The 55,800-nt window shown below is 62.0% G+C and carries 51 protein-coding genes and 4 tRNA genes (2 of these 55 cut by a window edge); 11 read left to right on the top strand and 44 right to left on the bottom strand.

The features are described 5' to 3' along the window. Both tssB and ACQ4WN_RS02865 read right to left on the bottom strand, forming a co-directional pair. Nucleotides 1–286, bottom strand: partial view of a type VI secretion system contractile sheath small subunit gene (gene tssB, locus ACQ4WN_RS02870; RefSeq protein WP_436550182.1) — the 5' portion only. 224 nt of this gene lie to the left of the window's left edge; the window shows 286 of its 510 coding nt (coding positions 1–286); the start codon lies at nt 284–286; its stop codon lies beyond the left edge, outside the window. A 37-nt stretch (nt 287–323) separates the two neighbouring features. After that, nucleotides 324–914 carry a tetratricopeptide repeat protein gene (locus tag ACQ4WN_RS02865; protein WP_436550181.1) on the bottom strand — a complete coding sequence of 197 codons (591 nt, stop codon included), beginning with the start codon at nt 912–914 and terminating at the stop codon, nt 324–326. A 278-nt stretch (nt 915–1,192) separates the two neighbouring features. Here ACQ4WN_RS02865 and tssJ point away from each other — a divergent pair, with 278 nt between their 5' ends. The 3 genes from tssJ to icmH are packed head-to-tail and all read left to right on the top strand — an operon-like array spanning nt 1,193 to nt 3,983. Continuing rightward, the gene (gene tssJ / locus ACQ4WN_RS02860; protein WP_436550180.1) at nt 1,193–1,780 is read left to right on the top strand and encodes a type VI secretion system lipoprotein TssJ; all 588 of its coding nucleotides are present in this window, start codon (nt 1,193–1,195) and stop codon (nt 1,778–1,780) included. A gap of 50 nt (nt 1,781–1,830) precedes the next feature. Next, nucleotides 1,831–3,201, top strand: coding sequence for a type VI secretion system baseplate subunit TssK (gene tssK, locus ACQ4WN_RS02855; protein WP_436550179.1), 1,371 nt, complete (start codon nt 1,831–1,833; stop codon nt 3,199–3,201). Next, nucleotides 3,198–3,983, top strand: coding sequence for a type IVB secretion system protein IcmH/DotU (gene icmH / locus ACQ4WN_RS02850; protein ID WP_436550178.1), 786 nt, complete (start codon nt 3,198–3,200; stop codon nt 3,981–3,983). The genes tssK and icmH overlap by 4 nt, the downstream gene beginning before the upstream one ends. Nucleotides 3,984–4,110: 127 nt before the next feature. On the opposite strand, the gene ACQ4WN_RS02845 is transcribed toward icmH, so the two are convergent. The 4 genes from ACQ4WN_RS02845 to ACQ4WN_RS02830 form a co-directional block, all read right to left on the bottom strand. Then, complete coding sequence (locus ACQ4WN_RS02845) at nt 4,111–4,896, bottom strand: OmpA family protein (RefSeq protein WP_436550177.1); 786 nt, start codon at nt 4,894–4,896, stop codon at nt 4,111–4,113. Nucleotides 4,897–4,905: 9 nt separating this feature from the next. Next, the gene (gene tagF / locus ACQ4WN_RS02840; RefSeq protein ID WP_436550176.1) at nt 4,906–5,886 is read right to left on the bottom strand and encodes a type VI secretion system-associated protein TagF; all 981 of its coding nucleotides are present in this window, start codon (nt 5,884–5,886) and stop codon (nt 4,906–4,908) included. Then, nucleotides 5,883–9,710, bottom strand: coding sequence for a type VI secretion system membrane subunit TssM (gene tssM, locus ACQ4WN_RS02835; protein ID WP_436550175.1), 3,828 nt, complete (start codon nt 9,708–9,710; stop codon nt 5,883–5,885). Before tssM ends, tagF begins: the two co-directional genes overlap by 4 nt. 216 nt (nt 9,711–9,926) lie before the next feature. Next, complete coding sequence (locus ACQ4WN_RS02830; protein WP_436550174.1) at nt 9,927–10,766, bottom strand: M15 family metallopeptidase; 840 nt, start codon at nt 10,764–10,766, stop codon at nt 9,927–9,929. 138 nt (nt 10,767–10,904) lie between these two features. Here ACQ4WN_RS02830 and ACQ4WN_RS02825 point away from each other — a divergent pair, with 138 nt between their 5' ends. Next, nucleotides 10,905–11,582, top strand: a complete 678-nt coding sequence (locus tag ACQ4WN_RS02825) for a hypothetical protein (protein WP_436550173.1) — start codon at nt 10,905–10,907, stop codon at nt 11,580–11,582. Nucleotides 11,583–11,651: 69 nt separating this feature from the next. On the opposite strand, the gene ACQ4WN_RS02820 is transcribed toward ACQ4WN_RS02825, so the two are convergent. Then, on the bottom strand, nt 11,652–12,446 hold the full coding sequence (locus ACQ4WN_RS02820) for an alpha/beta fold hydrolase (RefSeq protein WP_436550172.1): 795 nt from the start codon (nt 12,444–12,446) through the stop codon (nt 11,652–11,654). A gap of 338 nt (nt 12,447–12,784) precedes the next feature. Here ACQ4WN_RS02820 and ACQ4WN_RS02815 point away from each other — a divergent pair, with 338 nt between their 5' ends. After that, nucleotides 12,785–13,168: a hypothetical protein gene (locus ACQ4WN_RS02815; protein WP_436550171.1), complete on the top strand. Its 384-nt coding sequence runs from the start codon at nt 12,785–12,787 to the stop codon at nt 13,166–13,168. Between the two features lie 152 nt (nt 13,169–13,320). Here ACQ4WN_RS02815 and ACQ4WN_RS02810 read toward each other — a convergent pair. Continuing rightward, nucleotides 13,321–13,396, bottom strand: a tRNA-Asn gene (locus ACQ4WN_RS02810). 389 nt (nt 13,397–13,785) lie between these two features. Here ACQ4WN_RS02810 and ACQ4WN_RS02805 point away from each other — a divergent pair. Beyond that, the gene (locus ACQ4WN_RS02805) at nt 13,786–14,493 is read left to right on the top strand and encodes a GntR family transcriptional regulator (protein WP_436550170.1); all 708 of its coding nucleotides are present in this window, start codon (nt 13,786–13,788) and stop codon (nt 14,491–14,493) included. An 81-nt stretch (nt 14,494–14,574) separates the two neighbouring features. Here ACQ4WN_RS02805 and ACQ4WN_RS02800 read toward each other — a convergent pair whose 3' ends face one another. From ACQ4WN_RS02800 to ACQ4WN_RS02780, 5 genes are all read right to left on the bottom strand, one after another. Further along, nucleotides 14,575–15,873 carry an NCS2 family permease gene (locus ACQ4WN_RS02800; RefSeq protein ID WP_436550169.1) on the bottom strand — a complete coding sequence of 433 codons (1,299 nt, stop codon included), beginning with the start codon at nt 15,871–15,873 and terminating at the stop codon, nt 14,575–14,577. A gap of 82 nt (nt 15,874–15,955) precedes the next feature. Then, nucleotides 15,956–16,357: a GtrA family protein gene (locus ACQ4WN_RS02795; RefSeq protein WP_436550168.1), complete on the bottom strand. Its 402-nt coding sequence runs from the start codon at nt 16,355–16,357 to the stop codon at nt 15,956–15,958. Nucleotides 16,358–16,502: 145 nt separating this feature from the next. Beyond that, nucleotides 16,503–17,963, bottom strand: coding sequence for a c-type cytochrome (locus tag ACQ4WN_RS02790; protein ID WP_436550167.1), 1,461 nt, complete (start codon nt 17,961–17,963; stop codon nt 16,503–16,505). Next, nucleotides 17,960–19,618 carry a GMC family oxidoreductase gene (locus ACQ4WN_RS02785; RefSeq protein WP_436550166.1) on the bottom strand — a complete coding sequence of 553 codons (1,659 nt, stop codon included), beginning with the start codon at nt 19,616–19,618 and terminating at the stop codon, nt 17,960–17,962. Before ACQ4WN_RS02785 ends, ACQ4WN_RS02790 begins: the two co-directional genes overlap by 4 nt. Next, nucleotides 19,615–20,274: a sugar dehydrogenase complex small subunit gene (locus ACQ4WN_RS02780; protein ID WP_436550165.1), complete on the bottom strand. Its 660-nt coding sequence runs from the start codon at nt 20,272–20,274 to the stop codon at nt 19,615–19,617. The genes ACQ4WN_RS02785 and ACQ4WN_RS02780 overlap by 4 nt, the downstream gene beginning before the upstream one ends. 433 nt (nt 20,275–20,707) lie before the next feature. Here ACQ4WN_RS02780 and ACQ4WN_RS02775 point away from each other — a divergent pair, with 433 nt between their 5' ends. Then, nucleotides 20,708–21,730 carry an alpha/beta fold hydrolase gene (locus ACQ4WN_RS02775; protein ID WP_436550164.1) on the top strand — a complete coding sequence of 341 codons (1,023 nt, stop codon included), beginning with the start codon at nt 20,708–20,710 and terminating at the stop codon, nt 21,728–21,730. Nucleotides 21,731–21,949: 219 nt separating this feature from the next. Here ACQ4WN_RS02775 and ACQ4WN_RS02770 read toward each other — a convergent pair. The 5 genes from ACQ4WN_RS02770 to ACQ4WN_RS02750 form a co-directional block, all read right to left on the bottom strand. Continuing rightward, nucleotides 21,950–22,025, bottom strand: a tRNA-Asn gene (locus ACQ4WN_RS02770). A 90-nt stretch (nt 22,026–22,115) separates the two neighbouring features. Continuing rightward, nucleotides 22,116–22,442: a Dabb family protein gene (locus ACQ4WN_RS02765; RefSeq protein WP_436550163.1), complete on the bottom strand. Its 327-nt coding sequence runs from the start codon at nt 22,440–22,442 to the stop codon at nt 22,116–22,118. A gap of 112 nt (nt 22,443–22,554) precedes the next feature. Then, nucleotides 22,555–22,630: transfer RNA gene (locus ACQ4WN_RS02760), tRNA-Asn, on the bottom strand. A gap of 135 nt (nt 22,631–22,765) precedes the next feature. Continuing rightward, a tRNA-Asn gene (locus ACQ4WN_RS02755) sits at nt 22,766–22,841 on the bottom strand. A gap of 131 nt (nt 22,842–22,972) precedes the next feature. Further along, a complete protein-coding gene (locus tag ACQ4WN_RS02750; protein WP_436550162.1) occupies nt 22,973–24,187 on the bottom strand; it encodes an amino acid aminotransferase in 1,215 nt (404 codons plus the stop codon). A gap of 111 nt (nt 24,188–24,298) precedes the next feature. On the opposite strand from ACQ4WN_RS02750, the gene uvrB reads away from it, so the two are divergent. Further along, nucleotides 24,299–26,380, top strand: coding sequence for an excinuclease ABC subunit UvrB (gene uvrB, locus ACQ4WN_RS02745; RefSeq protein ID WP_436550161.1), 2,082 nt, complete (start codon nt 24,299–24,301; stop codon nt 26,378–26,380). A 64-nt stretch (nt 26,381–26,444) separates the two neighbouring features. Here uvrB and ACQ4WN_RS02740 read toward each other — a convergent pair whose 3' ends face one another. Further along, complete coding sequence (locus ACQ4WN_RS02740; RefSeq protein WP_436550160.1) at nt 26,445–26,843, bottom strand: DUF3224 domain-containing protein; 399 nt, start codon at nt 26,841–26,843, stop codon at nt 26,445–26,447. Between the two features lie 88 nt (nt 26,844–26,931). Beyond that, on the bottom strand, nt 26,932–27,558 hold the full coding sequence (locus ACQ4WN_RS02735) for a flavin reductase family protein (protein ID WP_436550159.1): 627 nt from the start codon (nt 27,556–27,558) through the stop codon (nt 26,932–26,934). Between the two features lie 201 nt (nt 27,559–27,759). On the opposite strand from ACQ4WN_RS02735, the gene ACQ4WN_RS02730 reads away from it, so the two are divergent. Further along, nucleotides 27,760–28,821 carry an AI-2E family transporter gene (locus ACQ4WN_RS02730; RefSeq protein WP_436550158.1) on the top strand — a complete coding sequence of 354 codons (1,062 nt, stop codon included), beginning with the start codon at nt 27,760–27,762 and terminating at the stop codon, nt 28,819–28,821. Between the two features lie 117 nt (nt 28,822–28,938). Further along, entirely contained in the window at nt 28,939–29,688 is a 750-nt protein-coding gene (locus ACQ4WN_RS02725; RefSeq protein ID WP_436550157.1) for a hypothetical protein, read from the top strand. Between the two features lie 30 nt (nt 29,689–29,718). On the opposite strand, the gene ACQ4WN_RS02720 is transcribed toward ACQ4WN_RS02725, so the two are convergent. The 19 genes from ACQ4WN_RS02720 to ndk form a co-directional block, all read right to left on the bottom strand. Continuing rightward, on the bottom strand, nt 29,719–30,024 hold the full coding sequence (locus tag ACQ4WN_RS02720) for an NIPSNAP family protein (RefSeq protein ID WP_436550156.1): 306 nt from the start codon (nt 30,022–30,024) through the stop codon (nt 29,719–29,721). Continuing rightward, nucleotides 30,021–30,947 carry a WD40 repeat domain-containing protein gene (locus ACQ4WN_RS02715; protein WP_436550155.1) on the bottom strand — a complete coding sequence of 309 codons (927 nt, stop codon included), beginning with the start codon at nt 30,945–30,947 and terminating at the stop codon, nt 30,021–30,023. The genes ACQ4WN_RS02720 and ACQ4WN_RS02715 overlap by 4 nt, the downstream gene beginning before the upstream one ends. Next, nucleotides 30,944–31,453 carry a GNAT family N-acetyltransferase gene (locus ACQ4WN_RS02710; protein WP_436550154.1) on the bottom strand — a complete coding sequence of 170 codons (510 nt, stop codon included), beginning with the start codon at nt 31,451–31,453 and terminating at the stop codon, nt 30,944–30,946. The genes ACQ4WN_RS02715 and ACQ4WN_RS02710 overlap by 4 nt, the downstream gene beginning before the upstream one ends. Before the next feature lie 65 nt (nt 31,454–31,518). Next, a complete protein-coding gene (locus tag ACQ4WN_RS02705; protein WP_034752020.1) occupies nt 31,519–32,064 on the bottom strand; it encodes a phosphoribosyltransferase in 546 nt (181 codons plus the stop codon). A 66-nt stretch (nt 32,065–32,130) separates the two neighbouring features. Next, nucleotides 32,131–33,444: an adenylosuccinate synthase gene (locus ACQ4WN_RS02700; RefSeq protein ID WP_096236844.1), complete on the bottom strand. Its 1,314-nt coding sequence runs from the start codon at nt 33,442–33,444 to the stop codon at nt 32,131–32,133. 3 nt (nt 33,445–33,447) lie between these two features. Beyond that, nucleotides 33,448–34,608: an ATP phosphoribosyltransferase regulatory subunit gene (locus tag ACQ4WN_RS02695; RefSeq protein WP_436550153.1), complete on the bottom strand. Its 1,161-nt coding sequence runs from the start codon at nt 34,606–34,608 to the stop codon at nt 33,448–33,450. A gap of 271 nt (nt 34,609–34,879) precedes the next feature. Further along, complete coding sequence (gene hflC, locus ACQ4WN_RS02690; RefSeq protein WP_436550152.1) at nt 34,880–35,767, bottom strand: protease modulator HflC; 888 nt, start codon at nt 35,765–35,767, stop codon at nt 34,880–34,882. Then, nucleotides 35,767–37,056 carry an FtsH protease activity modulator HflK gene (gene hflK / locus ACQ4WN_RS02685; RefSeq protein ID WP_436550151.1) on the bottom strand — a complete coding sequence of 430 codons (1,290 nt, stop codon included), beginning with the start codon at nt 37,054–37,056 and terminating at the stop codon, nt 35,767–35,769. The genes hflC and hflK overlap by 1 nt, the downstream gene beginning before the upstream one ends. 2 nt (nt 37,057–37,058) lie before the next feature. Then, nucleotides 37,059–38,282 carry a GTPase HflX gene (gene hflX / locus ACQ4WN_RS02680; RefSeq protein ID WP_436550150.1) on the bottom strand — a complete coding sequence of 408 codons (1,224 nt, stop codon included), beginning with the start codon at nt 38,280–38,282 and terminating at the stop codon, nt 37,059–37,061. A 114-nt stretch (nt 38,283–38,396) separates the two neighbouring features. Further along, nucleotides 38,397–38,633, bottom strand: coding sequence for an RNA chaperone Hfq (gene hfq, locus ACQ4WN_RS02675; protein WP_008450615.1), 237 nt, complete (start codon nt 38,631–38,633; stop codon nt 38,397–38,399). Nucleotides 38,634–38,875: 242 nt separating this feature from the next. Then, a complete protein-coding gene (der, locus tag ACQ4WN_RS02670; protein ID WP_034752028.1) occupies nt 38,876–40,222 on the bottom strand; it encodes a ribosome biogenesis GTPase Der in 1,347 nt (448 codons plus the stop codon). A 4-nt stretch (nt 40,223–40,226) separates the two neighbouring features. Continuing rightward, nucleotides 40,227–41,372: an outer membrane protein assembly factor BamB gene (bamB, locus tag ACQ4WN_RS02665; protein WP_436550149.1), complete on the bottom strand. Its 1,146-nt coding sequence runs from the start codon at nt 41,370–41,372 to the stop codon at nt 40,227–40,229. 85 nt (nt 41,373–41,457) lie between these two features. After that, a complete protein-coding gene (locus ACQ4WN_RS02660) occupies nt 41,458–42,126 on the bottom strand; it encodes a YfgM family protein (RefSeq protein WP_436550148.1) in 669 nt (222 codons plus the stop codon). A gap of 54 nt (nt 42,127–42,180) precedes the next feature. Continuing rightward, the gene (gene hisS, locus ACQ4WN_RS02655; protein ID WP_436550147.1) at nt 42,181–43,542 is read right to left on the bottom strand and encodes a histidine--tRNA ligase; all 1,362 of its coding nucleotides are present in this window, start codon (nt 43,540–43,542) and stop codon (nt 42,181–42,183) included. 33 nt (nt 43,543–43,575) lie between these two features. Then, nucleotides 43,576–44,844, bottom strand: coding sequence for a flavodoxin-dependent (E)-4-hydroxy-3-methylbut-2-enyl-diphosphate synthase (gene ispG, locus ACQ4WN_RS02650; protein WP_436550146.1), 1,269 nt, complete (start codon nt 44,842–44,844; stop codon nt 43,576–43,578). A 49-nt stretch (nt 44,845–44,893) separates the two neighbouring features. Further along, on the bottom strand, nt 44,894–45,775 hold the full coding sequence (locus tag ACQ4WN_RS02645; RefSeq protein WP_436550145.1) for a RodZ domain-containing protein: 882 nt from the start codon (nt 45,773–45,775) through the stop codon (nt 44,894–44,896). A gap of 67 nt (nt 45,776–45,842) precedes the next feature. Then, a complete protein-coding gene (pilW, locus tag ACQ4WN_RS02640) occupies nt 45,843–46,643 on the bottom strand; it encodes a type IV pilus biogenesis/stability protein PilW (RefSeq protein WP_436550144.1) in 801 nt (266 codons plus the stop codon). 11 nt (nt 46,644–46,654) lie between these two features. After that, nucleotides 46,655–47,830 carry a dual-specificity RNA methyltransferase RlmN gene (rlmN, locus tag ACQ4WN_RS02635; protein ID WP_034752035.1) on the bottom strand — a complete coding sequence of 392 codons (1,176 nt, stop codon included), beginning with the start codon at nt 47,828–47,830 and terminating at the stop codon, nt 46,655–46,657. Between the two features lie 125 nt (nt 47,831–47,955). After that, nucleotides 47,956–48,372 (bottom strand): nucleoside-diphosphate kinase, encoded by a 417-nt coding sequence (gene ndk / locus ACQ4WN_RS02630; protein ID WP_070223377.1) that lies wholly within the window; start codon nt 48,370–48,372, stop codon nt 47,956–47,958. Between the two features lie 222 nt (nt 48,373–48,594). On the opposite strand from ndk, the gene ACQ4WN_RS02625 reads away from it, so the two are divergent. Then, entirely contained in the window at nt 48,595–49,281 is a 687-nt protein-coding gene (locus tag ACQ4WN_RS02625) for a Bax inhibitor-1/YccA family protein (RefSeq protein ID WP_436550143.1), read from the top strand. 114 nt (nt 49,282–49,395) lie between these two features. On the opposite strand, the gene ACQ4WN_RS02620 is transcribed toward ACQ4WN_RS02625, so the two are convergent. From ACQ4WN_RS02620 to ACQ4WN_RS02600, 5 genes are all read right to left on the bottom strand, one after another. Beyond that, nucleotides 49,396–50,442, bottom strand: coding sequence for a cupin-like domain-containing protein (locus ACQ4WN_RS02620; RefSeq protein ID WP_436550142.1), 1,047 nt, complete (start codon nt 50,440–50,442; stop codon nt 49,396–49,398). A gap of 75 nt (nt 50,443–50,517) precedes the next feature. After that, nucleotides 50,518–52,461, bottom strand: coding sequence for a glycosyl hydrolase family 18 protein (locus tag ACQ4WN_RS02615; protein WP_436550141.1), 1,944 nt, complete (start codon nt 52,459–52,461; stop codon nt 50,518–50,520). Nucleotides 52,462–52,943: 482 nt separating this feature from the next. Continuing rightward, on the bottom strand, nt 52,944–54,284 hold the full coding sequence (gene rlmD / locus ACQ4WN_RS02610; RefSeq protein ID WP_436550140.1) for a 23S rRNA (uracil(1939)-C(5))-methyltransferase RlmD: 1,341 nt from the start codon (nt 54,282–54,284) through the stop codon (nt 52,944–52,946). A gap of 134 nt (nt 54,285–54,418) precedes the next feature. Further along, a complete protein-coding gene (gene rpoS / locus ACQ4WN_RS02605; protein ID WP_426056919.1) occupies nt 54,419–55,450 on the bottom strand; it encodes an RNA polymerase sigma factor RpoS in 1,032 nt (343 codons plus the stop codon). 8 nt (nt 55,451–55,458) lie between these two features. Continuing rightward, nucleotides 55,459–55,800: the 3' end of a peptidoglycan DD-metalloendopeptidase family protein gene (locus ACQ4WN_RS02600; protein WP_436550139.1), read on the bottom strand. It continues 579 nt past the right edge of the window; only the last 342 of its 921 coding nucleotides appear in the window; its start codon lies beyond the right edge, outside the window; the stop codon is at nt 55,459–55,461.

The raw sequence follows: 55,800 nt of genomic DNA, 5'->3' as shown, positions 1-55,800 counted from the left end.
ACGTGCCGCCCGCCTCGCTGATGCGGTTCGGCACGGTGAAACGCGCCACCGGCTCCACGCCGGCCAGCACTTCATCAAAGTTGTCGTGGTCGATGGCGACGAACTTGCGGTCCTTCAGGCGTTTTTTCTCGCTGCCCGGATTGCCGCCAAAGTCGCCCAGCACGCCTACCACGAAAGGCAGCTCCTTGTTTTCAGTCACGTCGCCAATCTCGACGTCGTAAGTCATTTGCACGCGCGGCGCGCGTATCTTTTGCAGGCGTTTTTGCACGCTGTCGGACTTGGGCATATCGCTTCCTTTGCAAAGGGATGGTGGGAACGCCTACTTATTTCAGGCCGCTGAACGGATCGGCTGCGCTGCCTTGCTGCGCCGCACCCTTCGCCGCCGGCGTACCGGAACCGGCAGCGCGCTTGCCGGTCGCCGGCGGACGCTTGGCCGGCGGCACCAGCACGTCTTCGCCAATGCTCGCGCGCAGCAGCTTGGCCAGGTCCTGCGCTTCCGAGCGCAGCGAGCCATTCAGATTGTTTTGCCGCGACAGGTCGGCCAACGCCTTGCCGGACAGGCGCAAGCCGCTGACGGCGACGATGCTGTTGGCGACCTTGTCGTCCGGGTCGCGCTCCAGCGCTTCGAGCGCATGGCCGATGGCGTCGCCGTACTGGCCGCGATCGAACTTCATCTGCGCCATTTTCAGCCACGGTGCCTTGTCGGCCGGGTAGCTGCTGCCACCGCCCTTGAGGATGGTCATGGCGCGCTCGTACTGGCCAGCGCGCGCGGCCGCATCGGCGTCGCTGATCACTTGCGCCAGGGTCGGCGCTGCAGGTTTCTTGGGCGTCGGCTGCTCTGGCGTGGCGCAAGCGGCCAGCAGCAAGGCGCTGGCGAAGCAGGCAATACGGGGCAACATGGTGGCTGGCTTCATCGGGGCATTCCTTCACATCGAGGACGCTACCGCTGGGAAAGATGGGCGGCGCCTTGGTGGAGACCATTATTGATCGCCAATTTTTTTGCCAGATTGAGATTAATCAGCAAAGAAGAAGTTCCATGCAACAGCGGCAGGCGGCGCCATGAATCCTGATCTGGCGCAGTAATTGTCTTGATCGCAGGCGGACTTTGCGCCAGCGCAAGCAGGCCGCCCCTGCATGCGTTTAAATGACTGCAACACTTTTATTTCCACCCTCCACCTTGCAAAGATCACCCATGCCATCTGACGCCCCGCTCCGCCGCCTGATCCGCGCCACCGCGCTACTGTTGCCGGTCCTTCTGCTGGCCGGCTGCGCGGGCGGCGCCATCGGCACCCTGGCCAACGCGGCGCTGCAAATGGCCGGCGTGGCCAAGCCGCCGCCGGAACTGCCGGACGCGCAAAAACCGCCACGCAATGTCAACATCCGCCTGCACGCGGCGCAGCGCCTCAACACCGATGCCGAAGGCCGGCCGCTGGCGCTGGTGGCGCGCATCTACAAGCTGCGCCAGAGCGCCGCCTTCGAGCAGGCGCCATACGACAGCTTCCTCGACACGCAGCGTGAAAAGGCCGCGTTGGGCGCCGACCTGATGGAAGTGAAGGAAGTGCTGCTGGTGCCAGGCCAGCGCTACGAAGTGCAGGAGAAAGTCAGCAAGGAAGCGTATTTCATCGGCGTGGTGGCCCTGTTCCGCGCGCCTGCGGCACAGCGCTGGCGCGCCACCTTTGCCGCCGCCGAGGCGGAACGCGGCGGCATCACCGTCGGCCTGCACGCGTGCGCGCTGAGCGTCAGCGGCATGTCCACACTGTCAACCCCGCGCTGCCAGTAGCGCAAATGAATGAAGCACACCCGCACGCCACACATTCAAGGAGAATCGAGATGGGCATGGCAGCGAAAGTCTTGTGGGGAGAAGGCCTGTTCCTGCGGCCGCAGCATTTCCAGCGCCAGGATCAGTATCACGAAGCTCGCCTGCATCACACGGCCAGCGCGCTGCATCCCTACCTGTGGGGCGTGGCGCACATGCAGTGGGACCTGGCGGCGCTGAAGACGGGCACCCTGCGCCTGCAAGCCCTGTCGGCGATCTTCCGCGATGGCGAAGTGTTCGAGGCGCTGGGCGACGGCGCACACGGCAGCGACACCCTGCCCCCGCCGGTGGACCTGGAAGCGCTGCCGCCGGCGGTGCAGGAAGTGACGTACTACGCGGCGCTGCCCATCCTCAACCGCGAAGGCATGAATTACACGGCGCAGGCGTCAACGGCAGGCACGCCTACAGCCACGCGCTTTGCGCACGCCATGCGCGCCACACCCGACCTGTTTACGGAGTCCGCCGTGGCCGACGTGGCCTACCTGAAGAAGACCGTACGCCTGATTCCCGACAGCGAGGCGCGCGGCTCGTACGACTGCCTGCCGCTGATCGCCCTGCGGCGCACGGTGTCGGGCGGCTTCGAGCCCGTGCCATCGTTCATGGCGCCCAGCCTGGCGATCGCCGGCGCGCCGCGCCTGCAAGGCGTGCTGGAACACCTGCTCGACGCGCTGCAGGCGAAAGTGAGCGCGCTGCACGGCCACCACCGGGAACCGAGCCGTAACGTGATCGAGTTCCGCTCGGGCGACGTGTCCTCGTTCTGGCTGCTGCACACGGTCAGCACGGCCGCCGCCGCGCTGATGCACTATGTGCGCCATCCGGCCCTGCATCCGGAGCGTCTGTACGAGGCGCTGCTGGGCCTGGCGGGCGGCCTGCTCAGCTACTCCAGGCACTACACCCTGGCCAGCCTGCCCGCCTACGACCACGCGCAGCCGGGCATCTGCTTCGACGCCATCGATGGCATCATCCGCGAGCTGCTCGACACCGTCATCTCGTCGAAGTATTTTTCCATCGCCCTGCTCGAGGACCAGCCGTCGTACTACCTGGGCAAGCTCGATTCGGGCAAGATCGACCAGCACACCACCTTGTACCTGGCGATTCGCGCCGCCATGCCCGCCATCGAACTGGTGGACGTGGTGCCGCTGCGCGTCAAGGTGGGCGCGCCAGACGACGTGGAAAAATGCGTGTTGACGGCCATGCCCGGCCTGAAACTGTCGCATGCGCCGCAAGTGCCGGCGGCCATTCCCGTGCGGCCCGACACCTATTATTTTTCGATTGAAAACCGCGGCGTGCTGTATGAGCAGATGCTCAAGGCGCAGTCGATTTCCGTGTACGTGCCAGCCGGCATACGCGACCTGCAGCTGGAACTGATCGCGGTGACGGCATGAGCCAGCTCATCGAACGGCGCGCAGCGCCCTCGCTGCTGGGACCACGCGGTGCCGCCCCGGCAGGCAGCAGCCGGCATGCAGGCAGCGCTCTGCTGGACCTGATGCACGAAGGCTTTTACATGCTGTTCATGCTGAAGAACGGTTCGGCGCCCGGCGACGAGCAAAGCTTCATGGACCGCATCACGGCCTTCCTCGACGACTTCGAACGCGAGGCAAAAAAGATCCGCGCCGATGGCGACGATGTCGAGGCGGCCAAGTATGCGTTTTGCGCGGCAGTCGATGAAATCATCCTGGCGTCGCCTTTCACCCTGCGCAAGCAGTGGGAGCGGCGCCCGCTGCAGTTGCTGATCTTTGGCGACCAGCTGGCCGGCGAACACTTTTTCGACCGACTCGACGCCTTGCGCGGCAAGGGCGCCCTGCGCGTGCAGGCGCTGCAAGTCTTCCACATGTGCCTGCTGCTGGGATTCCAGGGCAAGTATGCGATCGACGGCGGCGAAAAACTCAGCTACCTGACGGCGCGCCTGGGCGACGAGATCGCCCACATCAAGGGCAAGAGCCGCGGCTTCGCGCCGCGCGCGGAACGCCCCGACCAGGTGGTCAACAAACGCGGCAGCGACGTGCCGCTGTGGGCGCTGTCGAGCTTTTTCGCCCTGCTGGCCATCTGCGCCTACCTGAGCTTGAAAACGCATCTGGCGCGCGGCACGCAAACGACCCTGGCCGCGTATGCGGACCTGGTCAAGCTGGCGCCAAGCCCGGCACACCTGACCATCACCCTGCCCTGAACACCTCACAAAACCTACTGCGCGTCGGTATAGGCGGCCTGCGATGCTCACCGTGCTCTAGCACGGTTGCGCTTCTCGACCGCCTCTCCCTTCCGCTCGCTACGGTTTTGTGAGGTGTCAACCCAATCTATTGCGCGATTCTGAATTCGATACGCCGGTTTCTCGCCCGGCCATCGGCCGTTGCGTTGCTGGCTACGGGGCGGTCCGGTCCCTGGCCCGACACCAGCACCGAATCGGCCACGATGCCCTTGCTGGCCAGGTAGGCGCGCACGGCTTCGGCGCGCGCCCGGCTCAGCGCCACATTGCTGGCGCGCTGGCCCGTGTCGTCCGTATGGCCGATCACTTCCACCTTGCGCCCCCGCAGCTTGAGCATGACGGCCGCCATCTCGTCGAGGATGGCCAGGCCGGCCGGGGTGATGGAAGCCTTGCCGCTGTCGAATTCGATGATGCGCTTGTCGAGCGCCGCGTCGAGCAAGCCCTGCTCGGCCTCGGCCGCCTTGACGCGCAAGCCGTTGTTGACGGTGTAGGTGGGATTGAGGCTGGTGGCGAGGTCGCTGGCGATCTGCTGGCGCTGCGCCTCGTTGGCCACTTCGCCGCGCACGCTGACGTTGTTGCCGGCGATGCTGATCTGCCCCCGTGAAATGAGCTTCAGGTTCGGTGCAATCAGTTTTTGCACGTAGGCGTTCCAGTTGGCCGGCACGGCCACGTTGCCGATGGCGATCTGGTCGACCACGCGCTCGGCGCCATACAGTTCGCGCAATCGGGCCAGCACGGCCGCCTTGCCCGCCTCGTCGGCCAGAGTGCCCGTGACGAGGACTTGCCCCGGCATCGGCGTCTGGAGCGCTTGCGCCTGCGCGTGGCAGGGAACGGCCGCAGGAAGCAGCAGCGGCAGCAGGAAAATGTGAGATTTCATCGTAATCCTTCAGGCAAAGGTATCGGCAAACATGGCGCAGGCGGAGCGCAGCGACAACTGCTCCTGCTGCAGGCAGGCGGAAAACTGGCGCAGCGCCGCATCGTCTCCCAGCTGCTCGTCAACCCACTCGAGCTGGTCGAACACGATCAGCCGTTCGCTGCCCGCCTGCGGATCGATCAGCGCGCGCAAGCCATGCGGGTCGGCGCCGCAAAAACCGATCACCAGCACGGGCGCCTCGTCAAGGTGGGAAAAGAACAGCGCCAGTTCAAAATCGGCCTGGCGCAGGAAAGGCGCGATCAGGTGCAGCCAGAAGCTGGCCACCAGTTCGCGCAGCTGCGCTTCGTGCGGCAGCGGCAGCACCAGGCTTTTCTCCAGGCGCGGCAGGCCGCTGTGGCGCACCGGCTGCAGCAGCAGGCCCAGGCCCAGCAGCAGTTCGCGCACCGTCACGGGGAACGCGGGCGAGGCCAGCATCGCCTGCAGACCATGCACGGTCTGCGCCTGCAAAAAGGCGGCCAGCCGCGCCGCATGACACGCTGCGGCTGGTTCGATCTCCACCACGTTGCCGGCCAGCGCCAGCAGCGCGGGTCCCGGATCGGTGCTGGCTAAAATACCCTGCGACAGCTGTTCCACGCGCTGCCACAGCGGCGCCAGCACCAGCGGGCTGCAGCCGACAAACACCTCGGCATCGTCGACTTCCAGCGCGCCCATGGCCATGAAGGGAAAGCGTCGCTGCGACTGGTCATTGCTCGCTTCCAGCCGCCCCGCGATGGCGCGCCGGCTGCGCGTGCCGACAAAGGCAAAGCGCAGCGGCGGCAAGGCGTCGTAATTGAGCTTCCAGCGCGGTTCCACCGTCAGGGCATTCATGACCTGCGCCAGCCAGTCGTCGAGCAGCTGCACCAGCGCGTGATTGTCGCAAGCCTTGATGAAATCGCCGCGCGCGGGGATCTTGCCGAAGTACCCCAGGCGCACCTGTTGCGGCGCGCGCATCATGGCGCCATCCCGGGCACCGCCGTGGCGGCGATGGCCGGCGCGGGCGCGGCGGGAACGCCCGGCGCGCCAACGATGGTCTCGGGCAGCTGCATGCCGCGAAAGCCCTGCTCCTGCAGCGCAGCAGTCCCGCCCGCGCCCGCGCCTGTCGTTTCGGCGCTGCTGGTAATTTTCAGGTCGACCGCCACGGCCACCTCGCCGCGCGCCCAGCGCAGTTCGAACACGCCGCCATCCTTGCGCTTTTTGGTCGCCGCATCGATCATGCGCTTCAAGCCGAATTGCCCCGGCTCGTTGAACAGCTCCACCGTGCGCCCGTCGAAGGTGACGGCGGTGATGCGCGCGCCCTGGACGCCGGCAGCGCCCTGCGGGCCGGGATGAACCATGTTCGTCCACTGCGCCGGCGTGTTACGGTAGCGCAGCTGCTGGCCGTCGATCTCCACCGTGTATTCCAGGGTGCCCGGCGCGGGCGACGGCTGGATCTGGAACACGGTTTGCGCCGCCGTCGACGTGGCAGCCACGCCACCCGCGCCCAGCGGCGCGATCCAGCCGGGAAAGCGCGCCACCACCTGTGGCGACAGGCTGATGCCCATGTCGGCCCAGGTGCGCGGCGCCAGCATGTCGCCGCGCCGCACCACCAGGGGGCCCATGGAGGTGGTGATGAATTTCGCCACCAGGCCTTCCGGGCCGAAGAACTGGCCGATCTCCAGGTTGCTCGCTTCGATGCGCGCGTTCGGGGCAAACGGATATTTGTTCGCCAGCGATTTCTGGAACGGTTCGTACACCTGCGCCGCCCAGGTCTTGTTGATTTCCAGTTCTGCTGGCGCAACGATGACGGCAAAGGTCTGCATCAATGGCCGCACGAGGATGGGACGGATGGCCTGCTTTTGCGCGTCGCTCATCCCCGTGAGCATCTGCTCGTCGACCAGTTTCAGGCTGTCGGCCAGTTCGGAACCGCTGCCCTCCAGCGTCTGCTGCATGAACTGGCGCGCACCCGGCCCCGCGTCACCCTGGTTCTTCAGCTGGTTCAAACGGCTGCGCAACTTCGACAGCGCCTCCAGATAGGCGCGCATCAGCGAGGCATTGTTGTCCCTGGCCGCCACCAGCTTGCCCACGCCGGCAAATTCGCGCCCCACGGGACCCATCGGTTTGTCCAGGCGGGCCGGGTCGATCTGCGCATTGAGGCCCGGATTGGTCGTCAGCTGCGATGGCGCGCGGCGCAGCACGGTCTCCTTGAACCAGGCGATGATGCCCCGCTCGGCCTTGCGCAATTGCGCATTTTGCAGCGCCGGATTGTCCCACGAAGTTTCGTCGTAGATGGTCGTCAGCAGCTTGGCGATCGGCGACGCTTGCGGGTCGCCCAGGCGATTCATCGCTTGCACGGCACCGTCAAAACCTTTCAGGTCGGCGACAGCGACGCCCTGCACGAATTTTTGCCATTCGCGCGCATAGTCGGCCTTGTACATGGCCACCAGGTTTTTCTCGATCTGCTCCGGGCTGCCTTCCAGGGTCAGGTCGTCGGTGGAGGCGCTTTTCAGCACCCAGTCGGCGCTTTGCAGCTCGCGGTTGGCGGCATCGCGAAACGCGCCTTCGACGAATTTTTCCCAGGCCTGGCGCGTAAAGGCGCCGGAAACAGCGTAACTGCCCGCCAGCAGCGCTTGATCCTGTTCGCCGACGATACGCGCCACCGTCATGCCGGGAAAACGCGTCGAGGCGCGCGCCTTGACGTCGGCATACACGCGCTCACGCGCCGGCATGCCGCGCACCACGCGGCGCAGGTTTTCGCGCGCCTGGTCGACCAGCGCCAGCTTCTGTTCGATGCGCGGCCAGGACGGGTCACCGATCTGCGCCAGGTAAAACGTCAGCAGCCGTTCGGCGCTGCGTATCATCTGCTCGCGCGGCATGGCACCCCGGTTGCCTTCCAGCCAGGCGCGCCAGAAGCGCGTCAGCTGGTCGTTCAGGTGGCTGCTCTCGGCATGCGTCTTATCGGCCAGCATCAAATAGGTTTTCAGCGCGTTGTAGGCATCCTCCACATTCGTCGCGCTGGCAGCCTGGTACTGCACGCTGCGCGGCACGACAGGTGATGCCGCGCCTGGCGTCTGCGGTGTGCGCGCCGTGGGCTGCAGCTGGTCGGCGCTGGCGTTCATCTCGAACAGCAAGGCTTCCAGCGCGCCTGCCACCGGGGCCAGCATGACATGGCGCGCGCCGGCAAAATATTCCTCGCGCAGCTTGCGTTCAAGTAACTCACCCTGATACAGGCCCAGGCGCAAGGACCATGGCCGTTGCGTGCGGTACGCTTCCAGCTGCTCGATGCGGTCCTGCAAGATCTCCAGCGCTTCCAGGCGCGACTGCAAGTCCAGGCGGCGCTCCTGCAGTTTCACCACTTTATTTAAATCGGCCTCCACGTTGGCCACCAGTTGCCGGTTGCCCAGGTAGGACCAGCTCCAGCCGCCCAGGCAGGCGCCCAGCGACACCGTGGCGGCAAAGAACACGGCGTACTTGAAGCGCAGCTTGGCGCGGTTGGCATAGTTGGCCACCAGGTGCTTGTCGGCAAAAATGACCTTGCGGAACAGTTCCAACAGGAAATAGCCATGCTGGCGCGCACCGGACGACGCTGCGACCGGGGCCGGCGCGTAGACGAGGTCGAAGCGGCGCGCCACCTGCTGCGAGGAGGTACTGACGGGCTCGCCCTCCTGCAGCGCGCTGGTGAAATAAAAGCCGCGGAACACGGGCTGGAACTGGAACGGGTTTTCCTCGAACAGGGTGGCGATGAAGGCGCGCAGGGCCGGCTTGATGGCGGCAAATTCCAGCGGAAAGGTAAACACGCCGGGCGCCATCGTCTTGCGTTGCCGGTGCGCCATGTTGGCCAGGCTCAGCTCCGTCAAGCCATCGTGCAATTCATCGAAACTCTGGTCGAAAAACGCCAGCAGGTCGGCCGTGGGCAGCTTGCGCTGGTAAGGCATGGTGGCGCCCCATACGCGCTCGCGTTCGCTGCGTTCAGCGTCCGCAAAAAATTCCGTGAAGCCGGCGATCAGGTCCGCCTTGGTAAACACGATGTACAGGGGCGCGAACACTTCCAGGCGTTCGATGACGTCCTGCACGCGCTTGCGCAGGCTGCGCGCCAGTTGCATGCAGACGTCGGGGTCGCCTTTCAATTCGTCGATGCTGACGGCGATGAGGATGCCGTTGATGGGCGCCTTGCGCCGGTATTTTTTCAGCAGGTCGAGAAAGCCGAACCACTCGCCACGGTGTTCGTCGACGACGCAGTAGCGTCCCGCCGTGTCGAGCACGATGCCGTCCGTGGTGAAAAACCAGTCGCAGTTGCGCGTGCCGCCCACGCCTTGCACGATCTTGGTGTCGGCGAAGGGGAATTGCAGGCCCGAATGCAGGATGGCGCTGCTCTTGCCGGCGGCCGGATTGCCGATGATCATGTACCACGGCAATTCGTACAGCGCGGCGGCGCCCGATGTGAGGCCCAGCTTGGACGTCTTGATGGTCTCGATGGCGGCCAGCATGCCCGTGCGCACGGCGTCGAATTCGCCCTGCTGGGTACTGTTGGCCGTCGAGGCCGAGGCCGCTTGCGCGGCGGCGATTTCTGCCTCGTTGAGGATGGCCTGGCCCAGCGCCTGTGCAGCGTGCCGCGCGCGGCGCCGGCGCCACAGCCACAGGCCCAGCCAGGTGAGAAAGGCCAGCAGCAACAAGGCCAGCGCCCAGATCAGCGCCACTTCCAGCACCTCGGCGCCCAGGTACAGGAAAACGGCCAGCGCCACGAAGCTGAGGATGGTCAGATGGCGGCTGTCGGTGAGGAAATACCAGATTCGTCGCAGCATGATGAGCCCAGGGTGAGGTCGCAAAGCAGATGGACGCCGCCGCGCAGCAAGGCGGATTCGGTCCATCCTGACAGCAATGCGGCACGCCTTTGTTGACCTATGACAAGTACCAGGTGCCAGCGCGCAGCAGGCGCTGGCATGCCATTGACGCTGCGCAAGCAAGCTTGCAGCGATGAAAATCAGGCCGCTACGCGGCGCTAGAATGGCTGGCGCGGCTTACTTGCCCAGCACGCGCGGTTGCGGCAATTCCGTGTGGCCAAAATCCATCATGGTCCAGCGCCCGCCCCAGCGCAGGCCCACCGATTCGGCCGTCACGCCATATAAACGGTAGCCGCGCATGGCCCAGGCATTTTTTTCAGAAATGATGAGCTTTCCTTCATGCAAGAATGCGCAATCGGCCGCCAGGCCATACTGGTGATAGCTTTGAAACGCCCGGGCGTTGGTCACGTTCGGGCCGGCCGCCGCCAGTTGGTCCTGGCGCGCGGGACTGCGGTAGCCCTCCAGCAAGACCATGTCGTAACCATGCACGTCCTTCATGATCTTGAAGACCAGCAACAGGCGCTGCGCGTAGTCGTGGTCGAGCAATTGCCAGTTGCGGCTGGCGCCGCCCAGCAGCGGGCGCAGCTGCGTCACTTCCGCCGTGGAAAACAGCAGCGGCGGCAGGCTCAAAGGCGGCACCAGTTGCTCGCCTTTCAGCAAGTCGCTGACCTGATCATTGATGACGTGTTGCCGGTCGGCATAGCCGCGCAGGGCGATGTGGTCGCTCGACAGCCAGGCCAGCAGCGGCGGCACGATGACCAGCACGCTGCCTGCCAGGCTCAGCCAACGATGCCGCAACAGCAGCTGCCAGGCGCGCGCCGTGCCCGAGCCCGTGTGCTGCCGCATGCGCTGCCACTGCGCGTCGCTGCCGCCCTTCAGGTGCTGCGCGCGCCGCTGCATGCGCCAGCCCAGGTTGACGAGGGTGTGCAGCACGACGGCGCGGCCGCCGGGAAACAGCAGCAACCAGCAGGCAAAACAGGCCAGCACGAAATACATCAGGACCAGGGCGACGAACATGGGGCGCTCCGTGACAGGGATAGTCTGCACCGGACAGCAATTTCCCGGCGGTATCGCTAGATCGTAGGCGTCCGCGGCCCGCATGAGCGCGGTTTACATCAAGGTCAGTCGAGTTTGATCCACTGCGGAGGTGATATTTTGTCTCTATTGAAAACCGGGGATGGCCAGGCGCACGGTCCTGACCTGCTGAGCAAGGCCGGCGCGGCTGGTGCGCACAGCGACGGCAAGGGCATCCTGTCGCAGCTCGAACATGGCGTCGCCGCGCCTGCGGCCAGGCCCGCCCTGCGCTGGCGCCCCGGCTGGCGGCACTGGGCCGCTGGCGCGCTGTGCCTGGCGGTGCTGATCACGTCCGTGCTCGCTTATGACACGAGCATCATGCCGCCGGCGCCCGCCACGGCCGTGACTGTGGCTCCGCCCGCACTGCCGGCGCCATCCGCACCAATTGTGCCCCCGCACCCGGCGCAGGCGGCCACCATCGTCAATACGGTGGCCGCACCGTTGCCTGCGCTCGCTGCCACAACGGCAAGCGGACGCGCTAGTGCGCCACGCAAGGCAGCACCGCCCGCGCGCCTGCAGGGGCCGAGGCCGGCTGCCGCACCCGGCGACAGCGATGTCGCCTTGCTGACGGCGATGGTGGCCCATGCACACCGGCAGGAAGGCACAGCAAAGCCCGTGCGCGACGTGGTGCTGCGCAGGCAGGAACAGGAAACGGAGGAGCTGTTGCGGCGCTGCAGGCAGTTGGGGCTGATCGAAGGCATGCTGTGCCGCTCGCGCATCTGTTCGGGGCGCTGGGACAGCGATCCCGCCTGCCATTGAGGCCGACGCGCCCGATGGGATGTCAGGCCGGCTTGTCGCGGGGGCTCAATACCAGGTGATCCAGGTGCTCTATCCTATGCGTCTCGGGTGAATGGCCGCGTCCATGCGGCCTTGCAAAAAGCCTTCCATCAACGCCAGCAATGCCTGCGGCTGCTCCTGGTGCGGCGTATGGCCGCATTGCTCGACGATGGCGGGCACGGCGTTGAGCGCCTGTGCCACGATCGTGTCGACCTGGGCCGCGCTGCCGTACTGGTCCTCGCTGCCCTGCACCACCAGTGCCGGACATTCGACGGAGGGCAGCAGATACTCGATGTTCCAGAACTGGAATCCATAGCTGAGCCAGGTATCCGACCAGGCCTTGAAAATGGCCGCTGTCTTGTCGCCATGGTATTTCGCCAGCGCGCGCAGCTTGCCCGCGCCAAACGCCGCGTCCGCCACGCGGATGCCATCGAGTGTGATGCCCTCGACAAACACGTGCGCCGCTTCGGTGATAATGCCGCGCAAGCGCGGCGGCTGCTGCGCCGCATAAATGAGGGCGATGCTGCCGCCATCCGAGTGACCGATGAGAAAATGGTCCTGCCCCGGCAGTAGTGCGGCTAGCACCTGCGGCAACTCGCACAGCGCGTAGTCATGCAAATAGTGGAGTTGGCGCCGCGCCGCCAGCGGCGACGACTGCCCATAGCCGTGGCGGTCATACAGCAAGCCGCGGCACCCCGTCGCCTGGCATAGCTGCACGGGAAAATCTTTCCACATCGCACAACAGCCTAGCCCCTCATGCAGGAATACCAGGCAGGGCTTGGCGGGGTCGCCTTCGATCAATTCGTAATAGATATCGGTTTCGGCACTCAGGTTCAGTATCGGCATGGGCTAGGCTCGCAACGGGTTGCGCATCGACAGGTCGGCTGGGCCTATTGTGCCATTGTCCTGCGCGGCATGCGTGGCGCCCCTATAAAAATAGCCGGCGGGAAAAGATCTTGCCACTTGCCTGCAAGGTGTTTGCGCCAGCACAAATGAGCGCTGTTTTTCCGCTGGCCCTGCGCGCTTTTTTCCCGCACGTTTGCATAGAATGGCTTACTCCAACAGCATGGAGCAGGCGGCTACCTTATCAGCCAGGACGTGACACTGGCCGTCACGGCAACAGATAGGGCGTCTTGCCGCACGACGTCAGGCGCGGCGTCCAAACTATCGATCAGGAGTACATCATGGAAATGAAAGTAGAACATCGCACCGGCAGCAACCTGGCACTGGAAGAAACCGATGCGCCGATGGAGCAGGAAGGAAAAAGCGCAAAAGGCGCCGCAGCACAAAACTTGAACCTGAGCGCCGCCGCCTTCACCACCTATTACACGTGGACCGCCAACGGCGTGCATCCTTCGGTCAACTTCACCAATGCCAACGTGAAAGCCAATTCGCGCGTATTGCTCAACATCAGCGAGTACGGCGCGACTCCCCAGGACCGCTTTATCGGTTCAGCCCGCATGGCCGTGTACAACATCGCACCGTACAACGGCGGCTTCCGTGCCTGGGTGGATATCTCCTGGGGCAGCCCTCTCAAGGTCCGTTTCGACGTGTTTGTCGATCCCTGATCCGGGAAACACTGCGCGGGCCCCTGCCACCAGCAGGCCAGTATCGCGCACGTCGCTAAGCCACTGAAGGAATGGCAAGCGTGGATGGGAAACCGTGCGCGCATGACAAAAGGGCCACGTGTTGCCACGTGGCCCTTTGCTGCTGCTTGTTCTGGCTCCCCGACCTGGACTCGAACCAGGGACCTGCGGATTAACAGTCCGTCGCTCTACCAACTGAGCTATCAGGGAAAGGAGGCCGAATTATATACGTCAAAATTTCTCATGTCCAGTTGTTGCTGCATGACCAGCAAAAACAGGCTGCCTGCCGCTGCTTGCCTCGTTGGGATGCGAGCGCATGGCAAGTACTGTGCGCACCTTCGCCATGTGTACAGGCGCTGAACGGGCGCTGCGTTGGCATGGCGCGCATCGGCCAGGCGGGGCGCTGACGCCAACCGGAGCAAGCCTGCGGGCTGCAGCCGCGTCCGTCTGCGCAGCGCCACGCAAGATAGTAAAATAGCCAGGCCTTCCCCACACGCAAGGCGCTAACGGCATGCCGGCAGCGAGGCGTCAACCACGCCGCCGCGCGGACATGCGCTTGCAAGGTTCACCTTGCCCCTGGTTTACTGCTCTCGCCCGACATGACAGAATCAAGCGCATCCCTGGTGGACAAGCACGGCAGCGGCGACAGCTCGGCGGAAATTGCCGAGCATATGGCGGCAGCCATCGTGGCGCGCCAATTGCCGCCAGGTACGCGGCTGCGCGAAGAAGCGCTGTGCCGGCTGTATGGCGTCAGCCGCACCAAGATCCGCGCCGCTCTGCTGATCCTGTCCAAAGACAAGCTGATCCGCATTGTCCCCGACAAGGGCGCCTTCGTCAGCCAGCCGACCGAAGCGGAAGCGCGCGACATCTTCGCCGCACGCCGCATCATCGAGGCGGCCCTGGCGCGCGAATTCGTCGCGCGGGCCAGGCCCGCCGACTACAGGATGCTGGAGCGACACCTGAAAGCGGAGCGCCTGGCGCTGACGCAAGCGACGTCGCTGCGCTCGCAACTGCTGGGCGACTTCCACGTCTTGCTGGCAGATATCGCCGGCAACGCCGTGCTGCGCGACATCGTGCGCGAACTGGTGGGCCGCAGTTCGCTGATCACCATGCTGTACCAGTCCGGCCATGCTGCCGCCTGTTCGTACGACGAACACGGCCGCTTTCTTGAGGCAGCGCGCAGCGGCGACGCCGACCTGGCGGCACGCCTGATGATCGAGCACCTGGCGCACGTGGAAGCGGCCTTGCACTTCGACGCCAGCGCCGGCGACGCCAAGAAAGACCTGGTGGCCGCGCTGCTGATGTAAGCCGCGCCATCAAAAAAGGCCGCCCTGCGGATGCCCGGGCGACCTGTCTAATGCGACGGCAACTGCTTGCCAGCAACCGGGCTATTCGCCCAGGTAGATAAACTTGAACAGGAAGATGGCAGCGATAATGTAGGCCACCACCGACACTTGCTTGCCCTTGCCCGTCAACAGTTTCAATACCGCATAGGTGATGAAGCCGAAGGCCACGCCGCTGGCCACCGAATACGTGAATGGCATCATCAGCGCCGTGATGGCGGCAGGAATGCTTTCCGTGCTGTCATCCCAGTCGATATAGGTCAGTTCGCGCAGCATCAGGCAAGCCACGTACAGCAGCGCGGGCGCCGTCGCGTACGGCGGCACCGTGTGCGCCAGCGGGGCGAAGAACAGGCTGCCCAGGAACAGCAGCGCAACAGCCACGGCCGTCAAGCCCGTACGGCCACCGGCTTGCACGCCGGCCGCGCTTTCCACGAAGGCCGTGGTGCTGGACGTGCCCAGGCAGGCGCCGGCGGCGATCGCCGTGCTGTCGGCCAGCAAAGCCTTGTTCATGCGTTCCATCTTGCCGTCCTTCAACAAGCCGGCACGGTTGGCCACGCCCATCAGGGTGCCCGTCGCATCAAACAATTCCACCAGGAAAAATACCAGCACCACGTTGACGATGCCGATCGACAGCGCGCCCATGATGTCGAGCTTGAACAGGGTCGGTTCGATGGCGGGCGGCGCCGAGACGATGCCGTTGAACTGGTTGCCGCCAAAGAAGAAGCTGGCAATCGTGATGGTCAAGATGCCGATCAGGATGGCGCCCGGCACTTTCAGGCGGTCCAGCGCGACGATGATGAAAAAGCCGAGGATGGCCAGGATGGGCGCCGCCTGGTGCAAGTCGCCCAGGGCGATGATGGTGGCGGGGTTCGACACCACCACGCCCGCGCTCTTCAGGGAAATGATCGCCAGGAACAGGCCGATACCGACAGTAATCGCCGTGCGCAGCGCGGGCGGGATGCTGTTGATAATCAACTCGCGCACCTTGAACAGGCTGACCAGGATGAACAGGCAGCCGGAAATGAAGACGGCGCCCAGCGCCACTTCCCAGCTCATGCCCATGCCCTTCACCACCGTGTACGAGAAATACGCGTTCAAGCCCATGCCCGGCGCCAGCGCGATCGGATAATTCGCGTACAGGCCCATGATCAGGGTGCCGATGGCGGCCGCCAGGCAGGTGGCGACAAAGACGGAGTCTTTCGGCATGCCCGCATCGCCAAGGATGGAGGGATTGACGAAGATGATGTAGGCCATCGTCAGGAATGTGGTCAGGCCGGCCAGCAGCTCCGTGCGCACATTGGTGCCGTTGTCCTTCAGTTTGAAATAGCGTTCCAGCAACTGCATGATTAACCCCTTGTTTTGGTAAAACCGCGCGCCTGGTCTTGGACTATGCGCATCTTTTCTTCTTGCACAACTATTTACTTGCTTACTTGGTCGGCGCGCCGGCCGGCTTGAAGGCCCACCAGCGGCTGCCCGCAAAATTCCAGACCAGCCCGATGCCAGTGGCCAGCACCTGCGCCAGCCAGTAATACCAGCCCAGCTGGTGTACCAGCAGCCACATCAGGCCAGTATTGATGCACCAGCCTATGCCCAGCAAGGTGAAATACTTGGCAGCCGCCTCGCCATGTCCCTTGTCGCTTTTAAACGTGAAAAAGTAATTGAGGAGGTAGTTGACAACGGAACCCAGGATGTAGCCGATGCCGGAAGCGGCGGCGGCACTGATGCCGGCCCATTCCACGCCGCCCCACAGCACGCTGTACTGCACGGCCGTGCCGGAAGCGCCGACGGCGGCGAAACGTAAAAATTGGTGATGCAGGGAATGGGACATTGTCAATTTTCAAATGAGGCGAAAGCCGGGATCGGGCCAGAATAAAAAATGGCTACGATTGCTCGTAACCATTTTTCAGCCTGCATTTTACTGCAAGTTGCGCCCAACGTTCATATTCGCCGCCGTTTCGCCGCCGCTCCGGCGCTCAAGCGTTGCGCTGGCGGCGCCGGCGCAGCCACACCAACAGCGCGATCAGCAGCAAGATTCCCACGATACCGCCCGGCAGCATGAACGGCTGAACACGCGCCAGCACGGGCTTCTCGCCGCCGCTGCGCGCCTGCGCCACATAGGCGGGCGTGACGGACACGTCCGGGTTGCCATACTGTTTCAATACATAATTGGCGATCGAGGCGATCTGCTCGTCCGTCAACGGCTGCACGTAGGAACGCTGGTCGAAACGGGGCATGAACGCTTCGTGCTCCTCCCCTTCGATCTTGCGCTCGACGCCAAACAGAATGGCCGACACCAGGTTGGCCGGCGTGTTGCCGCCCGTCGCCGTATTGTTGAACAGGGCGGGATACGCCTGGCCCGTGCTGCCGGCGCCGCTGGCCGAATGGCAGCTGGCGCAGTAGCCCGAAAACAGCACCGCGCCGCTATTCAAAGAATGGTGCTCGGTGGAACCGGCCATGCCGCGCAGCGCAGCTTCTTCGCTGGCGGCGCTGCCATGGCTGAAAGCTGCCTTGGTCTGCCCCGGCGCGCGCACGGGCGGCACCGTGCGCAAGTACGCCACGATGGCGGACACGTCGTCATCGCGCAGGAATTGCAGGCTGTTCTGGATGGCTTCGGCCATGCCGCCCGCCGCCTGCCCCTTGCCTTCCACGTGGCCCGTCTTCAGGTAGGCAGCGAGTTCCGCATCCGTCCACGCGCCGATACCGCTGACCTTGTCAGACGTGATGTTCGGCGCGTGCCAGGAGCCGAGTGACGCGCCCGCCAGGGTCTGGCTGCCGATTTCCGCCATCAGCGCATTGCGCGGCGTGTGGCAGGCGCTGCAGTGCGCCAGGCCTTCGGCCAGGTAGGCACCGCGGTTGATCTGCGCGCTCTTTGCCGGGTCCGGCACGAAGCGTTTATTGTCAAGGAACAAGGTATTCCAGCCCAGCATCGACAGGCGCACATTGAACGGGAATGGCAGGGCCGTCTGGCGCGCCGGCTCATCGACGGGCTTGACGGCCTGCATGAAGTAGTAATACAGGTCGCCCACGTCCCCGTCCGTCAACTGCGCATAACTGGTGTAAGGCATGGCCGGATACAGATGGCTGCCATCGGCGCGCACGCCTTCGCGCAACGCGCGCGCAAAGTCGGCTTCCGTGTAGTGGCCGATGCCGCCTTTTTTCGATGGCGTGATATTCGTCGCGTAGATCGTGCCCAGCGGCGAATCGATGGCGTAGCCGCCCGCATACGGCTTGCCGCCCGCTGCCGTATGACACGCCATGCAGTCGGCCGCGATGGCCAGGTAGCGGCCCCGCTCCAGGCGCGCATCGGGACTGGCGACGGCAGGCGTGGCAGGGCGGTCCGGTGTCAGGGTGACGGATGGCGCCGGTGGCACAGCGTGCGCGGCCAGCGGCAAGCCGGCCGCCAGGGCCAGGCCAAGCAAGAAACGGCGCATCATGCTGCCTCCCTTGCCAGGGTGCGGGCAATGTCGTCGGCCGCGCGCAAGCCGAGCGCGGCCATGCTGAGGGTCGTGTTGACAACGCTGGCCGATGGCATGGCGCCGCCGCCCGGCAGCCACAAATTGGCATGGTCGTGGGCACGGCAATTGCCGTCGACCACGGAGTCAAGACGGTTCGATCCCATGATGACGCCGCCCATGATGTGGTTATTCGCGTTCAGGCTGCTGGTGATATTGAATTCCACGGCGCCGAACAGCTTGCCGATGTGCTCGAGCTGCGCATGCGCGGCCTTCGCACCATTGCGCACGTAGTCGCCCACATCGTAATAAATGTCGGGACAGGCCAGGCCCAGCGGGTCCTTGCGCGTCTTGCTCAAGGTCAGACGGTTATGCGCCTCGGGCAACGGTTCCAGGCTGATCGACAGGTCCACGCCAAATGCAGCGCGGCGGCGGATTTCATCGTCCAGATCCTTGCCCACCAGGCCCAGCTTGAGCGACTGCTGGGTAGCCGGTCCCACGCGAGTGATATTGTTCAGGATCATCTTGTTGGCCGAATACTGCGCACGGAAGGCGCCGTCGCGCGGACCCACCAGGCAGCTGCTCTGCGCGGGCCCCCTGCCCGTCCAGATCGGTTCATTGGCCAGGAAGGTACAGTGGAAACCCGAGTGGTCCATCATGTTGCGGCCCACCTGGTCAGAACTGTTGGCGATGCCGTTCGGATTGTTCTGGTTCGCCGCCAACAGCAGCAAACGGGGCGTCTCGATGCCGTTGCAGGCAATCACGAAGGCCTTGCCCGTCGCCATGTGCGACTGTTTCTTGGCGTCATACCAATGCACAGCCGTCACGCGGTTGTTCTGGTCCGTGTCGATGCGATAGACGACGGCCTCGGCCAGCACGCCCGCGCCTTTCTGCTCGGCTCGCTCCACATGGTGGATGCCGTTGTACATGGCACCGATGGGGCAGATGGGCTGGCAATTGTTATTGCCGCAGCAGGTGGGACGCCCCTGCCATGGACGCGTCGAGCGCCCTTGCGGAATCGGCACGGAGCGGTAGCCGTGCGGGTTGACCACTTCGGCGAAACGCTTGTCGCCATAACCCCAGGGGACCATGTCCATCGGGTACGGCGCGCTGCGCTCGCTGGGCGACTGCAGTGCCGGATCGTTGGGCCCGGCCACGCCCATTTCCTGCTCGGCGCGGCAATAGTACGGTTCCAGCTCATCGTAGGAAATGGCCCAGTCGCGCCCTACCCCGTAATCGCTTTTCATGCGCATGTCGGTCGGCAAATGGCGCCAGCACGACGCGGCCCAGTGCCAGGTGGTGCCGCCCACCGTGCGCAGATAACCCTGCTGGAAACTGCTGCCGCTGGGGCCGGACAATTCCACATAGTTGTTCTTTGGAAAATACAGCGGTGCGGGCGCATTGTCCGCCTGCGGATACAGGCCCTGGAAGTCCGAGCCGACGCGGTTCTCGAACGGCATGTTGCGCCAGTTTTCCACGGCCTGGCCACGCTCGATGCGCAAGCCCGCTTCCAGCATGATCACTGAATGGCCTTGGGCGGCCAGCTGGTCGGCCATCATGGCGCCTACGACGCCTGTGCCGACGATGACGACATCGGCGACGACGTCGCCATTACTCTTGAATTGCGGTGATTTCATTTTGCTTGCTTGCCTTTCGGTTCGGGAGTGCCGGTGGTGGCCGGGGCCGGTACGGGTTTCGGCGCCACGGGCGCGGAAACGCGCACGGCCGGCGGCGCCTTCAGCCACCACAGGGGGCCGTAGTTGCAATAGGTGGGCACGACCTGGCCATCGGCCACCGTGCGGTACATCAAGGCTTCCGCATACGCGACGACGATGGACTTCGTGCCCTGCGCCGCATTGCCGGCCACGGTGCCCGTGTACCAGGCGGCGACGATAGCCAGCGCCAGCTCGCGCAAGCTGGCGTCCGCAGCGGTGGCGGCCGCCAGCAGCGCCTTGGCTTCCTGGCCCGTGACGAGCAGCGCACCCAGCTGCTGCAAGCGCTCGGCAAAGCCGGGTACGTTGGTGCGCATGGCTTGCTCGATGCGCGCCGCCGTCACGGCAGACAGGTCGCGGTGGCCCGTGATCGTTTGCGACAAGGTGTAAAACAGCATGGTGGCCAGTGCCGGGCCGGTCGCCGGAGCGCTGGCCGGAGACGGCATGGCGGCGGACAGGGGATTGCTCCAGAAACCGGCCTGCGCCAGCAAGGCGGCCAGGCCGATCAGGGCGTGGCGGCGGCTGATGCGGGGAAGGGATGACACGGATGGTACAGATGGTTCGCTGCCTGGATAGTTCATGAGACTCCCGCAAGACTTGTTGTTTTGTTGACTTGGATGATTGCGCTACATTGTATTTGCGCATGGATGGAACCGGTTCCACATTATCCTACATAAATAAATTGTTTGCCAATGGAGTATTTTTGCTGGAAATTAGTCTTTGATTGCTGCCTTGATTCTGCATGGATGCCGGCGTTTCGCGCAGGCATCATGGCGGCGCGTTTCGCTGTTAGCCGGTGCATGCACAGACCCGCTGGCGGTGCGGGATAAAGACAGAATGCCTGCGACTTCCTGGAAATGATTGCGAATACGCGAAAAACTTGGCAGCATGGCCAGTAAAACGGCTGCATGCCGGGCAAGGTCAATTTCTATAAAACCAAGTTTCTGACAAGGAGGCATGTCGACGCACCCGATGGAGACCATGCGATAGATAGCTGTTCAACTGCGGCGCGCAATGCACGCCCCTTACAAGCAAGCTGAAAATGCCCCCCATACCATGATAAAAAAAATGACCCTGGCAGTACTCTTTACCGCCCTGTTTCCCTTCTACGGATGCCAAGCGCAAACCATGCCAGAAGCGCAAGCCGTCTCGACTGAAGTCACCACGACGCTGACACCCGACATCGGCGGCATACAGCAGGTGGTGGAAATCAAGACAGACGACGCGAGCAAACCCGTCCTGCTGTTTTTATCCGGCGGCCCGGGAAGCTCCATGATCAAGGGCGCGGATGCCTTTACCAATCGCCTGAAAAGCAGATTTACGATTGTGCAATGGGACCAGCGGGACGCGGGAAAAACATTGAAACTGAATCCTTCACCCACCCAGCCGTCCGTCGCTCAGATGGAGAAGGATACGTATCAAGTCATACAGTTTCTGCGCAAAGAGTTAAAGCAGGAAAAAATATACTTGCTGGGCAGTTCCTGGGGCAACGTCCTGGGCTTTTATATCGTCAAGAATCACCCGGAACTGCTGCATGCCTATTTCGCGTCCAATCCTGTCGTGAGCCAGCTCGACAGCGAGAAGGAATTGCTGAAGACCTTGAAACTGCATTTCAAGGACAATGTCCTCGCCAGCCAGGAACTGGACACCATCAGCTTCCCGTTTACTAATGACGAAAGCATGTTTTATTTAAGGAAATGGCTTTTTTACAAGGATGGCAAGGAATTTGCAACGAGTGCGGGTTTCAAGAAGGGCTTTCTTGAATGGTCAACAACCTGGTCGCCAGTCTGGAACGAGGTCATGAACATTGATCTGCCCAAGACCTTGAAAAGCGTTGACTGCCCCGTATATTTCTTCGTAGGCAAAAACGATATCCAGACCTCGACCAGGATCACGCAAGCGTATTTTGAGACATTGAAGGCACCAAAGAAGGGGTTGCTTTTATTTGAGCATTCCGGGCATCAGATACACCAGGATGAACCTGCAAAGTTTCAAGAAGCCATCATCAAGACATTGGATGCGGCTGCCAATTCCTGATGCAACGCCCTGGATAAACAAACGGCCCCGACGCTGGCTCCACACATGACACCATGCTCGGGATCCACCAAGCTGGCCAGGGTGCCTCTGTTTCACTCGCTGGCAATGCCGACAGCGGCCTTGCGGATCAAGAGCAGGCGACGCGGGCGTCTCACGCTGCTCCTGAAACGCAAAAAGCCCAACCGTTGAAGGCTGGGCTTTTCGATACTGCTGATGTTCTGGCTCCCCGACCTGGACTCGAACCAGGGACCTGCGGATTAACAGTCCGTCGCTCTACCAACTGAGCTATCAGGGAAAAGAGGCCGCATTCTATAGGGTAAATTTTGCGATGTCCAGATTTCCGCCTGAAAAAGGCGTATTTTTCCTGCGTCATCTGGCCCGGCGGTCAGCCAGGATGCTCTTGCGGATAGTAGTCAAATACCAGTACGCGACCCAGCCATGGTTTGAGTTGCTCGACAAAGGCCAGGTGAGCCGGATGGGTCAGATACACGTCGCGCGAGACGGCATCGTCGAAGGTCAGGGTAAAACAATCGGTAAAACCATCATCGAGACCTTCCGGGCTGACATTCGGCCCCCATTCAAATTGCCGCACGCCGGGAATGCGGTGCTTGAGCTGGGAAAACTCATACACGAGCTCGGCATGCTTGGCAGACGTAATCCCATCGAGAAAGTCGCACAGGACGATGTGGCGCAAGGCGGAGGTACAAGTCATGGGAAGAAGCTCCTGAAGTGATGCATTCAGGATAGCGCAAAACGCGATCACGCACAGGCGCTGCGGCGAAAAACAAAAAAGGCCATGTTTTTCAACATGGCCTTCCGAATTCTGGCTCCCCGACCTGGACTCGAACCAGGGACCTGCGGATTAACAGTCCGTCGCTCTACCAACTGAGCTATCAGGGAAAAGAGGCCGTATTATATAGGCCAAACCTGGCGCTGTCCAGATTTCCATAGGGGAAATCTTATCTCGCCCCAGGCTAGGCGCTGGCGCCGTAAAAACAAAAAAGGCCACGTTTTTCAACGTGACCTTTTGAATTCTGGCTCCCCGACCTGGACTCGAACCAGGGACCTGCGGATTAACAGTCCGTCGCTCTACCAACTGAGCTATCAGGGAAAAGAGGCAATATTATATGTCGCTTGTTTCGCATTTGCAAGACGCATACTGCATCTCGACAAACACGGCCATCGCCGACTTTCCACTGCCATCAGCGCCACACTTGCATGCAGCGCCGAAGAAGCAATATCTTAAAGCACTTTGGCGATCGCGTCAATAACGATGTCGATATTGCGCGAATTCAACGCTGCCACGCAGATACGGCCCGTGTCGACGGCGTAGATCGATTGCTCGCGCAGGGTCGCCACTTGCTCCTTGGTCAGACCAGAGTACGAGAACATGCCGATTTGCTGGCGCACGAATTCAAAGTCGTGGCCTGGAGCCTTGGCCTTCAGTTTTTCCACGAAGGCATTGCGCATTTCACGGATGCGCACGCGCATGCCGGCCAGTTCCTCTTCCCACAGCTGGCGCAGTTCCGGCGTGGCCAGGACGGTGGCGACCACCTTGCCGCCATGCGTAGGCGGGTTCGAGTAGTTGGTGCGCACGACGCGCTTCAATTGCGACAACAGACGGGCCGCCTCATCGGCGCTGGCAGCGACGACGCTCAGCGCGCCCACGCGCTCGCCGTACAGCGAGAACGATTTCGAGAACGAGTTCGATACCAGCAACGGGCCGCCAGCGTCGGCAAAGCGGCGCACCACGGCGCCATCTTCGGCGATGCCGTTGGCAAAACCCTGGTAAGCCATGTCCAGGAACGGTACCAGGCCGCGCGACGTGACGACGCTGATGATCTGGTCCCACTGGGCCACGCTCAGGTCGGCGCCGGTCGGGTTGTGGCAGCAGGCGTGCAGCACGACGATGGAGCCGGCTGGCATGGCGTTCAGGCTGGCCAGCATGCCGTCGAAATTCACGCCATGGGTGGCAGCATCGTAATACGTGTAGTTATTCACGACGAAACCGGCGTTCTCGAACAGCGCGCGGTGGTTTTCCCAGCTCGGGTCGCTGATGTAGACTTGTGCGCCCGGCGCGAAGCGCTGCAGGAAGTCGGCACCGATCTTCAATGCGCCCGTGCCGCCGATGGCTTGCACGGTGATGGCGCGGCGCTCTTGAATAACGGCGCTATCGGCGCCAAATACGAGTTCTTGTACCGCCTTGTCGTAGGCAGCCAGGCCTTCGATCGGCAGATAGGTGCGTGGCGAGGCCTGTTCGATCAGGATGGCTTCTGCCTTGCGGACGCAAGCTAACAGAGGCACTTTACCGTTGTCGTCATAATAGACGCCAACGCCCAGATTGATTTTGGCGGGATTCTGGTCCGCGTTAAATGCTTCGGTGATGCCCAGGATCGGGTCGCGTGGGGCCATCTCGATGGCGCTAAACAGACTGGCAGAAACAGTTGGGTTCGTCATGATAAGATTGGATTCGATTGGAAGCAGGTTCACAGCGGAGTTGTAGACAGCGCCCCGAATACAACGCCAGGGCCGCCAGCAGAGCACTATTCTAACAAAGGTCTGATTCACATGCCCGAATTATCTACCGCCAACGAGGCGGAAAGCGCAATTATCTCTTTCCCGGATTCCCCCTTCAAGCTGCATCAGCCGTTCTCTCCGGCCGGCGATCAGCCGGCGGCGATCGCCCAGTTGTCCGAGGGCATCGCCGATGGCCTGGCCTTCCAGACCCTGCTGGGCGTGACCGGTTCGGGCAAGACCTACACCATGGCCAACGTCATCGCGCGCATGGGCCGGCCCGCCATCGTCTTCGCGCCCAACAAGACGCTGGCGGCGCAGCTGTATAGCGAGTTCCGCGACTTTTTCCCGCAAAATGCGGTCGAATACTTCGTCAGTTACTACGATTACTACCAACCCGAAGCCTACGTGCCGCAGCGCGACCTGTTCATCGAAAAGGACTCGTCGATCAACGAGCATATCGAGCAGATGCGTTTGTCGTGCACCAAGTCGCTGATGGAGCGGCGCGACGTCATCATCGTCGCCACCGTCTCGGCCATCTACGGTATCGGTAACCCGAACGAATACCACCAGATGATTTTGACGTTGCGCGTAAAAGACAGGGTCAGCCAGCGCGACGTCATCGCGCGCCTGATCCAGATGCAGTACACGCGCAACGAAGTCGACTTCGGCCGCGGCACCTTCCGCGTGCGCGGCGATACCATCGACATCTTCCCCGCCGAGCATGCGGAACTGGCGGTGCGCCTGGAAATGTTCGACGACGAGATCGAATCGATCCAGCTGTTCGACCCGCTGACGGGCCGCGTGCGGCAAAAAATCCCCCGCTTCACCGTGTACCCGGGTTCGCACTACGTGACGCCCCGCTCCACCGTGCTGCGCGCCGTGGAAACCATCAAGGACGAGCTGCGCGAACGTCTGGAGTTCTTCCGCAAGGAAAACAAGCTGATAGAGGAGCAGCGCCTGGAACAGCGCACGCGCTTCGACCTGGAAATGATGGCCGAAATCGGTTTCACCAAGGGCATCGAAAACTATTCGCGCCACTTGTCCGGCGCGCTGCCGGGCGAACCGCCACCGACCCTGGTCGACTACCTGCCGCCCGATGCACTGATGTTCCTCGACGAGTCGCACGTGCTGACGGGCCAGTTGAGCGCCATGTACAACGGCGACCGTTCGCGCAAGACGAACCTGGTCGACTATGGCTTCCGCCTGCCGTCGGCGCTGGACAACCGCCCCTTGAAATTCGAGGAATTCGAGCAAAAGATGCGCCAGACGGTATTCGTCTCGGCCACGCCGGGCGACTACGAAAAAAACCATTCCGACCAGGTGGTCGAACAGGTGGTCCGCCCCACGGGCCTGGTCGACCCGCAGATCATCGTGCGCCCCGCCAGCACGCAGGTGGACGACCTGATGTCGGAAATCGTCGAGCGCATCAAGAAGGACGAGCGCGTGCTGGTGACGACCCTGACCAAGCGCATGTCGGAGCAATTGACGGAATACCTGGGCGACCATGGCATCAAGGTGCGCTACCTGCACAGCGATATCGAAACGGTCGAACGCGTGGAAATCCTGCGCGACCTGCGCTTGGGCACCTTCGACGTGCTGGTGGGGATCAACCTGCTGCGCGAGGGCCTGGACTTGCCGGAAGTGTCGCTGGTCGCCATCCTCGACGCGGACAAGGAAGGCTTCCTGCGCTCCGAGCGCAGCCTGATCCAGACCATTGGTCGCGCCGCGCGTAACCTGAACGGCACGGCGATTTTGTACGGCGACCGCATCACGGACTCCATGCGCCGCGCCATCGACGAGACGGAACGCCGCCGGGCAAAGCAGATCGCCTTCAATACGGCCAACGACATCATCCCGATCGGCGTCAAGAAATCGATCCGTGAAATGATCGACGGCGTCTACAGCCCGCAGGAAGCGCGCGACAACCTGCAAGTGGCGCAGGAAGCGGCGAAGTTCGAAGCCATGAGCGAAAAACAGGTCAGCAAGGAAATCAAGCGCCTGGAAAAACTGATGGTCGACCACGCCAAGAACCTGGAGTTCGAAAAGGCGGCGCAGGTGCGCGACCAGTTGCACCTCCTCAAGCAGCAGCTATTCGGCGCGCCCGGCACCGACAATGTGGTGTCGATACTGTGAAGACAAGCTGGGCAAATAAGGCAAGGCCGCAGGCACGGCGCTATCCGGCGCCCTGCCTTGACACTTACTCCGGCAGCGAATAGTCGATGTCGTAGAAATGCTGGCCGTTTTCAATGCGGATGGCCAGGGTGCCGCTGATGCCCGTCAGTTGCCCCGTGCCGGAATACGGCACGATGACGATGCTCAGCTCCTGCCTGCCGTCGGCCATCGTGCCGAAATGCTGGGCCACGAAACTGCCCTCTTTTCCCTGCAGGACGCCCGTGATGGCTTCCATCGCGACATAGCCGGCAGCGCCGTTGGTGTCGGTCACGCCGTTGCGCATCTGCCCCGTGGCAGTAGCGACAAGGTCGCCCGCATACACATTGTCAAGCAGCACCCGTCCCAAGGTCGTGCGCCCCGCGCGTTGCGGCGCCATGGCCGGCGTCATGGTGATGCTAAAACTTCCCGTAGCGTGCACGTGCATGCGATGATCTCCCTCTGCAGGCGAGGCGGCACCGGCTGGTGGGCAGCACGCCGCTCGACTATCGCCGCTCGCAGCTGGCGACATTCGCCTATGGCCAGACTGGCCGTCGCATGTGAAACAAGCTGTCCGGACCGATCTCAAAATAATCGGCTGGTCCGCCGCCCCGCAGGATGGGGGCAGCTGCGGCCGTGTCGTACACACCGTCCACGAGCAGATGGCGCGCGATATGCACGCCCACGACTTCACCGAGCACCAGCCAGCTGCCGACACCCTCCCCGCTCAATCCTTGCAGCTCGATGATCTGCGTGCGCCGGCATTCGAAGGATACGGGACTCTCGGCCACGCGCGGCACCTTGACGATGCGCGAGACGGCCGGCGTCAGGCCGGCCAGCGCGAATTCATCAACTTCGGGCGGCGCCGGTGCGCAGCTGGCATTCATCGCCTCGGCCAATGGCCGCGTTGCCAGGTTCCACACGAATTCGCCTGTCTGCTCGATATTGCGCAAGGTGTCCTTGCGGCCGATGCTGGAAAAACCGATCAGCGGCGGCGTGTAATTGAAGGCGTTGAAAAAACTGTAGGGCGCCAGGTTCAGCACGCCATCGCCGTTGCGCGTGGCGATCCAGCCGATCGGACGCGGCCCCACGATGGCGTTGAAGGGGTCGTGCGGCAGGCCGTGGCCCCGCGCAGGTTCATAGAAGTGAATAGGGTCAAGCACGCGCGTTCCTGAAGTCAAAAGAAGTCAAAGACGCCCGGAATGGAGCGCCTGGAACGACAGCTTACTGGAATTGCCGCCACCACGTTGCCAACCCGCCGGCGCCAGGTGCGCTCGCGCACACAGCGCGACAATTGTATGGCGGGCCGCAGCATGCCTCGCTTATGATGGCACAACTCAACCCTTATCATTGCGCTACCGCCCATGCATACCCTCACGCTGCACCAGAAAGTGTTCTTGCTCCTCTTGAGCATCGTCACCATCGGCTTCGGCTGGATACTGGCGCCGTATGCGGGCGCCATCTTCTGGGGCGTCATCCTGGCGATCCTGTTCGCGCCCGTGTACCGCTGGCTGCTGCGGAAAACCAAGGGCCGCGCCGGCCTGGCGTCGCTGCTGTCCTTGCTGCTCATCGTCGTCATCGTGATCCTGCCGCTGTCGCTCATTTCCGTGTCGCTGGTGAACCAGGCGGCCAGCGTCGTGGAGATGGTACGTTCGGGTGAAATCACGGTCGGCATGTTCTTCAATAAAATCATGGCGGTACTGCCGCAATGGTCGATCAACTTGCTCGACCGCTTTAACCTGAGCAGCCTGGCCAGCCTGCAGGACAAGCTGGCGGAGGGCGCCACGCAGGTGAGTCAGGTGGTGGCGGTGAAAGCCATCAATGTGGGCCTGTATACCTTCGAATTCCTCACCAGCCTGTGCATCATGCTGTACCTGCTGTTTTTCCTCATGCGCGATGGCTCCGCCCTGTCGGCGCGCATCAAGGGCGCCGTGCCGCTGAGCCGCAAGTACAAGCAGCGCCTGTTCACCAATTTCACCACGGTGATCCGCGCCACGGTGAAGGGCAACATCCTCGTGGCGATCGCCCAGGGTGCCCTCGGCGGCCTGGCGTTCTGGTTCCTCGATGTGCCCGCGCCGCTGCTGTGGGCCGTACTCATGGCCTTCCTGTCGTTGCTGCCAGCCGTCGGCGCCGCCCTCGTCTGGGCGCCCGTGGCCGTCTACTTCCTGGCCACCGGCGCCATCTGGCAAGGCGCAGGCCTGGCCGCCTTCGGCGTCTTCGTCATCGGCCTGGTCGACAACGTGCTACGTCCCATCCTGGTGGGCAAAGACACCAAGATGCCCGACTACGTGGTGCTGCTGTCGACCGTGGGTGGCATGGCCTTGTTTGGCCTGAACGGCTTCGTCATCGGCCCCGTGGTGGCGGCCCTGTTCATCGCCTCGTGGGATCTGTTCGTCTCGGCCAGCGAATTCCAGGCCGAAGATTGAGTTGAGGCCTGCCTGGAATGACGGATTAACAAGATCATCACGCAGGCGCATTTTTCAGTACCCTGAGGAGCACAATCCGCGGCCTGCCCGAAACCTGTTTACATCGCTGTAGCAAATTTGCATACTGCTGCCACCTTCATCACGGCAGGCGTGAAACAGATGCGCATCGACCTTGCACTACAGGAGCATGATTTTTCTCTCGGTCAGCGTGGCCATGGCTGGTACATCGCCGCGATTATCCTGCTGCACCTGGCGCTGTACTGGGCGGCCACGCGCCCCGCACACACAAGGATCGAACACGATGGCAGGGTCTGGCTGCAGCTGATGCCGCCGCTGCCGCCAACAAGCGGATTCATTCCACCCACCGAGCCAGCTCCAGCACCGGCACGTCCGCCAGCCCTTCCATCGAGCGCGGCAAGCGTGTCGCCACCGAAGGAGGCGACGGCACCGGCGCAGGACCCGCCGCAAGACGATGCCCTGCCGGCAGAACCGGTGCCTGCCGCACCCAAGACCAGCTCCCTCACCCTGGCGCAACAGGCGCTGCAGACAGCCGGCGCCATCGACCGCCAGCTGCGCGCAGAGCATCCGCAGGAATTCGTGGCGCCGCCCGAGACGGCGCACACGCGCCTGGCGAAAGGCTTCGCGCAAGCGCATGCGGCGGTCAAGCCGAAGTGGTTCGAAGCAGCGCGTATCGAACTGTGGAGCGCACCAAACGATCCCAAACGCATCTACCGCGTCATCACGGCGACCGGTGAATACTGCATCTATTTGCCGGACAAAGGCAACATGACGCTGAACCTCAGCGCGCGATCCGGCTACGCCGGTTTTGGCGAAGGGACTGCGGCGCCTTGCCCCATCCGGTTTTAATAGCGCTCGATAGCGGGAAAGCGCGCCGTTTCAGCAAAACACGGGGCGAAAAAAACTGCGCTCATAGCTGACGATGCAGCGCGTCTCTTCGGCGTAGCGGAAGGCCGCCTGGCACTCGGCGTCCTGCATCGAATCGCTGCGGTACTGCTCATACAGGGCCAGGCTGGGGAATGAAAACATGGCCAGGGCCACGTTGCTGGCGCCTTCGGACGGCAGGAAGTAGCCATGGTGCTGACCGCCGAAGCGTTCGACCAGCGGTATCCACAGCTTGCCGTAGGCTTCGAATTCGCGCAATTTATACGGGTCGATGATGTAGCGCAAATAACAGGTGATCATGCGGTTTCCTTAAGAACATTCAGATCCATCAGCATGCCAGATTCCCAGGAGCCGATGGCGGCCAGTGGCGATCCAGGCAAAAAGTCCAGCGCGCACGGATACGTAAAAGCGTATTCTGCCAGCATGCCGAGCCCCGGCCAGCCGTAAAACAGCAGCTTGCCCTTGCCGATGCGTCCCAGCGCGCTGCCGTCGGGCAGCCAGCGCAAGCCGTTGCCCGTGCCGCCACCCGCCTCCACTGGCACCTTGGCCAGACAGCGGCCGTCGGCCAGCGCGTACATGGACAGATACTGCGTGCCGCCGGCGTGGTGCAGCACGGCCAAAGATTCCCCATCCGGTGACGGCGCGCACGACATCAGGCCTGGCAGCGACAGCACCACGCGCCTACCACCGTCTTGCAAGGGCCAGTCCCACACGCTGCAGTAATCGGGCGGCTGCGCCTGCCCATCGCCCACCGATTTGACGCCATGCTGGACCAGCAAACGCCGCCCGCCATCGATAGCGTAGACACCCCGCAGCATCTCGCCCGAATGCGCCTGCGTGAAAAGCGTCGCGCCCGTTTGCGCCTCGCGCATCCGCAGATGGCCATCCCAGCCGCCGTCGGCCAGATAGCGGCCGCATGGCGACCACGCGGGAGCGCAGCCTTCGCCATCCTTTTTGTTCTGGAAGTTCAGCAGCAACTGGCCCGCCCGGGCATCCACTACGGCCAGTTGGCCCGTCGTGCTCTTGATGGCCAGCCGACTGCCATCGGGCGAGAACGCCATGCCCGACATGTGCGCGATGAACTTGCCGCGCCACAGTTTCTGCCGTGCCGCCACGTCCCACAGGACCAGGTCGCGGCCCAGCACGGCCAGGCGCGTGCCATCGGGCGAAAACCGCACGCCGTAGCTGCAGCCCAGCTTCAGGGGCTTCTGCGTTTCCGTCATGGACGCTGCAAGCGATACACCACGCTATCGAGGTCGTAATGGCGTTCCATGCCCGCGTATTGCATGCCCAGGCGCGTCATGACCTTGATCGAGGCGGCGTTGTCCGGGTGCGCCACCGCCACCACTTCAGGCGCGCCGACGACGTCAAACGCATGCGCGACGATGGCGGCGGCCGCCTCGCTGGCATAGCCCTGGCCCCAGCTGGTCCGCGCCAGGCGCCAGCCGATTTCAAGCGGATTGGCCCTGTCGCCGGAGAGGTGCTGCAGGCACGCCATGCCCACCAGCGCGCCATCGTCAAGGCGTATCATCGCCCACCACGAATAACCCCACTCGGCCCAGCGCCCCATGGTGCGCGTGATGGCCGCGCGCGTCACCTCTTCCGTCTCGGGCTGGCCTGCGTTCAGATAAGTCATCACCTCGGGATCGGTGTTGAGGGTGCGCATGCGCTCGTAGTGGCTCTCGTTGATCGGTTCCAGGCGCAGGCGCGCCGTCGTCAGTATGGTCATCGCATTTCCTTGGACGAAAAAAAAGACGATACACGATCGTCTTTTTTTTGCAAGCGCGCACGCAATTACTTGCCTGCTTCGCCCTTCTTGATCCACGCCGCCAACTGGTGCGGGCGCAGGCCGTCATAGTCTTCGAACGGCTGATGGATCCAAGGATTGTGCGGCAATTCGTCGAGGAAGTAGTCCGGACGCACGACGGAGCAGCCTTTCAGCCAGATCACTGCCGATTTGACTTCGGTCACGTCAGGGAAGTTTTCCTTCAGGTGACGCGTGACCTTGTCCAGGGTGACGCCGGAATCGGCCAGGTCGTCGACCAGCAGGATGCGGCCGGCCAGCGGACCCTTGGTCATGGTCATGTACTTGGCGATATCGAGATCGCCGCGCACGGTGCCCGCGTCTTCACGGTAGGAGCTGGTCGACAGGATGGCCAGCGGCAAATCAAAAATGCGCGAGAACACGTCGCCAGGACGCACGCCGCCGCGCGCCAGGCACAGCACCTGGTCAAATTTCCAGCCCGATTCGTAGACCTTGAGCGCCAGGCGCTCGATCAGGCGGTGGTACTCTTCCCAGTTGACCCAGAGATGTTGATCGTTCGATTGTGGGGTAGTCATGATAGTGAAATCTTATTATTAGCGTGATTAAAAAAATCCGCCTTGCGGCGGATTGTGTCCAGCAGCTTACTCGAATGGGTGGCGCAGCACGATCGTTTCTTCACGATCCGGACCGGTCGAAACCATGTCCACCGGTACGCCGACCAGTTCTTCGATGCGCTTGATGTAAGCGCGCGCCGTCGCTGGCAAGGCCGCCAGCGATTTCGCGCCGACGGTGCTTTCCGTCCAGCCTGGCATCTCTTCGTACACCGGTACGCAACGTGCGGCTTCTTCAGCGCCCGATGGGAAGATGTCCGTGGCCACGCCGTCGATGGTGTAGCCGGTGCACAGTTTCAGCGTTTCGATACCGTCCAGTACGTCCAGCTTGGTCAGGCACATGCCCGTCACACCATTGATCTGCACGGAGCGGCGCAGCAAGGCGGCGTCGAACCAGCCGCAACGGCGGGCGCGGCCCGTCACGGTGCCGAATTCATGGCCGACTTGCGCCAGGTGGTGGCCGACGCCTGCATCCGTTGGCAGTTCCGAAGGGAACGGACCGGAACCGACGCGCGTCGTGTAAGCCTTGGTGATGCCCATGATGTAGTGCAGCATGCCTGGGCCCACGCCCGAACCGGCAGCGGCATTGCCGGCCACGCAGTTCGACGAGGTGACGAACGGATAGGTGCCGTGGTCGACGTCAAGCAGGGAACCCTGCGCGCCTTCGAACAGCAGGTTCGCGCCGGCCTTGTGCGCCTTGTACAGCGCGCTCGACACGTCGGTGACCATCGGGCGCAGACGCGGCACATAGGCCAGCGCGTCGTCGAGGGTCTTCTGATAGTCGACTTTCGGTGCTTTCAGGTAGTTTTCCAGCACGAAGTTGTGGTAATCGAGGTTCTCGGCCAGCTTTTCGGCAAAGCGCTTCTCGTTCAGCAGGTCGGCGATACGGATCGCGCGGCGCGCCACTTTGTCTTCATAGGCCGGGCCGATGCCCTTGCCGGTGGTACCGATCTTCGCATCGCCACGCTTGACTTCACGCGCCAGGTCGATCGCGGTGTGGTACGGCAGGATCACGGGCGCAGCGTCCGACACTTTCAGGCGCGAGGCGACTTCGACGCCCACAGCTTCGAGCTTGTCGATTTCGCGCAGCACGTCCGGCACGGAAACGACCACGCCGTTACCAATGTAGCAGGCCACGCCTGGACGCATGATGCCCGAAGGGATCAGTTGCAGCGCGGTTTTCACGCCGCCGATGACCAGCGTGTGGCCTGCATTGTGGCCGCCCTGGAAGCGCACCACACCCTGGGCGTGATCGGTCAACCAATCGACGATCTTGCCTTTACCTTCATCGCCCCATTGGGTGCCGATGACAACGACGTTCTTTGCCATAATTTTCTTTGACATCACTCAACCTAAGTTTTTAAGAATCCAGCTACTACCATTATCGGCAAGTACCAGCACGCGATCGCACTCGAACTCGTCTTGTTCATTACTGTGACCCGGCATACTCTGGATCACGACCTCGCCCGCCTTGCGCAACTCGGCGATTTTTTCCTTCAATTCTGGCGCGCTGCCCCACGGCGCGCGGATCGAATGCTTGCGTTCCGCGGTCGGCAACAGGCGCGCCAGTTCGCGCAAATCGAGCGAGAAGCCGGTCGCGGGACGAGCCCGGCCGAACGCTTCGCCGACGTGGTCATAACGGCCGCCGCGCGCAACCGCGTTCGGCAAGCCAGGTACATACAGCGCAAACATCGCGCCGCTTTCATATTGGTAGCCGCGCAGGTCGGCCAGGTCGATCGCCACTTCGGCGCGGCCCAGGGCAGATCCTGCCAGCGCGGCCAGCTCGGCCAGCGCCTTCAGCACGCCCGGCAACGGCGGCAGCACTTGGCGCGCACGCGCCAGCACCTCGATGTCGCCATACAGATTCGGCAAGGCCAAAAGCGCATCGCGCGTGACGGGATCGTAGGCGGCGGTCAGGGCACGCAGGCCCGGCGCATCTTTCGCGCGCAGCAAGGTGTACAGCGCAGCCTCGTCGCGCACGGCAGCGGCGTCTTGCGCAATGATAGCGCGCAACAGGCCGACGTGCGACAAATCCAGGCGGACCGCGTCGAAACCGGCCAGTGCCAGCGAAGCGAGCGCCAGCTCCTGAATCTCGGCATCCGCTTCCAGGCCGGCGTGGCCATAGATTTCGGCGCCGATCTGCAGCGGTTCGCGGGTGGCGTGCAGACCCGATGGACGGGTATGCAGCACGCTGCCGGCATAGCACAGGCGGGTCACGGTGGCACGGTTGAGCAGGTGCGCGTCGATGCGCGCCACTTGCGTCGTCATGTCGGCCCGCAGGCCGAGCATGCGGCCCGACAGCTGGTCGACCAGTTTGAACGTGCGCAGGTCGGTATCCTTGCCAGCGCCAGTCATCAGCGATTCCAGATACTCGAGCAGCGGCGGCATGACCAGTTCATATCCGTACAGACGGAAATTATCCAGCATGAGGCGGCGCAGCTCTTCGATCTTGCGCGCTTCCGACGGCAGAACATCGGCAATATTTTCGGGCAAAAGCCAATTCGGCATGAGGGAGCGAGATACGGAAGAAAGTTGAAAAAATGCATCATGCGAGGCAGCGGCGAGCGCGCCAGGCAAGAGGCCGAACCTGATATTTTACGCGAAAACACGGGCCTTTAGGGATAAGTTGTCCGAAACGCTGCCGCACAGCCCTAAAAACACCGCATTTTACGCCTTCCCGCAACAGCATGTCGGGCATAAAAAAACGGGGCCGGCATTGACGCCGGCCCCGCCGCTGCTGCCACCCGCCCTTGCGGCCGGATGCAGTCTGGATGCTGCCTTACTTCTTGGATGGAGCGGCCGTGCCGTTACCCTTGAAGTACTTGAAGAATTCCGAACTCGGATCGACCACCATCACGTCGCCCTTGTCCTTGAACGTGGCGCGGTAGGCTTCCAGGCTACGGTAGAACTTGTAGAACTCCGGATTCTTGCCAAACGCTTCCGCATAGATCTGCGACGCCTTGGCATCGCCCTCGCCGCGGATCTTCTCTGCTTCGCGATACGCTTCGGCCAGGATCACCGTGCGCTGCTTGTCGGCGTCGGCGCGGATTTTCTCGGAGTCGGCCGAACCGGTCGAACGCAGCTCATTGGCCACGCGCACGCGCTCGGACTTCATGCGCTCGTACACGGAGTTATTGATCTGCTCGACGTAATCGACACGTTTCAGGCGCACATCGACGATGCCCACGCCGATAGCCTCGGCCTCGGCCGCCACCTTGGCCTTGATCGCCTGCATCACCTTGCCGCGCTCGCCCGAGATCACTTCGCGCACCGTGCGCTTGGTGATTTCATCGTTCAGTGCGGCCTTGACGATTTGCGACATGCGGTTGCGGGCGCGGCTTTCATCGCCGCCGAAGCTGCGGAAATATTTCTTCGGATTGACGATGCGCCACTTCACATACGCGTCGACGAGGATATTCTTCTTCTCGGCCGTGATGAAGCGCTCCGGCTCCGGCGTGTCCAGCGTCAGGATCCGCTTGTCCAGGTAGATGACGTTCTGGAACGGCGGCGGCAGCTTGAAGTACAAGCCTGGTTCGCTGATTTCGTCCTTGACCTCGCCCAGGGCGAAGACGATGGCGTATTTACGCTGATCGACGACAAACACGGTCGAGGAAAGGAGCATGATCGCGATAAAGCCCGCGATCAGGGCGGCAACGATACGATTCATTAGCGGCTCTCCCGTTCACGCGAAGAGCGGCTGTCGCGGCGCTGATTGACTTCTACTGTCGGCATGGCTTCCTGTGGCAAAACGGTGTTGGCTGCGGGTGTCGCGGCAGCACGGGCGGCGGCAGCGGCAGCATCGGTGGCAGCCGTCTGGGCGATCAGCTTGTCGAGCGGCAGATACAGCAGATTGCTGCCCGTCTTGGCGTCAACCATGACCTTGCTGGCACTGCTGAACACTTGCTGCATCGTTTCCAGGTACATGCGGTCGCGCGTGACGGCCGGCGCCTTCTGGTACTCGACCAGCACCTGCTTGAAGCGCGAGGCATTACCTTCGGAGTTCTCGGTCACCATGGCCCGGTAAGCCTCGGCTTCCTGCACCAGGCGGAATGCTGCGCCGCGTGCTTTCGGAATGACGTCATTGGCGTAGGCCTGGCCTTCATTCTTCTGGCGCTCACGGTCCTGGCCTGCCTTGACGGCATCGTCGAAGGCGGCTTGCACCTGCTCCGGCGGCTGCACGGCCTGCATGGTCACGTTGTTAATCAACACGCCAGCCTTGTAATCTTCAAGAATCTGCTGCATCAATTTTTGCGTGTCGAAGGCCACTTTTTCGCGGCCTTCATACAGCACGAAGTCCATCTTGCTGCGGCCGACCACTTCGCGGATCGCCGTCTCGGCAACCTGGCGCAGGGTGTCTTCCTGGTCGCGCAGGCTGAACAGCCATTCCACCGGATCTTTCAGCGTGTACTGCACCGCGAACTGGATGTCGATGATGTTTTCATCGTCCGTCAGCATCAGCGACTCGCTGGCCTGCTTGTTGCGCAGCGACGTGCGATACCCGACTTCCACCGTGCGCACCTGCGACACATTCACGGTTTCATCGCTCTGGAACGGATACGGCCAGCGCCAGTTGAGACCGGCCGGCGCCGTGCGCGTGTATTGGCCAAACGTCAGCACCACGCCGCTCTGGCCCTCTTGCACGATGAAGGCGCCGCTGGCCAACCAGATGAAGACGGCGATCACGCCGACCACGCCGGCGGTGATGCCGGCACCCTTCATGTCGGGACGCGGGCCGCTGCCGCCGCCGTTATTGCCGCCGTTGTCGGGACGGTTCTTTTGTCCGAAAAAGGCGTTCAGGCGCTGATTGAAATCGCGCCACAACTGATCGAGGTCCGGCGGACCTTCGCCGGGCTTTTTGCCTTCTTGGGCTTTCTTGCCGTCGTCCTTGCGATTGCCCCAGCGGGGATCGTTCAGGGACAACTTCAAGCCTGTTTTTTTGAGTAGGGAGACAAGCATAACTATCGTGTTCCGACTTGGGAGTGGGTGGAAATCCTATCGTCCTCGCCAGGCTCTTCGTCCTGGTCCGGGGCGGCGCCATCGTGCTGGTCGTACTGACCGTCCAACTGATCTTCCTGCGATGCTGCGTCGTTCTGATACAGGTGCGCCGAACGAGGCGCCTTCCTGGCCATCTCGACGATCGCATCGCGCAGCAGGTCGAGCCCGCTGCCCTTCTGCGCACTGACGAAGACGCGACTGATCGTAGCATATTCGTCGCGCTCCACCGAAGGCTCCAGCCCGGCCGCATCGATCTTGTTCCACACGAGAATCTGCGGAATATGATCGGCGCCGATCTCTTTCAAGACCAGGTTGACCTGCTCGATCTGCTCCATGCGTACCGGCGACGCAGCGTCGACGACATGCAGCAGCAGATCGGCATGAATGGTTTCTTCGAGCGTGGCGCGGAAAGCGGCCACCAGCTGATGCGGCAATTCGCGCACGAAGCCGACTGTGTCGGAGATCACCACATTGCCCACTTCCTGGCCCAGGTAAACCCGGCGCGAGGTGGTGTCCAGGGTGGCGAACAACTGGTCGGCAACGTACACACCGGCCTTGGTCACGGCATTGAACAGCGTCGACTTGCCGGCATTGGTATAGCCGACCAGGGACACCGAGAATGTGTGATTGCGGCCGCGCGCGCGGCGTTGCGTTTCGCGCTGCTTGTGCAGTTTTTCCAGGCGCGCGCGCAGGGCCTTGACACGGTCGCCGATCAACCGGCGGTCCGTTTCAAGCTGCGTCTCACCGGGACCGCGCAAGCCGATACCGCCCTTTTGCCGTTCAAGGTGAGTCCAGCCGCGGATCAGGCGCGTGGCCAGATGCTGCAGCTGCGCCAGCTCGACTTGCAGCTTGCCCTCGTGGCTCTTGGCGCGCTGCGCGAAGATGTCGAGGATCAGGCTGGTACGGTCGAGCACCCGCACGTTCAGGCGCTTTTCCAGATTGCGCTGCTGGGCAGGTGACAGGGCGTGATTGAAGATGACGATTTCCAGGCCATCGTTGACGACGACGTCGCCGATTTCATCGGCCTTGCCGCTACCGACGAAATACGCGGAATCGGGACTGGAACGCTTGGCCGTGATGGTGGAAATCGGGTCTGCGCCAGCCGAGCGCGACAACAGCATGAGCTCCTCCATGCTGGCGGCGAAGTCGCTGTGACCGAAGTCAACCCCGACTAGTACGGCGCGCATGATGGCATCAGATAAGTTGCGGCGCACGCCGACGCCGATGCAAACGCATCAGCGCCGCAGGCGCGGACGGGGGCGATGGAGGGTGAAAGGCGCTGGGCCTTCAAGCTCAACGCTTTACTCCGCTTCAGATTCAATATTGAGATTGACGGCACGCGCCGGCACCACTGTCGAGATGGCATGCTTGTACACCATCTGTGTCACTGTATTGCGCAGCAATACGACATATTGATCGAACGATTCGATATGGCCCTGCAATTTAATGCCATTGACCAGGTAGATCGAGACAGGAACATGCTCTTTGCGTAATGCATTGAGGAATGGGTCTTGTAACAGTTGCCCTTTGTTGCTCATAACAGCTCCGTTTGTTTATGTTGTTGTGTAAGAATTGGAGGCGACTCGCTTGATTTCAAGTGCTCTCACACCTTTCAAAGAGAGAAAGATGCGTCATAGCTACTGTAACCTGTTTTCACGATCGCTGTCGCGCATGGCGCATTAACACTTTATTATTTTCGTGCAAATGCCGTTGAATTGGCAGTCGGCGCCGCATTATCTCTGCGGCGCCTTAATATGCACTTAATCCAGCTGTTAAATCATTACTTGCTTGGCGTGCGTGCAAACGGGTTTTTACCCGTGCGCAGTTCGATGCGCAGCGGCGTGCCGACCAGGGCAAACGTATCGCGGAAATGTTTTTCCAGATAGCGCTTGTATGGATCGCCAACGGCGTCGAGCGCATTGCCGTGAATGACGATCACAGGCGGGTTCATGCCGCCCTGGTGAGCATAGCGCAGCTTCGGACGGATCGAGCCCTTGCGGCGTGGCTCCTGTTTCTCCACCGCCTCGATCAGGGCGCGCGTCAGCTTCGGCGTCGACAGGTCGCACATGGCGGCCGCATACGCGGCGTTGAGCGACTTCATCAATGGACCGATGTTGGTGCCCTTCAGCGCCGAAATGAAATGCATCTGCGCGAACGACAGGAAATCGAGCTTGCGGTCGATATCGATCTTGATCTCGTCGCGTTCGTGCGATTGCAAGCCATCCCACTTGTTCACTGCCACCACCAGCGCGCGGCCCGATTCCAGGATGAAGCCGGCGATATGCGCATCCTGCTCGGAAATATCCTGCTGCGCGTCGAGCATCAGCACCACCACGTTGGCTTCGGAAATCGATTGCAGGGTTTTCACCACCGAAAATTTCTCGATCGCTTCAAACACCTTGCCGCGGCGGCGGATACCGGCCGTGTCGATCAGCGTGTATTGCTGGCCATCGCGCTCGAACGGAATCTCGATCGAGTCGCGCGTTGTGCCCGGCATGTCGAAAGCGATCACGCGCTCTTCGCCCAGCAGGGTGTTGATCAGCGTCGACTTGCCCACGTTCGGACGGCCCACGAGGGCAATCTTGATGCCGCGGTCGGTCTTTTCCAGCTCTTCAGGCTCATCCGGACGCTGCGCGAAGGCCAGGTCCAGCATCACTTCGACGAGGTCGTTGACGCCGTCGCCGTGCGCCGACGAGATCGCATACGGATCGCCCATGCCCAATTCATAGAATTCGGACACGACGGCCGTATAGCGCATGCCTTCGCTTTTATTGACCACCAACAAGACCGGTCGACCGCTCTTGCGCAGGAAGTCAACGATGGTCTTGTCATGCGGAGTCAGGCCTTGGCGGCCGTCCACGATGAAGACCACCACGTCGGCCTCGGCCACGGCCTGCTTGGTCTGCAGTGCCATCTGGTGCATGATGCCTTCCTTGGCGACGGGTTCGAAACCACCCGTATCGATGACCAGGAAGGGACGTTCGCCGACACGGCCTTCGCCATAGTGACGATCGCGCGTCAACCCAGGCAAATCCGCCACCAGCGCATCGCGCGAGCGGGTCAGACGATTGAATAAAGTCGATTTCCCAACATTGGGTCGACCTACTAGTGCAATTACCGGCTTCATTGTATTACTCGACCGCGAGAGCGGTCACTGTCCCTGATTGGGTTTGAAAAATCAAATTCGAACCTGCCACAACGGGAGCCGAAACAATCGGACTACCGTCGGTGCTGACCCGACCTATTAATGCGCCATCTTCCCGTGACAGGAAGTGGATATAACCTTGATAGTCACCGACGGCGACGCTGCGGCCAAAGGAGGCCGGCGTCGACAGGCGGCGGCGCGCCAGCGCCTCATTCTTCCAGGCGCTCTGGCCGCCGTCGCGGCTGAACGCCACCACGGCGCCCTGGGCGTCGGCGGCAAACACGAAACGCTGGTCGACGGCCACGCCCACATCGGACGAGATCGGCTTGGTCCAGCGCGGCACGCCCGTGGCGGCATCGAAGCAGCCCGCCTTGCCCTGGTACGTGACGGCGCACACTTCGCCCTCGAACACCACCGGCGTGCCGGCAATGTCGGAGACGCGCTCCAGTTCGGTGGCGCCGCGCGGTTCGCTGACGACGATCTCCCAGCGTACCACACCGGTGGCGGCCGTCAGTGCCAGCAGCTTGCCGCCCGGCTGGGCCACGTAGACATTTGCGCCGCCCAGCACCATGCCCGGCGCATTGCGCAGGGTCAGTGCCGGCGTGGCGCGCTGCACCGTCCACTTGCGCTCGCCCGTCTTGGCATCGAAGCCGACGATGCGGTTATCCACGCTGCGCACCACGACCACGCCCTGTCCAACGACAGGCGGCGTCAGCACTTCGCTGGACGCCTGTGCCTTCCACAGTTGCTTGCCATCGGCATCAAAGGCCAGCACGGCGCCCTTGGCAGCGCCCACGGCCACCAGCGCGCCATCGCTGCCGGCGCTGGAAGTGATGTCGCTGCCGGCCTTGATGCGCCACGTTTCACGGCCGCTGGCCGCATCCAGGCGCGCCAGTGCGCCATCGGCATTGACCACGTACAGGCTGTTGCCGGCCAGCGCAGGCGTAAACGCGTACACGCCAGCCTTGCCGATCGAATACTTCCAGGCGTCGCGTACGCCAATGCTCGATTTTAACTCGACCAGCTTGGCCGGTTCGACTTTCGGGTCTTTCGAGGCAAACGGGTTCCAGGACGAGCATCCGGCCATCAGGGCCAACAGACTTGCAGCTACCAGCTTTTCAGTGACACGCATAAGTGTTATCCAACCTTTTTCTTGTACTTGTAAGGGCATGGCAGGCGGCGCAAAACGCCGCATGGCCACACCATCAGTGTTCCTGTCAGGCGGCGGCCTTGTCAGCCTTGGCCTTGTCTTCCGGCACCGTACGGCCAATCGCCTCCAGTTTGACCTGGATCAATTGACGGCCTGGATTGTTCTTGTCCGTCGCAGCCAGCGCGGCCAGGTAGGCCGCGCGTGCATCGGCCAGCTTGTTTTGCGCCACCAGGATATCGCCCTTGCGGTCGGCCACGGCGCCGGCAAATTGCGCCACGCCGGCCGTCGCCAGCACTTTCAACGCTTCATCGTAGGCTTTTTCGTCCAGCAGGACACCGGCCAGGCGCAGCTTGGCGATGGCCTTGTACTCTTCCGTGCCGTGCTCGGCCACCCATTGCAGCTGGGTCTTGGCCATTTTCAGGTCGTTCGCGTCAAATGCCACCTTGGCCGCGGCCAGGGCGCTCATCTGCGCATACGCCGTGCCGCTGAAACGCGATTGCATGTCGCCGGCCGCGCGCATCACCTTGGCGGTGTCCTTGGCGGCGATGGCGTTTTGCAGTTCGTCGTACAACTGGCCCGCTTGCGCAGCCTGCGTGCGCTGGTAATACTGCCAGCCAGCCCAGCCGCTGTAACCTGCCAGCGCCACGATCAGGACCCAGGAGGTCAGATTGCCATTGCGCTGCCACCAGGCCTTGAGGGTTGCCAGTTGTTCTTGTTCTTCGTGATCGTATGCCATGGGTCGTCAGTTTTATTGAGTAGTTGATCGAGGGTAGTACGGTCTTGCTTCAAATCAATGGTGGTGATGCACATGGCCGCCAGGACCGTGGTCATGGCCGCAATCGTGGTCGCCGATGATCTGGTCCACCACGTAATCGACGACATCGTCGAACGGTACCGTGTTTTGCTGCGCGCCTGCATCGGCTTCGCGCATGGCTTTCACCGTCGCGACATTGTTGGCGATTTCATCGTCGCCCATGATCACGGCAAACGCCGCGCCGCTGGCATCGGCCTTTTTCATTTGCGTCTTGAAGCTGCCGCCGCCGTTGCTCGCTGCGCAATGTAGCACAACGTCGAGGCCCGCATCGCGAATCCGCTCGGCCAGCACGAAGGCTTGCAAGCCTGCCTGCTCGCCCTGGTGCACCAGGTAGACGTCGCACTGGGCCGGCGCTTCCGGTTCGGCCGCATCCTTCATCAGCAGCACCAGGCGCTCGACGCCCATGCCGAAACCGACGGCTGGCGTCGATTTGCCGCCGAACATTTCCACCATGCCGTCATAGCGGCCACCGGCGCAGACCGTGCCTTGCGCACCCAGCTTGTCACTGACCCACTCGAACACCGTGCGGTTGTAGTAATCGAGGCCGCGCACCAGGCGTGGATTGATGGTGAACGGAATATTGTTGTGGTTCAAGATCTTCTGCACGCCGTGGAAGTGCGCCAGCGATTCCTCGCCCAGGTAGTCCAGCAGTTTCGGTGCGCCATTGACCAGGTCCTGCATGGCAGGGTTCTTGGTGTCGAGGATGCGCAGCGGATTGCTGTGCAGGCGGCGCCTGGCTTCTTCGTCGAGCAGCTCGCTGTGGCTTTCCAGGTAGGCGATCAGGTCGGCGCGGTGGCGCAGGCGCTCGTCCGCGTCGCCGATCGAGTTCAGTTCCAGGCGGATGCCTTCCAGGCCCAGGTCATCCCACAGGCGGCGCGACAGCATGATGATCTCGGCGTCGATATCCGGGCCCGTGAAACCGATGGCTTCCACGCCAAACTGGTGAAACTGGCGATAGCGGCCTTTTTGCGGGCGCTCGTGGCGGAACATCTGGCCCTTGTACCACAGGCGTTTCGGACCTTCGTAGACGAGGTTGTGCTCGACCACGGCGCGCACCACGCCAGCCGTGCCTTCCGGACGCAAGGTCAGGTTGTCGCCGTTCATCGAATCGGTGAACGAATACATTTCCTTTTCCACGATATCGGTCACGGCGCCGATGGCGCGCGCGAACAGTTTCGTTTCTTCCACGATCGGCGTGCGGATCTGCTGGAAGCCATAGCTTTGCAGCACGGATTGCGCCGTATTTTCAAACAATTCCCACAGCGGGGCGTCGGCGGGCAGCACGTCATTCATGCCTTTCACGCCGGTGATCTTATCTGCTTTTTTATTTTCGGACATAGTGTTCTTCTTTACTTTTTTATCGGATCAGGCTCAGACGGCAACCGTGCTTCCATAGTGACTCTGTACATACTTCAAGACGATGTCCTGGAATTCCTCGACGATGCGTTCACCGCGCAGGGTGACGACTTTTTCGCCGTCGACAAACACGGGCGCGGCCGGCGACTCGCCCGTGCCGGGCAGGCTGATGCCGATGTTCGCATGCTTCGATTCGCCCGGACCGTTGACGATGCAGCCCATGACGGCCACGTTCATCGCTTCCACGCCCGGATATGATTTCTTCCATTCAGGCATCTGTTCGCGCAGATACGTCTGGATGTTGTCGGCCAACTCCTGGAAGGTGGTCGACGTCGTGCGGCCACAGCCCGGGCAGGCGATCACCATGGGCGCGAACTTGCGCAAGCCCATGGTTTGCAAAATTTCCTGACCGACGATGACTTCACGCGTGCGGTCGCCGCCCGGCTCCGGTGTCAGCGAGATGCGGATGGTGTCGCCGATGCCCTCTTGCAGCAGCACGGACAGCGCCGCAGTGGACGCCACGATGCCCTTGCTGCCCATCCCCGCTTCCGTCAGGCCCAGGTGCAGCGGATAGTCGCAGCGCTGGGCCAGTTCGCGGTACACGGCGATCAGGTCTTGCACACCGGACACTTTGCACGACAGGATGATCTTGTCGCGCGCCAGTCCCAGCTCTTCGGCGCGCACGGCGTTCTCAATCGCCGACGTCACCAGCGCCTCATACATGACGGCTTGCGCCGGCCACGGATCGCTGCGGCCCGCGTTTTCATCCATGATGCGTGCCAGCAAGGCTTGATCCAGGCTACCCCAGTTCACGCCGATGCGCACCGGCTTGTCGTACTTGCAAGCCGCTTCGATCATTTGCGCAAATTGCGTGTCGCGCTTGGCGCCCTTGCCCACGTTGCCAGGATTGATGCGGTACTTCGACAGCGCGCGCGCGCAATCGGGGTAGTCATTGAGCAGGGTATGGCCGTTGTAATGGAAGTCGCCCACCAGCGGCACGTCGATGTCCATCTTGTCGAGCTGCTCGCGGATATACGGCACGGCCGCAGCTGCCTCAGGACGGTCCACCGTCAGGCGCACCAGTTCCGAACCGGCACGCGCCAGTTCCTTGATCTGGATCGCCGTGCCGATGGCATCGGCCGTGTCCGTGTTCGTCATCGACTGCACCACCACGGGGGCGTCGCCGCCCACCCAGATCTGGCGCTGGCCGTGCGCGATCAGCACTTTGCGGCTGTCGCGCCGGCCGGAAGGACCGGAGCCGATCGCTGTTTTCGAGGTAGCCATAATAGTGTCTTGTGAGTTATTGGATACTTGCTTGATGCTTATTTGATACTTATTTGATACTAACGCGCGAGATCGTGCCGCCCGCAACGATCGGCAAGTCCAGCTTGGCGCCGCGCAAGGTTGCCTGCACGACACCGGGCTTGCCCACCACCAAGGTGGCCGGGCCCGTGATATCAAACGTTTCCGTGCTGCCAGCCTTGACCATGCGCGAAATCAGCGGCGCGGCGCCAGGACGGCGAATCTCGACCCAGGAATCCTGCTCCACCGTCAATACCAGCGCATTCGAGACCGCTGCCGGTGGCGTAACAGCCGCCGCTTCCGGCGTAGCGACTGGCGCTGCTGCCGGCGCGGACGCGGCTGGCGCACCCGTCTGCGTGTCGTTGCCCGGAGGCGGAGGCACGGAGATCAGCGGCACGGACGGCGTCTGCACGGGCGACAGATCCTGCCCCGGCTTGACCAGGGTCGTTTCCACGGGACCAACCACGTTCGGATGCACGGCTTCCTTGTCGGCTTGCGCCAGCAGGCTGGCCGGCACATAGCCCAGCTTGTATGCACCAAAAGCGGCAGCCACGACGACAGCCACGGCACCGGCGATCCAGAGGGGAGTCTGGTTCGACGAACGCTGCGTCATCGACGGGAAGCGCGATTCGGAGAAGGTGGCGGAAATCTCGCGCCGCACGGGCGCGACAGCCGGATCTTGCGCCGGCGCCGGGTGCACTTCAATCATGGCTACCAGCGGCGCCGCGTCGAGCTTGACCACCTTGGCATAGGCGCGCACGAAACCACGCACCACTGCCACGTTTGGCAAGGCCGCCATGTCACCCTCTTCCAGCGCGATCACCTGGCGTGGCGCCAGCTTGAGCTGGTCTGCCACCTGTTCCACCGGCCAACCCAGCGCTTCGCGCTGCGCCTTCAACTGTGCGCCTGCCAACGCAAGATTGCCCTGGGGCTGCTGCTGAGGCGTTTCTGCCCACTCTGAATTCATTGGTATCCCTGTCTCACTCATCAAACGCCCCATTTTGATAAGCAGCATATTCGGGGGAGCCGGAATGGTGGTTGCGCAAATGCGCACCCAGGCCAGCTTCCGCACCCGCATCCCCGAGCTTATGCTGCACCTTGATCCCGAGCCACAGCACATCGGCCGTCTGGCTCTCCATTGTTGCTATCGTACCGAGCCGCTGCAAATAATGAGCCGCTTGCCGGTAGTCTTGCTGTTGGTAATACACGCGCACCAGGCCGGCATTCGTTACTGCCACATCTGGTGCGATCCGTACCGCGCGCATCAAATACGCGCTGGCACGCGGGTAATCATGCAGGGCCAGGCTGCAAGCACCCCCATTGTTGAGCGCTTTTTCCGGCGACACATACGCCGCGTCCGCCAGTGCCGCATCGAAATATGCCAGCGATTGCGCGGCGCGTCCCGTCTGGCACAAAAACAGGCCGTAATTATTGCTCAACTCAGGATTGTGGGGCGCAAGGCGCAAAGCGTAAAGGAAATCTTTCTCGGCAGACGCAGTTTGCCGCTGGGCCGCCAGGATCAGGGCGCGCACGCCATAGGCCTGCGCATCGTTCGGCACCAGCTGCACGGCTAGCTCCGCTTCCGCCAGGGCCACGTCGAACTGACCTTGCGCATAATACGCGCTGGCCAGCTGCAGGCGCAGCGCGGCGCGCTCATCGGCGCTTGCCTGCTTGTCCTGGCCAGCGCCAATGGCGCGGCTTGCGGAAGAAGCAGAAGCACAGCCGACCAGCAGCACAGCCAGGCAGACAGCGGCCACAGCAAGCGAGCGTTGGTAAGCCATGCTTTCCCTCATCAGGAGCGGATCTCCACGATCTTGCCGAAATTGGCGCCAAATTTCTGTTGATACTCAGTCATCTTTTCCATGCGTTCCTGCACCCGCGTGCGGTCCTTGACTTCGCCGGCCAGCTGGCCGCAGGCCGCATCGATATCGTCGCCGCGCGTCTTGCGCACGGTGGTAATGATGCCGCCGTCCATCAGTACCTGGGCAAACGCCTTGATGCGCGGGTTTTTCGAGCGGAACAGGCCCGACTCGGGGAAGGGATTGAATGGAATCAGGTTGAACTTGCAGTTCACGCCGAACTCGCGGTCTTGCACCAGCGCCAGCAGTTCGCGCGCGTGTTCGTCGCTGTCATTGACGCCGTCGAGCATGCAATATTCAAACGTGATGAAATCACGTGGGGCGAATTCCAGGTAGCGCTTGCAGGCCGCCATCAATTCCTTCAGCGGGTATTTCTTGTTCAGTGGAATCAAACCGTCGCGCAGCGCATCGTTCGAGGCGTGCAGCGAGACGGCCAGGGCCACCGGCACTTCCTGCGACAGCTTGTCCATCATCGGTACCACGCCCGAGGTCGACAGGGTCACGCGGCGGCGCGACAGGCCGTAGGCGTTGTCGTCGAGCATCAATTTCAGGGCCGTGACGGTCGGCTCAAAGTTCAGCAGGGGCTCGCCCATGCCCATCATCACCACGTTGGTGATCTGGCGCTCGCCTTTCGGACCCGGCTCGATGCCCTTGGTGCGGCGCAATTCAAATTCCGCCATCCACAGCTGGCCGATGATTTCGCCAACGCTGAGGTTACGATTGAAGCCTTGCTTGCCCGTCGAGCAGAAACGGCAGTTCACGGCGCAACCGGCCTGGGTCGAGATGCACAGGGTGCCGCGGTTTTCTTCCGGAATGAACACGGTTTCCACGGCATTGCCATTGCCCACGTCGACCAGCCACTTGCGCGTGCCATCCGTCGAGGTGTGGTCGCTGATGATGGCCGGGGCGCGCACTTCGGCGCGCGTGGCCAGCTTGTCGCGCAGCGACTTGGCCAGGTCCGTCATGGCGTCGAAATCGGAGGCGCCGAACTGGTGTATCCAACGTTGCAGTTGTTTCGCACGAAACGGTTTCTCTCCCAACTCGGCGCAGTAGGCGATGAGTTGCGCGGGATCGAGGTCCAGCAAGTTGGTGAGGGTCGTCGTATTCATGATCATGTCTATTCTAAAAATCCGTCCCCGCGCGCATCAGGAGCGAAAACTCCACAGCGCAGCGGGAACAGGGGGTGATAAGTTATTTCACAGATAACGCCAGGAAATAACGTTATCTAAGGCAATTAAGCCTTCAGTTCTGGGAAGAAGTAAGCGATTTCCACTTTAGCAGCTTCAACAGCGTCGGAACCGTGTACGGCGTTGGCGTCGATCGAATCGGCGAAATCGGCGCGGATCGTGCCTTTTTCTGCTTTCTTCGGATCGGTCGCGCCCATCAGGTCACGGTGGGCCAGAACGGCGTTTTCGCCTTCCAGGGCTTGGATCATGACTGGACCGGAAACCATGAAGTCGACCAGATCCTTGAAGAAGCCGCGTTCTTTGTGCGCTGCGTAGAAGCCTTCAGCTTGTTCGCGCGACAGTTGGGTCATGCGTGCTGCAACGATTTTCAGGCCAGCGTTTTCAAAACGGGTGTAGATTTGACCGATTACGTTTTTTGCAACTGCGTCTGGTTTGATGATCGACAGGGTGCGTTCGATTGCCATGTGTGAAAACTCCAATAAAAAGTAAGGTTTAAAACGGTAAATTGATAACTCAATCAACCTTTTATTTTACCATACTCCACCCCATATCACCCAGACAGCCAGCTGAGCATCTTCTGCCCCTGCCTGAGTTTAATGAAATCTTAAGCTGGTTTTTTTGCAAAAACCGGGGTCCATGCTATCCTTGGACAAAGTAGTAATTTGAATTGACAACACGGAGGCACTATGAATCAGAACATGCAACGCACCTTTGACCTGTCGGGGGGCATGCAGCAAGTCCGCCATCAGGTCTTGCGCAACACTTACTGGCTGCTGGCGCTGTCCATGATACCGACCGTGCTGGGCGCATTCATCGGCGTGCAAATGCATTTGCCGATGCTGACCGGCGGCATGGGATTCATCATCTTCATGGCCGTCGCATTCGGCTTCATGTACGCGATTGAAAAGACCAAGAACTCGGGCCTCGGCGTCGCCGTCCTGCTGGGCTTTACCTTCTTCATGGGCCTGATGCTCACGCCTATCCTGACGCGCACGCTCGGTTACTCGAACGGCGGCATGCTGATCATGACGGCATTCGGCGGCACGGCCACCATCCTGGCCGTGATGGCGACCATCGCCACAGTGTCGAAGCGCGACTTCTCGGCCATGGGCAAATGGCTGTTCGCCGGCGTGATCGTGCTGATCCTGGCATCGGTAGCGAACATTTTCCTGGGCCTGTCGGCACTGTCGATCGTGATCTCCATGGTCGCCATCGCCATCTTCTCGGCCTACATCCTGTATGACGTGCAGCAAATCATCAACGGCGGCGAGACCAACTACATCTCGGCCACCCTGCGCATCTACCTGGACGTGTACAACATCTTCACCAGCCTGCTGTCCCTGCTGGGCTTGGCCGGCGGCAGCCGCGACTAATCGCGACGATTAGGAAAGCAAAAAGCCGACCCTCGGGTCGGCTTTTTTACGTCTGTGAAAAAAGCCGCCTGTACGGGGCCGTTCGCGGCAGTTTCGCGCCATGCGGCAACGCTATCAAAAGTCGTGATTCGCTGGATACTTGCTATAAAAATCGTTATCCCATTTGAAATTGGTAAAGGCTACGGTCAGGGAAATATCCAGCGCCTCGACAAAATGCCAGCAGCCGACGGGCAAAAACAGGATTTCGCCCGGTGCCAGCACGCATTCGCGCACTTGCACGTCGGCCATCAGCGGATAGCGCTGCAAGTCGATGTCGCGCCCGTCGACGGGGGTAAAACAGTGGCGCTGATTGTACACGCGCGCCACCTCGCAGGCGGCCATGATGCGCAGCCGCTTGCGCCCTTTCACCTGGGCCATGAAGTTGTTCGTCAGGTCGTGGTGGAATGGCGTCACCGTGCCGGCCGGGCCAAACCATAAAAAGCCCGTGCGGCCGCCCTCCTGTTCCAGGTATTCGGGCAGCTGGCCGATATCGTCCCACAACTCGCGCAAGGCTTGCCGGTTCTGCGAATTGTTGTTCGCCGTCATATAAAAATCGTTGGTCGTGCCGCTGCTCTCGACCAGGCTGGCATACTCGCCAAACGCCATCTTGCGCTTGTGCGCCACGCTGTTCATTTCGTACTGGGCGTCCGCTTCGCGACCGAACTGCACTTCCACTTCGCGCTGTGCATAATGTTCGCGGAAGTAGGCCGGGCTCCACTTGGCCATGGCAGGCCAGTCGTCCAGCATGCCCGTGATGATGACGGGCTGGTTGGTGGAATAGTATTCGTCCAGAAACGCTTGCGCGGACAGCTTGTCGCGGCGGGGAATCTCCGTCGGACGCAACTGGTTCAGCTTGCGCTGGATATCGATCACCCAGTCGCGCTTGGCCAGGCGGTTCGACAGGCGCACGGCGCCGGCAAGATACGGGCTGTGCAACGCAAGTTCGATTTCGCGGCGCGCCAGGGGCTCAGCGATGCCGGCCTGTTGCAGCACCGGCATCAGCGCCGACGGATGACTGCCCAGCATGAGGTTTTCCGCGATCCAGCTGCGCCATTCGCGGCTCAGTTCCTGCTCCGGCTGCTGCTTCTGCTGCTTGACTCCGAATGTCGATACCGCCGCCATTACCTGTCTCCTTTTTTATATGCATAAGCGGCCGGGCAGCGTTACTATCCGGCCGCGTCTTACCTTACATCAAGATTACCGCACCTTCCACACCTCGGTTGCCAGCACGCCATTCGCATCGCCATCGAGTTCCCACGAAAACGCGCCGCGCAAGCCCTGGTCCTTGACATATTTCACCTTGGTGCCGATGACGGTCGGATCGTCATAGCTCCACCACTGGCCACCCGCGCCCGTGTACAGGTACAGCTGCTTGGTCACGGGATGGTAGTAGCGCGTGCCGGCCTTGGCGACGAGGATTTTATAGTCCTCGATGCCCGACTCGTACGTGCCTGGCGCCGTGCCCGTGGCCGCCTGGTACAGGCCATCGCCGTTCGGTCCCGGCGCCACGCCCGTCCAGCCGCGGCCATAGAACGGGATGCCCAGCAGCAGCTTGTCGCGCGGCACGCCGGCGGCAATCATGTATTGCACCGCCTTGTCGCCCACGTATTCGCGCGCCATGCCCGTCGACGGATCGGCAGGGTCGGCAAACAGCTGGGCATTGAAGTTGGTGCTGCTTTCCCAGCCGCCGTGGAAATCGTAGGTCATCAGGTTGATCCAATCCATGTACTGCGAGTACAGGGCCGGTTCCGTATTGTCGATCTTGTCCTTGCCGGCACCGACGGCCGCCGTCAACAGGTAGCGCTTGCCGTTGGCGGCACCGAGTGCATCGAGCTGGCTGCGGAATTCCGCCATCAGCAAGGTGAAGTTGCGCTTGTCGTTGGGGCTGACCGTGTTGTACGGCTGGCCACCGCCCACCGGGTATTCCCAGTCGATATCGATGCCATCAAAGATGTTGGCCGCCGCGCCCACGCCACCGCGCCCACCCTGCACCGGCAAGTTGCCCTTGATATAGATATCGATGCAGGAACGCACCATCTGTTTGCGCAGCGCATCGGTGGCCGAACCGACGGAGAAGTTCTTCGACCAGCTCCAGCCGCCCAGCGAGATGAACAATTTGAGGTTCGGGTGCGCCGCCTTCAGCTTTCTCAGCTGCAGGAAGTTACCCGACAGGGGAGCGTCCCACGGAATGGCCTGGCCATCGACGGTGCGCTTCGGCGTACGGATGTAGTCGGCCTCAGCATCACCGCCCGTACCCGCATCCGGCGCATTCGGATTGGTCGCGCCCGGCTCCGCCTTGGTGATCATGCCGCACTCGTAGCCGCCATTTTTCGGATAGATGTTGCCGAAAGCGTAGTTGATGAAGGTCAGCTTGTCGGCCACGCCGCTGGAATGCACGTTCGCCACTTCATAGTCGCGGCCATACACGCCCCACTGCGCGAAGTACGACCCCACTTCGCGGCCCGTTGGCGTTGGCGTGGGCGTAGGTGTGGGCGTAGGGGTCGGCGTCGGTGTCGGCGTCGGTGTCGGCGTAGGTGTCGGCGTCGGGGTCGGCGTCGGCGTCGGGGTTGGAGTAGGCGTCGGTGTGATGCTGCAGATCTCCTGGCTGGTCCATGGCTTGCCCGTGCCTGCGGCGCCGCTGCTGGTCGACGGGTTGTCGCCCTGCGTCCAGTAGTTGGCACGGTAATTCGTGCCTGCATAGCTGACGGTGGCGCCCGCGCTGTAAGCCGTCCCGGCCACCCACGCCAGCGCGCAGGTGCCGCCGGTGGGTGTCGGCGTAGGCGTCGGGGTGGGCGTCGGGTTCGGCGTTGGCACCGGTGTTGGCGTCGGCGTCGGCGTCGGCGTTGGTGTGGGAGTAGGTGTCGGCGTAGTACCGCCATCACAGGTGCCGCCCGCGCTCCACAGGCTAGGCGTGGAGACGGGATTCCAGCCGGAGCCCACGTGATCGGTCTGCGTCACCAGGGCCGTGTAGTTGGCGCCCAGGTAAGTGACCACCGTGCCCGCGTTATACGTACCACCCTCTTGCCATGGCACGCAGGCGACTACCGTGCTGGCCGCCAGCAATTGCGCGCCAGCAGGCGCGCCGGCGTCGCCACCACCGCATGCTGCCAGCACGCCACCGCTGGCCAGACATACCATCATGTTCCTGATCGTTTTTTTGAGTATTAAATTTTCCACGCTGTCTCCTGTTCAGGTTTGCGGAAATACCACTCTGCTTCAATAAAAAAGCTACCCTGTGATTTTGTTTTTTTGCAGTTGCAAGAACAGCATGCTGCTGAAAAAATAGGCGGTCAAGTGGTTTTAAAGTGGCCTCAAAGTGGGCAATACCACTTCGCGCAAAAAGCGCAGCAGCATAGACGAACGGCGTGTTGTCCTACTGGACAATGAAAAAACAGCAAAGGGAGGACAAACAGAGGAGATCGATCAAGAAAAAACAGACCAATTTTATAACACGGTGTAAGTGGTATTAGGATGGAACCATGCGAAAAGGCCGAATCTGCGCCAGGCCATGGATAGCTTCAGCGCGCCTGAAAACGTTCAGAGCAAGGCGCCTTGCCGAAGACAGTACGAATAGTACGGCTAGGCAAGGCAACGCAGCTATGGACGTTTTCTCAGGTGTGCTCTCAGACCAGATCAAACACTGCCATCGATTCGACGTGCGAAGTGTGCGGGAACATGTTGACCACGCCCGCCTTGCTCAGCACATAGCCCGCTTCCAGCGCCAGGATGCCGGCATCGCGCGCCAGGGTCGACGGGCTGCACGAGACGTAGACGATGCGTTTCGGCAGCATGTCGGGACGCACTTGCGACAAGCCGACCAATGCCTGGCACAGGGCCATGGCGCCATCGCGGGGCGGGTCGACGAGGATGCGATCAAAACGGCCCAAGGCGATCAGGTCGTCCGTTGTCACTTCGAACAGGTTGCGCGTCGAGAACGAGGTCTTTTCCGCCAGGCCATTGGCCAGCGCGTTTTCCAGCGCCCGCTCCGTCAGGGTGGTGCTGCCTTCGATGCCTACCACTGCGCTGCCTTGCGTGGCCAGCGGCAAAGTAAAATTGCCCAGGCCGCAGAACAGGTCGGCCACGCGGTCGGTCGGCTGCACTTCCAGCAAACGCAGGGCTTTCGACACCAGCACGCGGTTGATATGGTGGTTCACTTGCGTAAAATCGACAGGCTTGAACGGCATCTTGACGCCGAATTCCGGCAACAGATAGTGCAATTGCTTGTCGAGCGGATAGAACGGCACGGCCGTTTCCGGGCCTTTGACCTGCAGCCACCATTGCACGCCGTACTCGTCGGCGAAGGCCTTCAATTTCGTTTCATCGTCCGCCGTCAACGGCGCCATGATGCGCAAGACCATCGCGGTGACGTCTTCGCCCACGGCCAGCTCGATCTGCGGCATCTGGTCGAAGATGGACAGCGAACCGATCAGCGCGCGCAGGGGCAGCAGCATGGCGGAAATGTGCGGCGGCAAGATTTCGCAGCTATCCATGTCGGCGACAAACGCCGATTTCTTTTCATGGAAGCCCACCAGCACGGCGTCTTTCTTCTTGACGTGGCGCACCGACAGGCGCGCGCGGTAGCGGTAACCCCAGGTCGGGCCATACATGGGGCGCATGATGCTTTGCGGACGCACCTTGCCGATATGCCACAAGTTGTCTTCCAGCACGCGCTGCTTGATCGCCACCTGGGCCGACGGCTCCAGATGCTGCATCGAGCAACCGCCGCAATTGTCGAAATGCTTGCACTTGGGCGTCACGCGCATGGACGATTCGCGGTGCAGCGCCGTCATGCGGGCCATTTCCCAGTTTTTCTTTTTCTTGAACGTCACAAAGCTGACGCGCTCGCCCGGCAACGCGCCTTCGACAAACACGACCTTGCCCGGCGAGCCGTCTTCGTTCTCAATATGGCCAACGCCACGGGCGTCCATGTCGAGCGATTTGATTTCGATGATATTTTCTTGCATAGCGATCAATAGGTAAGAGTGGGCCAGGACGCAGGGCCGCGCTGGAACTTGAAAGAATGGGGGAAAGGTCAGGCGCCGCGAGCGGGGCGTATGATAGCAGATGCAGGCCGACAAAAGCCGGACCGGCCGCCAGCTTAGAGCAGGGAGTCGCGCACCACGCCGCGCGCCGCCATGGCCCGTTTTAACTTAATCAAGGCTTCCTGCTGGATCTGGCGCACGCGCTCGCGCGTCACGCCCATTTCCTCGGCCAGGGTTTCCAGGGTGGCGGGATCGTCGTTGTCGAGGCCGAAACGACGCATGATGACCACGCGCTGCTTGTCGGGCAGCTTGGTCAGCCAGTCGCGCACCAGCACCGTCATTTCATGGTGTTCCGCGCGCGCGTCGGGGCTGTCTTCGCTGGCGCCCGGCAGCATGTCCATCAGGGACGACTGCGGATCGTTGTCGAGCGGCGCGTCGAGCGAGGTGGCGTGCTCAGACAGGGCCAGGATATCCTGTACCTCTTCCACGGGACGGCCCACCAGATGGGCGATATCTTCCGCAGTGGCATCCTTGCCGTCGTGATGCTGGGCTTCCAGGTGGTATTTGCCGCGCAGGATCTGGTTCAGTTCGCGCACCATGTGCACGGGCAGGCGCACCGTGCGCGCCTGGTTCATGATGGCGCGTTCGATGCTCTGGCGTATCCACCAGGTGGCATACGTGGAAAAACGGAAACCGCGTTCGGGCTCGAACTTGTCGATGGCCCGCATCAGGCCGATGTTGCCCTCTTCGATCATATCGAGCAAGACCACGCCGCGGTTGATGTAATGCTTGGCAATCGACACGACCAGACGCAGGTTATGCTCGATCATGGTTTGCCGGGCTTCGAAATTGCCCTGCTTGGCCAGGGTGGCGTAATGCACCTCTTGCGCCGCCGTCAGAAGGGGCCGCGTGCCGATCTGGTTCAGATAGTGCTGCGTGGTATCGGTCGACAGCTCGGCCGCCAGTACTTTTTTCAGTTCATCGACACTTTCGACCAGCACGCTGACGCTGGCCACCTCGCCGCCCTCGCCTGCGTCGACGGCGTCAACACCGTCGAGTTCGCCGGCATCGTCCGTCACGACTTCGTCCGCCCCGTCTTCCGGCAGTTCCGGCTCATCGTCCAGCTGATCGTGCGGCGCATGTGTCATTGCTTTACCTAACGGTTAGGCAGGAATTTCGAAGGGTCGACAGGCTTGCCCTGCTGGCGGATTTCAAAGTGCAGCTTCACGCGGTCGGCATCGGAATCACCCATTTCGGCGATGGCCTGGCCTTTGTTGACGTTCTGCCCTTCCTTCACCAGGATGCTGCGGTTATGCGCATACGCCGACAACAAGCTATTACTGTGCTTCACGATGACAAGATTACCATAACCACGGATTCCGCTCCCGGCATACATGACTTTCCCCGCGCCGGCCGCCACCACTTGCTGGCCCGCCTTGCCGGCGATATCGACGCCCTTGTTCTTGCCTTCGTCGAAAGTGCCGATGACCTTGCCTTC

It is taken from the genome of Janthinobacterium pasteuri, from assembly GCF_051380775.1.
Taxonomy (GTDB): Bacteria; Pseudomonadota; Gammaproteobacteria; order Burkholderiales; family Burkholderiaceae_D; genus Janthinobacterium.
Note: the sequence above shows the minus strand (reverse complement) of the source record. Positions and strands in the feature narration are given on the sequence as shown.

What these genes read in the sequence shown, in the direction of transcription:
- ACQ4WN_RS02865 (WP_436550181.1), bottom strand. Translation starts at nt 914, where the DNA reads ATGAAGCCAGCCACCATGTTGCCCCGTATTGCCTGCTTCGCCAGCGCC.
- tssJ (WP_436550180.1), top strand. Translation starts at nt 1,193, where the DNA reads ATGCCATCTGACGCCCCGCTCCGCCGCCTGATCCGCGCCACCGCGCTA.
- tssK (WP_436550179.1), top strand. Translation starts at nt 1,831, where the DNA reads ATGGGCATGGCAGCGAAAGTCTTGTGGGGAGAAGGCCTGTTCCTGCGG.
- icmH (WP_436550178.1), top strand. Translation starts at nt 3,198, where the DNA reads ATGAGCCAGCTCATCGAACGGCGCGCAGCGCCCTCGCTGCTGGGACCA.
- ACQ4WN_RS02845 (WP_436550177.1), bottom strand. Translation starts at nt 4,896, where the DNA reads ATGAAATCTCACATTTTCCTGCTGCCGCTGCTGCTTCCTGCGGCCGTT.
- tagF (WP_436550176.1), bottom strand. Translation starts at nt 5,886, where the DNA reads ATGATGCGCGCGCCGCAACAGGTGCGCCTGGGGTACTTCGGCAAGATC.
- tssM (WP_436550175.1), bottom strand. Translation starts at nt 9,710, where the DNA reads ATGCTGCGACGAATCTGGTATTTCCTCACCGACAGCCGCCATCTGACC.
- ACQ4WN_RS02830 (WP_436550174.1), bottom strand. Translation starts at nt 10,766, where the DNA reads ATGTTCGTCGCCCTGGTCCTGATGTATTTCGTGCTGGCCTGTTTTGCC.
- ACQ4WN_RS02820 (WP_436550172.1), bottom strand. Translation starts at nt 12,446, where the DNA reads ATGCCGATACTGAACCTGAGTGCCGAAACCGATATCTATTACGAATTG.
- ACQ4WN_RS02815 (WP_436550171.1), top strand. Translation starts at nt 12,785, where the DNA reads ATGGAAATGAAAGTAGAACATCGCACCGGCAGCAACCTGGCACTGGAA.
- ACQ4WN_RS02805 (WP_436550170.1), top strand. Translation starts at nt 13,786, where the DNA reads ATGACAGAATCAAGCGCATCCCTGGTGGACAAGCACGGCAGCGGCGAC.
- ACQ4WN_RS02800 (WP_436550169.1), bottom strand. Translation starts at nt 15,873, where the DNA reads ATGCAGTTGCTGGAACGCTATTTCAAACTGAAGGACAACGGCACCAAT.
- ACQ4WN_RS02795 (WP_436550168.1), bottom strand. Translation starts at nt 16,357, where the DNA reads ATGTCCCATTCCCTGCATCACCAATTTTTACGTTTCGCCGCCGTCGGC.
- ACQ4WN_RS02790 (WP_436550167.1), bottom strand. Translation starts at nt 17,963, where the DNA reads ATGATGCGCCGTTTCTTGCTTGGCCTGGCCCTGGCGGCCGGCTTGCCG.
- ACQ4WN_RS02785 (WP_436550166.1), bottom strand. Translation starts at nt 19,618, where the DNA reads ATGAAATCACCGCAATTCAAGAGTAATGGCGACGTCGTCGCCGATGTC.
- ACQ4WN_RS02780 (WP_436550165.1), bottom strand. Translation starts at nt 20,274, where the DNA reads ATGAACTATCCAGGCAGCGAACCATCTGTACCATCCGTGTCATCCCTT.
- ACQ4WN_RS02775 (WP_436550164.1), top strand. Translation starts at nt 20,708, where the DNA reads ATGCACGCCCCTTACAAGCAAGCTGAAAATGCCCCCCATACCATGATA.
- ACQ4WN_RS02765 (WP_436550163.1), bottom strand. Translation starts at nt 22,442, where the DNA reads ATGACTTGTACCTCCGCCTTGCGCCACATCGTCCTGTGCGACTTTCTC.
- ACQ4WN_RS02750 (WP_436550162.1), bottom strand. Translation starts at nt 24,187, where the DNA reads ATGACGAACCCAACTGTTTCTGCCAGTCTGTTTAGCGCCATCGAGATG.
- uvrB (WP_436550161.1), top strand. Translation starts at nt 24,299, where the DNA reads ATGCCCGAATTATCTACCGCCAACGAGGCGGAAAGCGCAATTATCTCT.
- ACQ4WN_RS02740 (WP_436550160.1), bottom strand. Translation starts at nt 26,843, where the DNA reads ATGCACGTGCACGCTACGGGAAGTTTTAGCATCACCATGACGCCGGCC.
- ACQ4WN_RS02730 (WP_436550158.1), top strand. Translation starts at nt 27,760, where the DNA reads ATGCATACCCTCACGCTGCACCAGAAAGTGTTCTTGCTCCTCTTGAGC.
- ACQ4WN_RS02720 (WP_436550156.1), bottom strand. Translation starts at nt 30,024, where the DNA reads ATGATCACCTGTTATTTGCGCTACATCATCGACCCGTATAAATTGCGC.
- ACQ4WN_RS02715 (WP_436550155.1), bottom strand. Translation starts at nt 30,947, where the DNA reads ATGACGGAAACGCAGAAGCCCCTGAAGCTGGGCTGCAGCTACGGCGTG.
- ACQ4WN_RS02710 (WP_436550154.1), bottom strand. Translation starts at nt 31,453, where the DNA reads ATGACCATACTGACGACGGCGCGCCTGCGCCTGGAACCGATCAACGAG.
- ACQ4WN_RS02705 (WP_034752020.1), bottom strand. Translation starts at nt 32,064, where the DNA reads ATGACTACCCCACAATCGAACGATCAACATCTCTGGGTCAACTGGGAA.
- ACQ4WN_RS02700 (WP_096236844.1), bottom strand. Translation starts at nt 33,444, where the DNA reads ATGTCAAAGAAAATTATGGCAAAGAACGTCGTTGTCATCGGCACCCAA.
- ACQ4WN_RS02695 (WP_436550153.1), bottom strand. Translation starts at nt 34,608, where the DNA reads ATGCCGAATTGGCTTTTGCCCGAAAATATTGCCGATGTTCTGCCGTCG.
- hflC (WP_436550152.1), bottom strand. Translation starts at nt 35,767, where the DNA reads ATGAATCGTATCGTTGCCGCCCTGATCGCGGGCTTTATCGCGATCATG.
- hflK (WP_436550151.1), bottom strand. Translation starts at nt 37,056, where the DNA reads ATGCTTGTCTCCCTACTCAAAAAAACAGGCTTGAAGTTGTCCCTGAAC.
- hflX (WP_436550150.1), bottom strand. Translation starts at nt 38,282, where the DNA reads ATGCGCGCCGTACTAGTCGGGGTTGACTTCGGTCACAGCGACTTCGCC.
- hfq (WP_008450615.1), bottom strand. Translation starts at nt 38,633, where the DNA reads ATGAGCAACAAAGGGCAACTGTTACAAGACCCATTCCTCAATGCATTA.
- der (WP_034752028.1), bottom strand. Translation starts at nt 40,222, where the DNA reads ATGAAGCCGGTAATTGCACTAGTAGGTCGACCCAATGTTGGGAAATCG.
- bamB (WP_436550149.1), bottom strand. Translation starts at nt 41,372, where the DNA reads ATGCGTGTCACTGAAAAGCTGGTAGCTGCAAGTCTGTTGGCCCTGATG.
- ACQ4WN_RS02660 (WP_436550148.1), bottom strand. Translation starts at nt 42,126, where the DNA reads ATGGCATACGATCACGAAGAACAAGAACAACTGGCAACCCTCAAGGCC.
- hisS (WP_436550147.1), bottom strand. Translation starts at nt 43,542, where the DNA reads ATGTCCGAAAATAAAAAAGCAGATAAGATCACCGGCGTGAAAGGCATG.
- ispG (WP_436550146.1), bottom strand. Translation starts at nt 44,844, where the DNA reads ATGGCTACCTCGAAAACAGCGATCGGCTCCGGTCCTTCCGGCCGGCGC.
- pilW (WP_436550144.1), bottom strand. Translation starts at nt 46,643, where the DNA reads ATGGCTTACCAACGCTCGCTTGCTGTGGCCGCTGTCTGCCTGGCTGTG.
- rlmN (WP_034752035.1), bottom strand. Translation starts at nt 47,830, where the DNA reads ATGAATACGACGACCCTCACCAACTTGCTGGACCTCGATCCCGCGCAA.
- ndk (WP_070223377.1), bottom strand. Translation starts at nt 48,372, where the DNA reads ATGGCAATCGAACGCACCCTGTCGATCATCAAACCAGACGCAGTTGCA.
- ACQ4WN_RS02625 (WP_436550143.1), top strand. Translation starts at nt 48,595, where the DNA reads ATGAATCAGAACATGCAACGCACCTTTGACCTGTCGGGGGGCATGCAG.
- ACQ4WN_RS02620 (WP_436550142.1), bottom strand. Translation starts at nt 50,442, where the DNA reads ATGGCGGCGGTATCGACATTCGGAGTCAAGCAGCAGAAGCAGCAGCCG.
- ACQ4WN_RS02615 (WP_436550141.1), bottom strand. Translation starts at nt 52,461, where the DNA reads ATGATGGTATGTCTGGCCAGCGGTGGCGTGCTGGCAGCATGCGGTGGT.
- rlmD (WP_436550140.1), bottom strand. Translation starts at nt 54,284, where the DNA reads ATGCAAGAAAATATCATCGAAATCAAATCGCTCGACATGGACGCCCGT.
- rpoS (WP_426056919.1), bottom strand. Translation starts at nt 55,450, where the DNA reads ATGACACATGCGCCGCACGATCAGCTGGACGATGAGCCGGAACTGCCG.